This window comes from Caulobacter sp. 17J80-11 (assembly GCF_014349105.1).
GTDB lineage: Bacteria > Pseudomonadota > Alphaproteobacteria > Caulobacterales > Caulobacteraceae > 17J80-11.
Genome location: NZ_JACSJI010000017.1, coordinates 1 through 54,907 on the forward strand (window position 1 = coordinate 1; position 54,907 = coordinate 54,907).

General features: G+C 70.6%; 50 protein-coding genes and 1 tRNA gene (1 of these 51 cut by a window edge). 22 read left to right on the forward strand and 29 right to left on the reverse strand.

Annotated elements, in window-relative coordinates; genetic code table 11:
* Positions 1-157: 157 nt before the first annotated feature.
* Both H8B08_RS15495 and H8B08_RS15500 read left to right on the forward strand, forming a co-directional pair.
* Positions 158-233 (forward strand) — tRNA-Thr (locus tag H8B08_RS15495).
* Between the two features lie 74 nt (positions 234-307).
* Positions 308-1,147 (forward strand): hypothetical protein, encoded by an 840-nt coding sequence (locus H8B08_RS15500; RefSeq protein WP_187451099.1) that lies wholly within the window; start codon positions 308-310, stop codon positions 1,145-1,147.
* On the opposite strand, the gene H8B08_RS15505 is transcribed toward H8B08_RS15500, so the two are convergent.
* The 7 genes from H8B08_RS15505 to H8B08_RS15535 all read right to left on the reverse strand — a co-directional run bounded on the left by H8B08_RS15505 (position 1,144) and on the right by H8B08_RS15535 (position 9,770).
* Complete coding sequence (locus tag H8B08_RS15505) at positions 1,144-1,608, reverse strand: ASCH domain-containing protein (RefSeq protein ID WP_187451100.1); 465 nt, start codon at positions 1,606-1,608, stop codon at positions 1,144-1,146. The genes H8B08_RS15500 and H8B08_RS15505 overlap by 4 nt on opposite strands.
* A complete protein-coding gene (locus tag H8B08_RS15510; protein WP_370545499.1) occupies positions 1,598-3,811 on the reverse strand; it encodes a GNAT family N-acetyltransferase in 2,214 nt (737 codons plus the stop codon). Before H8B08_RS15510 ends, H8B08_RS15505 begins: the two co-directional genes overlap by 11 nt.
* A gap of 135 nt (positions 3,812-3,946) precedes the next feature.
* A complete protein-coding gene (locus H8B08_RS15515) occupies positions 3,947-5,347 on the reverse strand; it encodes a M20/M25/M40 family metallo-hydrolase (protein WP_187451102.1) in 1,401 nt (466 codons plus the stop codon).
* 142 nt (positions 5,348-5,489) lie between these two features.
* The gene (locus tag H8B08_RS15520) at positions 5,490-6,155 is read right to left on the reverse strand and encodes a MalM family protein (protein ID WP_187451103.1); all 666 of its coding nucleotides are present in this window, start codon (positions 6,153-6,155) and stop codon (positions 5,490-5,492) included.
* Between the two features lie 10 nt (positions 6,156-6,165).
* Entirely contained in the window at positions 6,166-6,870 is a 705-nt protein-coding gene (locus tag H8B08_RS15525) for a hypothetical protein (RefSeq protein ID WP_187451104.1), read from the reverse strand.
* Between the two features lie 97 nt (positions 6,871-6,967).
* Complete coding sequence (locus H8B08_RS15530; protein WP_187451105.1) at positions 6,968-8,395, reverse strand: aminotransferase class V-fold PLP-dependent enzyme; 1,428 nt, start codon at positions 8,393-8,395, stop codon at positions 6,968-6,970.
* A 79-nt stretch (positions 8,396-8,474) separates the two neighbouring features.
* Positions 8,475-9,770: a D-alanyl-D-alanine carboxypeptidase gene (locus tag H8B08_RS15535; protein ID WP_187451106.1), complete on the reverse strand. Its 1,296-nt coding sequence runs from the start codon at positions 9,768-9,770 to the stop codon at positions 8,475-8,477.
* 277 nt (positions 9,771-10,047) lie between these two features.
* Here H8B08_RS15535 and H8B08_RS15540 point away from each other — a divergent pair, with 277 nt between their 5' ends.
* The 3 genes from H8B08_RS15540 (at position 10,048) to H8B08_RS15550 (ending at position 15,370) form a co-directional block, all read left to right on the forward strand.
* Entirely contained in the window at positions 10,048-11,658 is a 1,611-nt protein-coding gene (locus tag H8B08_RS15540; RefSeq protein WP_187451107.1) for a pectate lyase, read from the forward strand.
* A gap of 72 nt (positions 11,659-11,730) precedes the next feature.
* Entirely contained in the window at positions 11,731-12,918 is a 1,188-nt protein-coding gene (locus tag H8B08_RS15545) for a P1 family peptidase (protein WP_187451108.1), read from the forward strand.
* A gap of 181 nt (positions 12,919-13,099) precedes the next feature.
* The gene (locus H8B08_RS15550; RefSeq protein WP_187451109.1) at positions 13,100-15,370 is read left to right on the forward strand and encodes a TonB-dependent receptor domain-containing protein; all 2,271 of its coding nucleotides are present in this window, start codon (positions 13,100-13,102) and stop codon (positions 15,368-15,370) included.
* A 7-nt stretch (positions 15,371-15,377) separates the two neighbouring features.
* Here H8B08_RS15550 and H8B08_RS15555 read toward each other — a convergent pair whose 3' ends face one another.
* Together H8B08_RS15555 and H8B08_RS15560 are read right to left on the reverse strand one after the other, a co-directional pair.
* A complete protein-coding gene (locus H8B08_RS15555) occupies positions 15,378-16,565 on the reverse strand; it encodes an alpha/beta hydrolase (protein ID WP_187451110.1) in 1,188 nt (395 codons plus the stop codon).
* Positions 16,566-16,595: 30 nt separating this feature from the next.
* Positions 16,596-16,922, reverse strand: a complete 327-nt coding sequence (locus tag H8B08_RS15560; protein WP_187451111.1) for a DUF1971 domain-containing protein — start codon at positions 16,920-16,922, stop codon at positions 16,596-16,598.
* Positions 16,923-17,030: 108 nt separating this feature from the next.
* Here H8B08_RS15560 and H8B08_RS15565 point away from each other — a divergent pair, with 108 nt between their 5' ends.
* Positions 17,031-17,450: a group III truncated hemoglobin gene (locus H8B08_RS15565; RefSeq protein ID WP_187451112.1), complete on the forward strand. Its 420-nt coding sequence runs from the start codon at positions 17,031-17,033 to the stop codon at positions 17,448-17,450.
* 33 nt (positions 17,451-17,483) lie between these two features.
* Here H8B08_RS15565 and H8B08_RS15570 read toward each other — a convergent pair whose 3' ends face one another.
* The 4 genes from H8B08_RS15570 to ald form a co-directional block, all read right to left on the reverse strand.
* The gene (locus H8B08_RS15570) at positions 17,484-18,047 is read right to left on the reverse strand and encodes a YSC84-related protein (protein WP_187451113.1); all 564 of its coding nucleotides are present in this window, start codon (positions 18,045-18,047) and stop codon (positions 17,484-17,486) included.
* 76 nt (positions 18,048-18,123) lie between these two features.
* Positions 18,124-19,644, reverse strand: coding sequence for a 2-polyprenylphenol 6-hydroxylase (gene ubiB / locus H8B08_RS15575; RefSeq protein ID WP_187451114.1), 1,521 nt, complete (start codon positions 19,642-19,644; stop codon positions 18,124-18,126).
* A 1-nt stretch (position 19,645) separates the two neighbouring features.
* A complete protein-coding gene (locus H8B08_RS15580) occupies positions 19,646-20,407 on the reverse strand; it encodes a class I SAM-dependent methyltransferase (RefSeq protein WP_187451115.1) in 762 nt (253 codons plus the stop codon).
* A 304-nt stretch (positions 20,408-20,711) separates the two neighbouring features.
* Entirely contained in the window at positions 20,712-21,824 is a 1,113-nt protein-coding gene (ald, locus tag H8B08_RS15585) for an alanine dehydrogenase (RefSeq protein ID WP_187451116.1), read from the reverse strand.
* A 115-nt stretch (positions 21,825-21,939) separates the two neighbouring features.
* Between ald and H8B08_RS15590 the strand changes: the two genes are divergently transcribed.
* Positions 21,940-22,410: an Lrp/AsnC family transcriptional regulator gene (locus tag H8B08_RS15590; RefSeq protein WP_187451117.1), complete on the forward strand. Its 471-nt coding sequence runs from the start codon at positions 21,940-21,942 to the stop codon at positions 22,408-22,410.
* A gap of 56 nt (positions 22,411-22,466) precedes the next feature.
* Positions 22,467-22,952 carry a hypothetical protein gene (locus H8B08_RS15595; RefSeq protein WP_187451118.1) on the forward strand — a complete coding sequence of 162 codons (486 nt, stop codon included), beginning with the start codon at positions 22,467-22,469 and terminating at the stop codon, positions 22,950-22,952.
* A 4-nt stretch (positions 22,953-22,956) separates the two neighbouring features.
* Here H8B08_RS15595 and H8B08_RS15600 read toward each other — a convergent pair whose 3' ends face one another.
* Both H8B08_RS15600 and H8B08_RS15605 read right to left on the reverse strand, forming a co-directional pair.
* On the reverse strand, positions 22,957-24,438 hold the full coding sequence (locus H8B08_RS15600) for an NAD-dependent succinate-semialdehyde dehydrogenase (protein WP_187451119.1): 1,482 nt from the start codon (positions 24,436-24,438) through the stop codon (positions 22,957-22,959).
* A 94-nt stretch (positions 24,439-24,532) separates the two neighbouring features.
* A complete protein-coding gene (locus H8B08_RS15605; protein ID WP_187451120.1) occupies positions 24,533-25,174 on the reverse strand; it encodes a MarR family winged helix-turn-helix transcriptional regulator in 642 nt (213 codons plus the stop codon).
* Positions 25,175-25,282: 108 nt separating this feature from the next.
* Here H8B08_RS15605 and H8B08_RS15610 point away from each other — a divergent pair, with 108 nt between their 5' ends.
* A complete protein-coding gene (locus H8B08_RS15610; RefSeq protein ID WP_187451121.1) occupies positions 25,283-25,882 on the forward strand; it encodes an NUDIX domain-containing protein in 600 nt (199 codons plus the stop codon).
* 154 nt (positions 25,883-26,036) lie between these two features.
* Here H8B08_RS15610 and H8B08_RS15615 read toward each other — a convergent pair whose 3' ends face one another.
* The 5 genes from H8B08_RS15615 to dapF form a co-directional block, all read right to left on the reverse strand.
* Positions 26,037-26,627 (reverse strand): inner membrane-spanning protein YciB, encoded by a 591-nt coding sequence (locus H8B08_RS15615; protein WP_187451122.1) that lies wholly within the window; start codon positions 26,625-26,627, stop codon positions 26,037-26,039.
* Between the two features lie 10 nt (positions 26,628-26,637).
* On the reverse strand, positions 26,638-27,582 hold the full coding sequence (ftsY, locus tag H8B08_RS15620) for a signal recognition particle-docking protein FtsY (protein WP_187451123.1): 945 nt from the start codon (positions 27,580-27,582) through the stop codon (positions 26,638-26,640).
* Positions 27,583-27,616: 34 nt separating this feature from the next.
* Positions 27,617-28,897, reverse strand: a complete 1,281-nt coding sequence (gene mtaB, locus H8B08_RS15625; RefSeq protein WP_255500878.1) for a tRNA (N(6)-L-threonylcarbamoyladenosine(37)-C(2))-methylthiotransferase MtaB — start codon at positions 28,895-28,897, stop codon at positions 27,617-27,619.
* A gap of 165 nt (positions 28,898-29,062) precedes the next feature.
* A complete protein-coding gene (locus tag H8B08_RS15630) occupies positions 29,063-31,129 on the reverse strand; it encodes a S9 family peptidase (RefSeq protein WP_187451125.1) in 2,067 nt (688 codons plus the stop codon).
* Between the two features lie 94 nt (positions 31,130-31,223).
* The gene (gene dapF / locus H8B08_RS15635) at positions 31,224-32,054 is read right to left on the reverse strand and encodes a diaminopimelate epimerase (RefSeq protein ID WP_187451126.1); all 831 of its coding nucleotides are present in this window, start codon (positions 32,052-32,054) and stop codon (positions 31,224-31,226) included.
* Positions 32,055-32,122: 68 nt separating this feature from the next.
* Here dapF and H8B08_RS15640 point away from each other — a divergent pair, with 68 nt between their 5' ends.
* The 4 genes from H8B08_RS15640 (at position 32,123) to H8B08_RS15655 (ending at position 36,032) form a co-directional block, all read left to right on the forward strand.
* On the forward strand, positions 32,123-32,923 hold the full coding sequence (locus H8B08_RS15640) for a potassium channel family protein (protein ID WP_187451127.1): 801 nt from the start codon (positions 32,123-32,125) through the stop codon (positions 32,921-32,923).
* Positions 32,924-33,017: 94 nt separating this feature from the next.
* A complete protein-coding gene (locus tag H8B08_RS15645; protein ID WP_187451128.1) occupies positions 33,018-35,108 on the forward strand; it encodes a prolyl oligopeptidase family protein in 2,091 nt (696 codons plus the stop codon).
* Positions 35,109-35,119: 11 nt separating this feature from the next.
* A complete protein-coding gene (locus H8B08_RS15650) occupies positions 35,120-35,374 on the forward strand; it encodes a hypothetical protein (protein ID WP_187451129.1) in 255 nt (84 codons plus the stop codon).
* 352 nt (positions 35,375-35,726) lie between these two features.
* Positions 35,727-36,032 (forward strand): hypothetical protein, encoded by a 306-nt coding sequence (locus H8B08_RS15655; protein ID WP_187451130.1) that lies wholly within the window; start codon positions 35,727-35,729, stop codon positions 36,030-36,032.
* Here the strand turns inward: H8B08_RS15655 and H8B08_RS15660 are convergent.
* Both H8B08_RS15660 and H8B08_RS15665 read right to left on the reverse strand, forming a co-directional pair.
* Positions 36,029-36,202, reverse strand: coding sequence for a DUF1328 family protein (locus H8B08_RS15660; RefSeq protein WP_187451131.1), 174 nt, complete (start codon positions 36,200-36,202; stop codon positions 36,029-36,031). The genes H8B08_RS15655 and H8B08_RS15660 overlap by 4 nt on opposite strands.
* Positions 36,203-36,293: 91 nt before the next feature.
* Complete coding sequence (locus H8B08_RS15665; RefSeq protein WP_187451132.1) at positions 36,294-37,097, reverse strand: response regulator; 804 nt, start codon at positions 37,095-37,097, stop codon at positions 36,294-36,296.
* A gap of 244 nt (positions 37,098-37,341) precedes the next feature.
* Here H8B08_RS15665 and H8B08_RS15670 point away from each other — a divergent pair, with 244 nt between their 5' ends.
* The 5 genes from H8B08_RS15670 to H8B08_RS15690 all read left to right on the forward strand — a co-directional run bounded on the left by H8B08_RS15670 (position 37,342) and on the right by H8B08_RS15690 (position 41,853).
* Complete coding sequence (locus H8B08_RS15670; RefSeq protein ID WP_187451133.1) at positions 37,342-37,542, forward strand: NepR family anti-sigma factor; 201 nt, start codon at positions 37,342-37,344, stop codon at positions 37,540-37,542.
* The gene (locus tag H8B08_RS15675) at positions 37,539-38,129 is read left to right on the forward strand and encodes a sigma-70 family RNA polymerase sigma factor (RefSeq protein ID WP_163263216.1); all 591 of its coding nucleotides are present in this window, start codon (positions 37,539-37,541) and stop codon (positions 38,127-38,129) included. Before H8B08_RS15670 ends, H8B08_RS15675 begins: the two co-directional genes overlap by 4 nt.
* Positions 38,130-38,238: 109 nt before the next feature.
* Positions 38,239-39,882 (forward strand): sensor histidine kinase, encoded by a 1,644-nt coding sequence (locus tag H8B08_RS15680; RefSeq protein WP_370545498.1) that lies wholly within the window; start codon positions 38,239-38,241, stop codon positions 39,880-39,882.
* A 33-nt stretch (positions 39,883-39,915) separates the two neighbouring features.
* Positions 39,916-40,053 carry an entericidin A/B family lipoprotein gene (locus H8B08_RS15685; RefSeq protein ID WP_187451134.1) on the forward strand — a complete coding sequence of 46 codons (138 nt, stop codon included), beginning with the start codon at positions 39,916-39,918 and terminating at the stop codon, positions 40,051-40,053.
* A 135-nt stretch (positions 40,054-40,188) separates the two neighbouring features.
* Positions 40,189-41,853: an MFS transporter gene (locus H8B08_RS15690; protein WP_187451135.1), complete on the forward strand. Its 1,665-nt coding sequence runs from the start codon at positions 40,189-40,191 to the stop codon at positions 41,851-41,853.
* A gap of 34 nt (positions 41,854-41,887) precedes the next feature.
* On the opposite strand, the gene pbpC is transcribed toward H8B08_RS15690, so the two are convergent.
* Positions 41,888-43,927, reverse strand: a complete 2,040-nt coding sequence (gene pbpC, locus H8B08_RS15695) for a penicillin-binding protein 1C (RefSeq protein WP_187451136.1) — start codon at positions 43,925-43,927, stop codon at positions 41,888-41,890.
* A gap of 240 nt (positions 43,928-44,167) precedes the next feature.
* Positions 44,168-49,171, reverse strand: a complete 5,004-nt coding sequence (locus tag H8B08_RS15700) for an alpha-2-macroglobulin (RefSeq protein WP_187451137.1) — start codon at positions 49,169-49,171, stop codon at positions 44,168-44,170.
* Positions 49,172-49,353: 182 nt separating this feature from the next.
* Between H8B08_RS15700 and H8B08_RS15705 the strand changes: the two genes are divergently transcribed.
* Positions 49,354-50,520 carry an alpha-hydroxy-acid oxidizing protein gene (locus tag H8B08_RS15705; protein WP_187451138.1) on the forward strand — a complete coding sequence of 389 codons (1,167 nt, stop codon included), beginning with the start codon at positions 49,354-49,356 and terminating at the stop codon, positions 50,518-50,520.
* Positions 50,521-50,539: 19 nt separating this feature from the next.
* On the opposite strand, the gene H8B08_RS15710 is transcribed toward H8B08_RS15705, so the two are convergent.
* On the reverse strand, positions 50,540-50,893 hold the full coding sequence (locus H8B08_RS15710; protein ID WP_187451139.1) for a hypothetical protein: 354 nt from the start codon (positions 50,891-50,893) through the stop codon (positions 50,540-50,542).
* Between the two features lie 184 nt (positions 50,894-51,077).
* Here H8B08_RS15710 and H8B08_RS15715 point away from each other — a divergent pair, with 184 nt between their 5' ends.
* The 3 genes from H8B08_RS15715 (at position 51,078) to H8B08_RS15725 (ending at position 53,404) form a co-directional block, all read left to right on the forward strand.
* A complete protein-coding gene (locus H8B08_RS15715; protein ID WP_187451140.1) occupies positions 51,078-52,556 on the forward strand; it encodes a nitrilase-related carbon-nitrogen hydrolase in 1,479 nt (492 codons plus the stop codon).
* Between the two features lie 58 nt (positions 52,557-52,614).
* Positions 52,615-53,028: a cupredoxin domain-containing protein gene (locus tag H8B08_RS15720; protein ID WP_187451141.1), complete on the forward strand. Its 414-nt coding sequence runs from the start codon at positions 52,615-52,617 to the stop codon at positions 53,026-53,028.
* Positions 53,029-53,197: 169 nt separating this feature from the next.
* Complete coding sequence (locus H8B08_RS15725) at positions 53,198-53,404, forward strand: alkylphosphonate utilization protein (protein ID WP_370545500.1); 207 nt, start codon at positions 53,198-53,200, stop codon at positions 53,402-53,404.
* Here the strand turns inward: H8B08_RS15725 and H8B08_RS15730 are convergent.
* The 4 genes in view from H8B08_RS15730 to H8B08_RS15745 are tightly spaced (at most 35 nt apart) and all read right to left on the reverse strand, a layout consistent with a single transcriptional unit that may run on beyond the window.
* Positions 53,401-53,721, reverse strand: a complete 321-nt coding sequence (locus H8B08_RS15730; RefSeq protein WP_187451143.1) for a hypothetical protein — start codon at positions 53,719-53,721, stop codon at positions 53,401-53,403. The genes H8B08_RS15725 and H8B08_RS15730 overlap by 4 nt on opposite strands.
* Before the next feature lie 35 nt (positions 53,722-53,756).
* Positions 53,757-54,284, reverse strand: coding sequence for a DsbE family thiol:disulfide interchange protein (locus H8B08_RS15735; RefSeq protein WP_187451144.1), 528 nt, complete (start codon positions 54,282-54,284; stop codon positions 53,757-53,759).
* The gene (gene ccmD / locus H8B08_RS15740) at positions 54,281-54,436 is read right to left on the reverse strand and encodes a heme exporter protein CcmD (protein ID WP_187451145.1); all 156 of its coding nucleotides are present in this window, start codon (positions 54,434-54,436) and stop codon (positions 54,281-54,283) included. Before ccmD ends, H8B08_RS15735 begins: the two co-directional genes overlap by 4 nt.
* Positions 54,436-54,907, reverse strand: partial view of a heme ABC transporter permease gene (locus tag H8B08_RS15745; protein ID WP_187451146.1) — the 3' portion only. The gene runs 251 nt beyond the window's last position; only the last 472 of its 723 coding nucleotides appear in the window; its start codon lies beyond the right edge, outside the window; its stop codon occupies positions 54,436-54,438. The genes ccmD and H8B08_RS15745 overlap by 1 nt, the downstream gene beginning before the upstream one ends.

The following is a 54,907-nucleotide window of genomic DNA, read 5'->3' on the forward strand; positions in this document are numbered from 1 at the left end:
GCCCGCCGCCGCGCCGGCAGCGGCCGTCCCGGCGGCGGCCGCGGCAAGCCCACGACTTGAAGCCCGCCCGCGCGGGCGGCCTTGGCAAGACGTCGGGGTGCGTGTAAATCGACCGTCCTCCCGCGCGAGCGGGACCGGCCAATACCCAGGCCCCGGGGCCGCCTTAGCTCAGCCGGTAGAGCGGCGCATTCGTAATGCGTAGGTCGCGTGTTCGAGTCACGCAGGCGGCACCACTTTCTTCCTTCGGATGAACCGGGCAGACAGCTTTTACGAAAGCTGCATGCTTGCAACCACAGATCAATAGAGAATGGCGAAAGACCACGAGGTCTTATTCACCATCGATGCCCTTGGCCGGCCGCGGCAGTTCCTGCGGGCAATCGAGCGCACAAACGGCGACTTGGTGCTGATCCCTCGCAAAGGCGAGTTCGGATTCGACGTCAATTCCGGCACCGGCGACGAAATAGTCAAAGTGGCCCGCCAGGAGGAGGGGCGGTATTCGGTGCACGCAAGTGATGCGAGTCCACACCGCATCAATACGATCAAGTTTACCTCCCGGCGTGGTGGTCGGATCAACACTCGAGTCTACACGACCGACGCGCTCAAGCAGCGCGACGGCTTCGCGCCTGTGTTCTATGTCGTCACTCCCGACCTAGCAGCTGGCAGATTCGACCTGCCTCCCAACGTCGGAAAAACCATATCAATAGGCGGTTACGACCCCACCTTTGCGCACGTGCGCTACATGGCCATGGTCTCAAACCCCAACCGGGCGTTTGATCGCGAGAAGCTCGCACTTGGCGAAAGCGTCGTGGACTACGTGTTCCGGCGGTTCCGGCTCACCTTGCTCTGGACGTTCTCTCCATTTCCGACAGGACGCTTGGGCCTCCATGTTGGCTGGGAGAACAACTCCTTGCCGACCTCCGACATGCCCATTGGCACGGAGAGCTTCATGTCGTCGGCATTCGTCTATTTTTCGCTGCACGCCAACACGGTCGCGCTTGCGCCTCGCTTCGGTGCCGAGCACCCGTGGCTCGCTTTGTCCTCCCGCCACGGCTATCGCGCTCCGTTCCTACAAGCACTGGCGTTGCGGGTTGCACGAGAGCAGGCCGGGCGAGGACACCGAAGTGCTTTGTCTGAGCGAACGACCTAGCCCTGGCCGAGCGCTGGTCGCATAACAGGATGCAACTCACTGTCGCACAGCCGCGCTTCCGGGGCACCCGCGCGCACCCGCCTGTAAAACTGGGGAGGCTGAAACGCGCCCCCTTCGCGCAACGATTGCAGGGAGACAGGATTCTTGAGTGCCTGGACATCCCGGATGATCAGGGCGGCACCGCGGTCCAGGCCCGCGAAATAAGTGTCGAAGGCCGGCCGAGAAATCGCGGCATGAGAACCATAGCGCGTCCAAAGTTCATCTAGCGGCGCCTCAATGACCTTTTCGATGGTCAGCACGGCTACCACTTCGCCGACCGGAAGCGTCGAATAGAGCCAAGCTCGGGTCCCGCCGTGGAGTCGGGGCGCGCGGCGCCGCAACTCGACGCCCTTCACGCCAGCTAGGATCGCCCGCGCGTACTTCGGGGAGACCGAGAGCATGATCGGATCTTCATCGCGCATGAGGGCGTCCGAAATCGAGGATTTTTACTGCAGTCTCAAATTGGAGCATGTGGCTCTTAACGAGCTTAGTTTTGTCGGCCATGCCGAACGATTCCATGCGCTGAAAGGACACCGGGTTCTCGAACCGCATGATATTGTCGAACCATACGGCAAGAACGGTCGTACCCTTCACTAGATCGTTCAGGGCCGAGCCCCGTACAACAGCCGCGCGCAGTAGCGCGTCGGGGGCATGGGACTTAGACACCGCCTCGGCTGACGACACGCGAGCCACCGCAATAGCCGCCCCGCGGCCGCCCTGCTTGCCCGACTCGTAGAGGATGATGGGCCGCCCTTTGACGAGATTGTGCTGGTTGGCAACGGAAGCGAAATAGACCCGTCGCGATCGAAACGCGGCCTCGGGTTTCGGCCATAGACTGAGTTGGGCCCCGCCGACCAAGTCCTCTGACCAAGTCCGGCGAATCGGAACGATGGCGACGGGACGACCGGTGAGCAGGAACAGTCCGGGGGCCGTCATAGACTCCAGGTTCGCCAAAGACACGGTGGCGGCTCGGCCATCCAGCGCAATTCCGATCTCCTGTTCGTCATCCTGGAAAGCGGGGCAGTCAGCCGGCAGAGTGAAGCCTGCGCCTCTTTGGATTCGGTCGCGTAGGATCGACCAGTTGGCGGGAGTAACTGCAGTTCCGACCGTCATCTTCCGCAAGGCGCTGCCGTTGCCGGTGCCCGCAGCCAGGAAGCCGTTGGCGATGGCGGTCCGTCGCACAACCGGCTGATCGTCCGTATGTGCCATTTCGATGAGCGACGGCCGAGACAAACTCGAGGCACGCACGGCATGCTCGATCAGAAAGTCCAACGCGGTTGGCGTTGCTGGGTGGCGAGGGTCGGCGACAAGCAAAAGGCCTGCCGGATCGTTCGGGTCAGTGGCTGCGCGATAGGCCACGAAAGCTATCAGCGCCTTGGCCTCCCTAGCGGCGATATAGCGGAACCGCCTATCGGCAGCGTCGCGGCGCTGGAATGCCACGACAGTGCTGTCCGTCACGCCGTGCGTCTTAAGGAAGGCCAACGCTTCGGACGACAATGCCTCCTCTGTGAAGGCAAGATCGTGCTCGGCATGCCCGTTCGCTGGCAGCTCTGAAAAGGCGGGCGTCACGAAAGTGGCGAAATCCTCAGTCGACCAGATGCTGAGGCGATGCTGTTCAACGAGGTCGGCGTGAGCCCGGATAATTGCGCGCTCGCTTGTCACGAACCCCGCAGCGCCGACCAGAATGGCTTCCGCCAGATGCTTCAGATCAGACGTGTCGTTGGGCGACAGCTGCCCGTTGCGGGCCTTATCCGCAAAGACAAGGGGAGCCAAACGCGCCGCGAGGCTTGCGACCTCCGGCTGGGAGGGGGCTGCGACGGAGGGCAGCTGCTTAGCGAAGCTTAGGACCGGATCGTCCTTGCCGATGGTTGTGCGCTGCAGCTCTTTTACGAATTCCGTGGTGACAGCGAGGCGGACCCCGCTGTTCAGCGCCGCCGCCAGAATTTTCTCGGCGGCAGCCGTCGCGCGCCGCTTGCGCGTCGCGTCGAAAAAGACGTTCAAGTCTATGAGGTAAAGGGGCTGGACGTCCGAGCTGCTGCTTGCTTCGCCGACCGGCACTGAGGGCAGCGGGCGGTAGTTGAACAGCGTCGGCGTCGACAACTCCCTGGCCCTAACGTGGATTTGGCGATTCCGGGCCTGGCCGCCCGGCTTGGTCCGGGCAACAACGAACCCGTGATGTTCATAGACGTGGTTCGCTGGCAAATCGGCGGCGACGTTGGCCTTGATCGAGAGATAGCCCCGCGCTTCTGCCGTCTGAATTGCCGCGCGCAACAAGCGTGTAGAAAGCTTCTGACCCCGAAACGGCTGAGCAACAAACAGCTGAACGATCCGAGCGTGCGGATAAGTTCCGCTGACCCAGATGTGTCCAGCATACTTCGAGTCTTGTGCGTCGCCCTTCAGAACAATCGTCAGTTCGCCCTTGTGAACGGCCTGATCGTAGGCCGATCCCGGAAGGAATCCCAAGGCCTCCTTGTCACTGTCCGCAGCCGCCCGGATGTCCGCAACGAAGTCCAAGATGGCTGCGGGCTTCGTCTCTATTCGGAAGGCCATAACGTTCTGCCGGTTTATCGACCACCACCGGTTGGCGGCAGTTTCAGCGTAAGCTGCTTCGAGTCCGCACGTCACGAGCAGCAAGCGGGCATGGTCTATGCGGCGTCCGTGGAAGCCGCGCCGGCACCATTACCAGCAACAACATGTCGGCTGGTAACCTGACCTAGCCAGCGCGGGGATACGCGAGCATCACTTCCCGACGCGCCCCGCCTACTTCGACAAATCCCCCACCACCGACAGGTAGTACGTGATCGCCGGCTGGATGTTGGCGATCGGCGTGCGCTCGTTCAGGCCGTGGCTGAAGTCGTCCGAGCCCTTCAGGAAGGTCGGGCTGGCCCCGTAGGCCGGCACGTCGTGATAGCGGAACCACATGTTGTCGCTGGCTCCGGACGCCATGCTCGGGAACACCGGCACGCCCGGATAGACCTTGCCCAGGGCCTTCTTCACCGCCGCCTCGAAGTCCGCGCGCATGGGCGAGGCGTCGTTGGGGACCGAGCCCTCGGTCACGTCGGTGAAGGCGACGGCCGGGTCGGCGGCGGCGGCCTGCAGCTCGGCCATGATGTCGGCCGGCTTGTGGCCGGGGAAGATGCGGCAGTTGATGTTGGCCTCGGCCCGCTGCGGCAGGGCGTTCAGCGCGTGACCGCCGTTGATCATGGTCACCACGCAGGTGGTGCCGATCTTGCCCACCGTGGCCGGGTCGGCCCTCAGGGTGGCGATCGCCTTCTGGTCGGTCGGGTCGGCGGCGAAGGCCCGCATCGCCGCGCCGGTCTCCGGCTGCTCGTACTTCGCCGCGGCCTCGAAATAGGCCTTGGTCAGCGGGCTGAGCTCGGGCGTGAACGGCTTGGCCTGGATGCGCAACAGGGCGGCCGACAGCCGGTAGACAGCGTTGTCGGCGCGCGGCGCCGAGGAGTGGCCGCCCGGGTTGGTGACGGTCAGCTTGAAGTCGGCGTAGGTCTTCTCGGCGCCCTGCCAGGTGAAGTACAGCGGCGCGCCGGTCTTCTCGTCGAGCGAGCCGCCGCCGCCGTCGACGTTCAGCACCAGCTCGGCGTCCTTGAGCTTCTCGGCGATGATGGCGCTGGTCTTCATCGTGGTCTCCTCGTCGCCGGAGAACTCGATGATGATGGTGCGGCGCGGCTTGTAGCCCTGGCGCTTCAGCTCGATCAGCGAGGCGACGGCGATCGCCCCGTCCAGCTTCATGTCGGTCGCGCCGCGGCCGTACAGGTAGCCGTTCTCGACCACCGGGGTGAACGGATCGCGGGTCCAGTCGGCGGCCTTGGCCTCGACCACGTCCATGTGGCCGGAAATGACCAGCGGCTTCAGCTTGGGATCGCTGCCCGGCCAGCGGGCGATCAGGTAGGCGGTGTCGTCCACCGGGGCGACGGTGACGTCCTCGGCGGCGAAGCCGCCGGCGACCAGCGCGTTCCTGAACAGGGCGGCGACCTCGGGGGTCTGGTTGCCCGGGCCGGCGACCGAGCGCAGCGCGATGGCCTGCTTGGCCAGCTCCAGCGCCTGGGCCTCGGCCTGCGGATGCGCGACCGGCTTCGGCGCCGCCTGGGCGCCGGCCGCTAGGGTCAGCGCCGCGACGCCCGCCAAAAGAATCGAAGTCCGCATGGTCCATTTCCCCGACTAGAACCGCGGCAGTAGAGCGCCTCGCGGGCCCGTCGGGAAGAGCCCGCGAGCGCTGGACTGAAGTCCAAAAAGAAAAGGCCGCCCCGCGGGCGCGGGGCGGCCGGTCGCGCCGGGGCGCGAATGCTCAGCCCGGCTTCTTGGCGGCTTCCTTGGTGTCGCTGTCGAACACCGACACCTGCGCCACGCCTTCGTAGGAGAAGGTGCGGGACTGGGCGCTGTCGTTGCCGACGGTCCAGCTGGCCGAGCCGGCGCCGGTGTAGGCCGTGGTCGTCGTCGTGCCGATCGCGATGGACTCATACGCCTTGCCCACCAGCTCCGGCGCGGCGGTGACCAGCACGTAGGCGTCGCCCGGCCTGGCCCGGAACTGCACCGAATAGACGCCGCCGCGATAAAGGAACTGGTCGCGCGCGAAGGTCCGCGTCGGGGCGCCCTGTCCGTCGAGCACGGTAACCTCCGGCGCGAAGATGCGCTGGCTTTCCAGGCTGGCGCCCACGTCGAAGGTCTTGTCCTCGACGTCGGCCGGCAGGGCGTAGACCACGTAGGGCGTCGCCTTTCCGGCCCAGGTCAGGCAGCCGGAGCCGGCCCGAACCGGGGTGGTGACGGTGTGCGCCGCCTTTTCCTTCTCGGGCGTCAGCGAGAGCGCCGCGCCCAGATCGGGCTGGGTCGGGCACCCCTGGCGGTCATAGTGGACGACGGCCGTCGGCACGATCGCCACGGACGAGGTGCCCGCGCAGGCGCCGAGCAGGCCGGCCGCCGCGGCCATGACCGAAAGGTTGAGAGTGAAGCGCACGGCGTCCCCCTTAGCGCAGCAAGCCGACCGCGGTGTCGGCCACCTTGTTCAGGGCGTCCTCGATGCCGCCGGCCAGACGCGCCGGGTCGGCCAGCATGTCCTCGCGGTCCAGGAAGGCGTACTCCGGGTTGGCCGACAGGGTGATGACGCCCTTCTGCGGATACATGCCGTTGTAGACGATCTGGTTCTCCATCAGCACCTTGGAGCTGTCGGAGGCGCTGACCAGACGCACGGTGGCCGCCACCGTCGGGCGCCACGGCTGGCCGACGCCGGCGGACAGGTAGCCGTAGTTGGTGACCACGATGTCGAGGTAGGCGTCCGGCTTGTCGCCAGCGCTGTTGTAGCTGGCCAGGTAGACGCGCTTCTGGCGGACCGCGTTCTGTTCAACCTTGGCGCGATAGCCCTGGGCGTCCAGCGAGGTGATCACGCGCTGCTCCAGGCGGGCCTCGGCGTCGAAGCCGGCGCCGGCCAGGGCGTCGTTGATGGCCTTTTCGCGGCTCTGCTGGATGGCGGCGTTCGCCAGGGCGCCGACCAGGCCGAAGTTGGAGCCGACCGAGGCGACTTCCGAGGCGGTCGCCTTCTCCGGCAGCGCGTCGTCGGCAATACCGATGGACTGAACATTGGCCGCGGCGCGGTCATAGGGCTTGCCGACGTAAGTCGAGGCGCACGCGGACAGAGACACGGCCAGACCGGCCGCGACGAGAACTTTATGCATTTGAGACGATCCCCCACCGAACACCGCGACAAATGCGCGCCGGGGCCTCGTACTGTCAAGCAATACAACCGAAGATTGCTGTTACGCGAATCCCGCCTCAGCGCGCCTCCAGTTCGCGCACGCCCGCGACCAGCCGCTCGACCAGCTCGTCGACGTGCTGCGCATGGGTGCGGAAGCACAGGATCGCGCAGCGCAGATAGACGTCGCCGTCGATGCGGGTGCCGCTGACGAACACCCGCCCGTCCTGCTGCAGCCAGGCCTGCAGGGCGTGGTTGAAGACGTTCGGGTCGTGCCGCTCAGGCAGGTAGCGGAAGGCGACCACCGACAGGTCCGGCGACGGGCCCGCGTCGAAGCCCTCGATCTGCGACAGCCGCTCGTGGAAGCGCCGGGCCAGGGCCAGCTTCTCGGACAGGGCGGCGCGGAAGGCGGCGGCCCCGGCCAGCTGCAGCGGCAGCCACAGGCGCAGCGCCCGGAAGTGGCGGGTCAGCTCGGGGCCGAGATCCGAGGGCGACGGGCCGACATGGGTCTCGCTCAGCGGCTCCAGATAGGCGGCGGTGGCGGCGAAGGCGTCGTGCAGCAGCTGGCCGTCGCGAACCAGGGCCGCGCCGGTGCCGTACGGCAGGAACAGCGCCTTGTGCGGATCCAGCACCAGGCTGTCGGCCCGCTCGATGCCCTTCAGGATCGTCTGCCCCTCCGGGCACAGGTGGAACAGCCCGCCGTAGGCGCCGTCGACGTGCAGCCACACGCCGTGCCGGGCGCAGACCTCGGCGATCGCGTCCAGCGGATCGACCGAGCCGGTGTCGACCGTGCCGGCCGAGGCGACCACCAGCCAGGGGCGCAGGCCCTGCGCCTTGTCCTTCAGGATCGCGGCCTCGAGCGCTTCTGGCGACATGCGCCGGTGTTCGTCGGTCTCGATCAGGCGCAGCGGCGCGCGGCCGCGGCCGGCGATGTGCAGGGCCTTGTGCACGCAGTGGTGGGTGAAGCGGGTCTGGTAGACCGCCCCGCCGCCGTCCGGGTCGCGGGCGTCGCGGGCGGCGACCACGGCGGTGAGCGTCGCCAGACTGCCGCCCGAGGTGAGCACGCCCGCCGAGCTTTCCGGAAAGCCGACAGCCTTCGCCAGCCAGGCCACCGTGGTGTTCTCGAGCAGGGTCGCGCCCGGCCCCGCCGAGGCGAAGCCGGAATACTTGTTGGCCGTGGCCGCCAGCAGGTCGCCGAGCGCCGAATGGAACAGGCCGCCGCCGGGGATGTAGCCCATGAACCGCGGCGAGGCGGCGGTCAGGCCCGGCGCGTCCACGCAGTCGCGCACATAGGCCAGCACCTCTTCGGCCGCGCGACCCTGCTCGGGGATCAGCGCCTGGTCCCGCCGCGCCAGCGCCTCCTCGCGCGCGCGATAGGCCGGGGCGTCGGGCAGGCAGTCGTAGAAGGCCGCGACGTGCTCGCTCACCAGCTCCAGCAGGCGCGCCCGCTCGGCCGCGTCCGGTTCGAGCGGCGCGGCCGCGCGCGCCAGGGCCTCGACGTCGGTCATGGGATCAGCCTCCGGTACGCGCTTCAGATCGCCCGCAGGCCGTAAGCGGCGTCCCCGCCGGTTGGCAAGCGTGGTCGCGTCAGCCGTGCAGCACCAGGCAGGGCAGCTTGCGAGCCTTCAGGGCCTCGCAGGCGGCCCCGGCGGCGTCCTCCGACAGCCCGGTGAAGCGCGCCCGGTGCCAGCCGCCGCCGCTGCTGACGCTCTCCGCCGCGCCCTCGACCTGCGCGCGGAAGCGCTTGCGCACGTCCTTCAGCGCCGCGTTCGCGTCGGAGCGCTTCTTGAAGGCGCCGACCTGGATCTGCCAGGCGCCCGCTTCGACCCTGACCTCGAGCTTGGCCCGCGCCTTGGTCTCGCGCACGGCGGCGGGCGTGACCGCCGGCGCCGGGGCGGGCGTCTCGACGCCCACGTCTTCTTCGCCCTCCTCGCCCGCGTCGGTCTCGTCGTCGTCGCCCATGGCCGTGGCGGTTTCGTCGGAGACCGGCGTCGCCTCGCCCCCGTGGCCGGCCAGATAGCCGGCGATGGTCAGGGGCTTGTCGGTCTTGCGGGCGCGCAGCACCGCGAAGCCGGCGTCCAGGAGGGCGGCGACATGGTCGTTGCGGCTGCGGGGCGAGCGGCCGCCCAGCACCACGACGATCAATCGGCGGCCGTCGCGCACGCCGGAGGCGGCGAGATTGAAGCCCGACGCGCGGGTGTAGCCGGTCTTGATGCCGTCGACGCCGGGCGCCTGGCCCAGCAGGCCGTTGTGGTTGCGGATCCGATGGCCGCGGAAGGTGAAGCTCTGGGCGCCGAAATAGCTGTAGTACTTGGGGAAGTCGCGCTGCACGGCCCGCGACAGGAGCGCCAGGTCGTGGGCGGTCGAGACGTGACGCGGGTCGGGCAGGCCGTGCGGGTTCACGAAGCGGGTCTTGGACATGCCCAGCTTGCGGGCGCGCTCGTTCATGCGCTTCTCGAACTTGGCCTCGCTGCCGGCCACCCGTTCGGCCAGGGCCACGGCCACGTCGTTCGCCGACTTGGTGCACAGCGCGAAGATCGCCTGTTCGACCGTGATCTTGTCGCCGGCCCGCAGGCCCAGCTTGGACGGGGGCTGGCGGGCGGCGCGCGGCGAGATGGTCACCTTGTCGGTCAGCTTGAGCGAGCCGTCCGAGAGGGCCGCGAAGGTCACGTACAGGGTCATGACCTTGGTGACCGAGGCCGGGTAGCGCAGGTCGTCGGCGTTGCGCTCGTAGAGGATCTCGCCGGTGCCGGCGTCCATGACCACGGAGGCGTAGCGCTCGGCGGCGGTGGCCGTCAGGGGCGGCAGGAGGCAGGCGAGAAGGGCGAGCACGCCGGCGAACACGGCGTAAACGCTCCCGCTCCGGCGAGCGGCACGTGTCATGAGCATCCCCCCTGCCGTTCGGACGCGGCCCGACCAACGACGTCCCCAGCAACCTTCACAATTGATCGCCCGGCGGCAACAATTTTCGGGGATCAAATCCTCGTGCGGCGGGCGCAGGCGCGACAACGATCGCCTGCGGGTCTCCCCTGTCCGTGATCCTGCGGACGCCAGAAGTCCGGCGTGGCGAGAGCGGCGGCGGCCTCGCGTTGACACCGGTGTCAAGCTGGCGTCCATTGCGGGTCGACGGGCCGCCAGAACGCCCGCGGGGGAGGTTTCCATGCTTGATCGACGTCGCCTGCTGGCCGGCGCCTCGGCCCTGACCGCAATGGCCGCCCTGCCGGCGCGCGCCGCCGCGCCCTCGCGCGCGGAGGTGCTGGCCACCATGAAGCGGGCCACCGCCTTCATGGTCGACAAGGTCGCCTACCAGGGCGGCTACGTCTGGTCCTACCTGCCCGACTTTTCCCGCCGCTGGGGCGAGTTGGAAGCCAAGCCGACCATGATCTGGGTGCAGCCGCCCGGCACGGCGACGGTGGGCCACCTGTTCCTCGACGCGTTCAACGTCACCGGCGACGCCGACTACCTGCGGGCGGCCGAGCAGGCGGCCGGCGCGCTGATCCGCGGCCAGCACCCGAGCGGCGGCTGGAACTACTTGATCGACCTGGCGGGTGAACAATCGCTGCGCGACTGGTACGCCACGGTCGGCAAGAACGCCTGGCGGCTGGAGGAATTCCAGCACTACTACGGCAACGCCACCTTCGACGACGCCGGCACCTCGGAGGCCATGCAGCTGCTGCTGCGCCTCTACGCCCAGACCGGAGACAAGCGCGTGAAGGCGGCGCTCGACCGGGCGATCGGCTTCGTGCTGGACAGCCAGCTGCCGGTCGGCGGCTGGCCGCAGCGCTGGCCGCGGGCGGGCGAGTTCTCCAAGCAGGGCCGGCCCGACTACACCGGCTTCCTGACCTTCAACGACGACGTCGCCGGCGAGAACATCAAGTTCCTGATCATGGCCTGGCAGGTGCTGGGCGAGCCGCGCCTGCTGGACGCAGTGCATCGCGCCATGGACAGCTTCGTGGCGACCCAGCAGCCGGCCCCGCAGGCCGGCTGGGGCCTGCAGCACGGCCCCGACCTGAAGCCGATCGGCGCGCGCACCTACGAGCCGACCGCGGTCGTCACCCACACCACCGCCAACAACCTCGCTCAGCTGATGACCTTCTACGAGCTGACCGGCGACGCCCGCTTCCTGGCGCGCGTGCCCGAGGCGCTCGACTGGCTGGACGGCGTGGCCCTGCCCGAGGCCCTGCGCGTCGACGGCCGCACGCACCCGACCTTCGTCGAGCCCGGGACCAACCGGCCCCTGTTCCTCCACCGGCGCGGGTCGAACGTGACCAACGGGGTCTACTGGGCGGACTACGATCCGGCGAACACCGTCGGTCACTATTCCTCGCAACGGAAGTTGGACGTGGCGGGCTTGCGCCGGCGCTACGAAGCGCTCAGGGCCACTCCGCCCGAGCTGGCCAGCCGCGGCTCGCCCCTGAAGGCCGGACGCTCGCCGCTGCCGCGCTTCTTCGCCACCCGGCCGGTCGAGGTGTCCGATCTCAACAGCAACCGCGGCGCGCCTCCGGCCGCGTCCAGCGAGGCCGCGCGCGTGGCCGAGCTGGTGGCCGGCCTGAACGCCCAGGGCTGGTGGCCGACCATGCTGAAGTCCACCAGCCACCCCTATCGCGGCGACAGCCCGGCCGAAGTCGCGCCCGGCGACTTCTCGCGCACCCTGGTCGGCGACGCGACCGACACCTCGCCCTACGTCACCGACACGCCGGTGGTCGGCATCTCGACCGGGATCTACGTCCAGAACATGGGCGTGCTGATCGAGCATCTGGCGTCCGCCTAGGGCCTGCGCTCTGGACGGCGCCGGGGCGGGCGCGCCACTGTTCGCCTCGCAAGCGTGAGGCGGAGGTCGGGGATGTTGCGGCGATCGGTGCTGAAGGCCCTGCCCGCGAGCCTGGCGGCCGCGTCGGCGGCGAAGGCGGGAGAGGCGAAACCCATGACCGAAGCGACCCGGGTCCGCGCGCGCGACATCGGCCTGAAGCCCGGCGTGCTGAAGCCCGGCGCGCTCAACGCCGTCACCGACGTGGCGGGCGTGCGGGTCGGCCAGGTGACGATCATCGAGGGCGACCGCGTGCGCACCGGCGTCACCGCCGTCCTGCCGCACGGCGGCAACCTGTTTCAGGACAAGGTTCCGGCCGGCCTGGAAGTGGCCAACGGCTTCGGCAAGCTGGCCGGCGCGACCCAGATCGTCGAGCTGGGCGAGATCGAGACGCCGATCGTGCTGACCAACACGCTCGCGGTCGCGCGCGGGGTCGAGGCGGTGATCGACTGGACCCTGGCCCAGCCCGGCAATGGGGACGTCCGCTCGGTCAACGCCGTGGTCGGCGAGACCAACGACGGCCGGTTGAACGACATCCGCTCTCGCGGGGTGACGGTCCAGCACGTGCGCGCCGCCATCGAGGCTGCGCGCCCGGGTCCGGTCGAGGAGGGCTGCGTAGGGGCCGGGACCGGCACGGTGGCCTTCGGCTGGAAGGGCGGGATCGGGACCAGCTCGCGGGTGCTGCCGAAGACGCTCGGCGGCTGGACCGTGGGCGTGCTGGTGCAGACCAACTACGGCGGCGTGCTGTCCATGGGCGGGGCGCCGGTCGGCCGGGCGCTGGGCCGCTATCACCTGAAGGAGTACGTCGAGGACTCCAGCGCCGACGGCTCGATCATGATCGTGGTCGCCACCGACGCGCCGCTCAGCGACCGCAACCTGGCCCGGCTGGCGCGCCGCGCCATCGCCGGCCTGGCGCGCACCGGCTCGACCTTTTCCAACGGCTCGGGCGACTACGCGATCGCCTTCTCCACCGCCGAGGCCGTGCGCCGCACGCCCGAGCGCCGGCGCGACGTGGCGACGGTCGCCGACCTGCCCAACGACCAGACCTCGCCCCTGTTCGCCGCCGCCGCCGAGGCGACCGAGGAGGCGATCTACAACTCGCTGCTGATGGCGACCACGACCCGCAGCGTCGACCCGGCCACCGGCCTGCCTGTGGTGGTCGAGGCGCTGGACGTCGCCGCGGTCCGGCGCGTGCTGGACGAGCACCGGATCACCACGCGCTGAGCGGCTGACCGGAACCAACCTTTCCAAAAAGACATTTGCACCCAGCTTGGCCGTGAGCTTGGGTCGGCCGCGTTCCCGCGCGACGGAAATCGCAAGCGGGGCCGTGTAACTGTCGCGCCTGTCGGGGGCGCTCCGATCTGCGGGCGGCGGAGCCGCCAGGGGGCCGTTTTTGAAGTTTAAGATGAGCTTGCTCGCGGCGGCCGCCGTCCTGGCGCCGGCCACGGTCGGATTCGCGCAGACCCCGCCGGCCCCGAAGCCGCAGCCGGCCGCCCCGGCGCCCGCCCAGGGCAAGGGTCCGGCCGGCAAGGCGGCCGACGAAAACGCCGTGCAGGACGTGACCGTCACCGGCCAGCGCAACGGGTTCCGCAGCTCGATCGACCGGCGCAGCTACAGCGTGGCCAACGACCTGGGCGCGACCAACGGCTCGATCGGCGACGCCCTGCGCAACGTGCCCTCGGTCGAGGTCGACGTGCAGGGCAACATCAGCCTGCGCGGCGACGCCAACGTCACCATCCTGGTCGACGGGCGCCCGTCGGGCATGTTCAAGGGCGACGGCAAGGCCGACGCCCTGCAGCAGATGCCGGCCGACCAGATCGACCGGGTCGAGGTGATGACCAACCCCTCGGCCGCCTTCAGCCCCGAAGGTACGGCCGGGGTGATCAACCTGGTGACCAAGAAGGGCAAGAAGTCCGGCCGCTCCGGCTCGGTGCGCGCCAACGTCGGCACCGACGGCCGCTACAACGGCGGCGTCAGCGGGTCGGTCATGGCCGGCAAGCTGGGCCTGTCCGGCGACGCCGGCGTGCGACACGACGTGATGGACGGCGAGACCTCGACCGACCGCTCGCGCTTCGACGTCGGCAGCGGCCAGTTCATCGACAGCCGCCAGCGCTCGAAGTCCGACGGGACCGGCGACGGGCGCAACCTGCGCGGCAATCTCGACTACGACCTGGACGCCGCCACCCGGGTCAGCGCCGAGATCCGCCATCGCGGCATGAAGTTCTCCAGCGACAGCCTGGAGAGCTACGAGGGCGAAGATTCGACCGGCGCGGTGGCGACCGCCTACGATCGCGCGGCGTCCTCCTCCATGGAGCGGTCCAACACCGAGGCCAGCGCCAGCTGGCGGCGCAAGTTCAAGGGCGACGAGCACGAGCTGGTCGCCGACCTCAGCTTCGAGCGCACGGAGGGCGACCGCCGGATGCGCGCGCTGCAGAGCGGGACCCTTCCCGGCGGGGCCGACCCGTACGAGGCGACCCACAACGAGATCGTCCAGGACGAGACGCAGTTCAAACTGGACTACACCCGGCCGGTCGGCGACCGGGCCAAGCTGAAGACCGGGCTGCAGATCGAGCGCTCGGAAAACGACTACGACAACCGGGGCGTCAGTGGGCTCGACGCCGGCTCCGCCACGGTCGACGCGGCGCGGACCAACCGCTTCCTCTACGACCAGACGGTCCAGGCCGCCTACGCCACTTATGAGCGGCCGCTGGGTCCGGTGACCGCCCTGGTCGGCCTGCGGCTGGAGCAGGTGGACATCGACATGAACCAGGTGACCTCGGCCGTCACCGCGCAGAACGACTACAGCGGGGTCTATCCCAGCCTGCACCTGGCCTACGACCTGACCGACAGCCAGCAGCTGACCGCCAGCTACTCCAAGCGCGTCCAGCGCCCGCAGGCCCAGGACCTGAACCCGTACGTGGTCTATGTCGACCCGTTCAACCTGCGCAGCGGCAACCCGAACCTTAAGCCGCAGGAGACCGACTCCTACGAGCTCGGCTGGCAGTACCGCGCCGGCCAGACCTTCTATCTGGCCACCGCCTATTACCGTCAGAGCACCGACGGCGTGACCGAGGTCGTGCGGGCCTGCACGACCGTGCCGACCCTTTGCGATCCGACGGGGACGGCCGACCTGGACGGCGTCTTCCTGACCACCCGCGAGAACCTGGCCGAGAGCCGCAGCGGCGGGCTGGAGCTGGTCGCCAACGGCCGGCTGACCAAGTCCCTGACCTACAACCTCAGCTCCAACGCCTACTGGCAGGAGATCGAGGGCTCGGCGGTGACCGCGACAGACGGCCGTTCGGGCTGGTCGGTCGGCGGTCGCGGCGCGCTGAACTGGCAGGCCACGCCCAAGGACTTCATCCAGATCAACGCCTTCGTCATGGGCAAGCGGCTGCAGGCCCAGGGCTGGCGCGAGCCGACCGGCATGCTGAACCTGGGCTGGCGGCACAAGGTCGACGAGAAGCTGTCGGTGGTCCTGACCGCCCAAGACGTGCTGGGCACCATGCGCGACCGGCTGGTGATCGACACCCCGACCATCCACGACCGCACCGAACGCGAGATGAACATCCGCGGCGTGTTCCTGGGCCTGACCTACACCTTCGGCGACGGCGGCAAGCGCCAGCGCGACCCGGGCTTCGACTTCGGCGCCGGGGCCGATACGGGCGGCGGGGGCTGATCAGGCCCTAGCGGTCGAACAGCCAACGGTAGGCGGCGGGGAACTCCCGCCGCCAGAACCACTCGGAATGCTGGCCGTCAGCCGGCACGCTGGCCTGCACGGCCGAGGCCGGGAAACCGGCCCGCGCCAACGCCTCGACCGTCGCGGCCTGGTCCTCGCCGACGCTGAAGGGCGAGCTGGTGTTGCTCTCCGCCCCGCCGCTGACGAACCAGATCCGCTGGTCGTACTTGCGCGTGCGCGGCCTGGCCGCCAGGGCCAGCACCTGGTCGCGCACCAGCCAGGTGGCCGAGGAGAACACCCCGGCCCGGCCGAACACGTCGGGGCGCTCCAGCGCCGCGTAGAGCGAAATCAACCCGCCCATGCTGGAGCCCATCACCGCCGTGTGGGCCGGGTCGCGGCGGGTGCGGTAGTGCGCGTCGACATAGGGCTTCAGGGTGTCGACCAGGAAGTCGACATAGGCCCCCCCCTCGCCGCCGCCGTACTTGGGGTCGACCGCGTTCGGCCAGGGATCGTACTCGTCCAGCCGGTGCTCGCCGCCGTGGTCGACCGCGACCACGATGGCGCCCGGATCGCCCTTGGCGAACAGGCCGTCCAGGGTCTCGTCGACGCCCCATTCGCCGAAGCCCGAGGTGGCGCCGTCGAAGACGTTCTGGCCGTCGTGCATGTAGATGACCGGGTAGCGCTTGCGGCTCGTGGCGTAGTCCGGCGGCAAGTAGATCCAGATCCTGCGCGTGCGGCCCAGCTGCGGGATGGCGAAGCCCTCGGCCAGCACCGAGACCGAGGCGCTGGCGGTGTGCGGCTTCGCGGCGGCGACGCCAGAACCCCAGCGGGCCACCTCGCCGCTCCAGGCGAAGGCGCCGGTCGCCGGCAGGGTCGCCGCGCGGTTGGGCGCAGCCGCCCCGTCGGCGGTCTGCTCGCCGCGCTCCCAGCTGCCGAGCGTGAACTTGAACTCGACCGGCCCGCGCACGTCGGCGGGCAGGGTCAGGGCGTAGATCCCGTCGTCACGGCGCTTCAGCGCCCAGCCGGCGGCGGCCGGGTCCCAACCGTTGAACGAGCCGGCGACATAGACCGTGCTCGCGGCCGGCGTGTCGGCCGGTACGCGCAGCTCCAGGGTGGCCTGGGCGAAGGCCGGCGCCGCCAGCGCCGTCGCGACAATTCCTGCAGCCCACAGACCGCGCGCACCGATGAACGCCATCGCACTCCCCCCGAATGCGGGGAGAGTGCCTCAGACTTGGGCGTGGGGCGAGCCGGCCGGGCGCGCTTCGCCCTCGCGGTGGTGGAATTCGACGTAGAAGCGGACCGCCCCCAGCGGCTCGACTTCGTGCAGGACGGTGGGTTCGACCACGCCCGGTTCGCCCTCCGGCGTCAGCACCTGTTCCCCCGCCGGCCGGCGAGGGTCGGTGATCCGATAGGCGAGTCGCCCCTCCAGCACGTGGATCAGGGCCCAGACCCCGTCCTTGGTGGCGTGGGCGCGCAGCAGGCCCGCGGGCGCGCTCGTCTCGGTGAAGTCGGGCGTGCGCTTGTAGGGGACGAGATCGTCAGGCAGGCGCATGGGCGACCTCTTACGCCCGTCGGGCGCGGGGCGGCAGTACGGATTAACCCGTATTTGCCGGGCGCGCTTCGAGGGACCTACAGAGACGTCGAGATGGAGGAGCGGATTATGGAGCCGCGCGACGGCGTCGAGATCGAGGCGCGCCTGCCGGCGCTGATGGAGATCTTCTACGAGCGGGTCCGCCGCGATCCGCAGCTCGGCCCGGTGTTCGAGGCCGCGATCGACGACTGGCCTCGTCACCTGCAGCTGCTGGCCGATTTCTGGTCGTCGGTGGCGCTCACCACCGGCCGCTACAAGGGCCATCCGATGCAGGCCCACCTCAAGCACCAGGCCGCGATCACGCCGGAGATGTTCGATCGCTGGCTGGCGCTGTGGCACGAGGCCACCGACGAGATGCTGTCGCCGACCGCCGCCGCCCTGCTGCAGGAGAAGGCCGCGCGGATCGCCCGCAGCCTGAACCTGGCGCTCACCTTCCGCCTGACGGCGGCGACCGACGGCCCGAGCGACAAGAAACCGCTCGCGGCCTGATCGAAAGGAGCGCGGCGCCCGTCGCGCCCGCGCTCACTTCAGCCGGTTGATCTTGGTCCCTTCCAGGCTGACCCCGGCCATCAGGCCCTTCTGGCCGAACACGAAGGCGTAGACGCCGTCGCGCACGGTGGTGGTGGTGATCCGCTTGGCGGCGCCCTCGTCGACCACCACGACGCTGGGGTCGGCCCCGAGCTCCCAGCCCGAGGACGACTTCAGGCGCTCGAGCGCCGCCGTGGTGGTGAAGAACAGGGCGTAGGAGAAGGTCTTCACCCCCGCCTGCAGGCCCCAGGAGCCGGCCACGGTCTCGTAGTAGCCGTCGACCTTCTTGCCGACCTTCAGCACGCCCTTGCCGTACTGGCCGCCGAACACAAGCCCGCCCTTGGTGACCTTCGGAAAGACCAGCACGCCCTTGGCCTTGCCGGAGACGATCCGGGCCGCCTCGTTGGAGGCCAGCAACTGCTTCAGCGCGGCCTGAGCCTCGGCCTCCAGGCCCGCGTCGGGCGCGGCGGCCAGGGCTTCGGAGCCGACGCCGGCCAGGGCCGCGACCGAGCCCGCCAGAAACACGCGCCGTGAACTGGAACTCGTCTTGGTGACCATGACGTCCTCCCCGTCGGTGTGGACCCAGTTCACCACACCACGGCGAAGCCCGCCAGAACGGCGTTACGTGAGGCGGTCAGCCGTGCAGGACCCAGCCGAGCACGAAGGTCGCCAGGGCCATGGCCACGGCAGCGAAGGCCAGGGCCACGCGGGCCGGCGGCGCGGGCCAGCGCCGCACGTCCACGGCCAGCGGCGGCATCACCGGGCCGTGGGCCAGGCGGGTGAGCGCGCGGGCGGCCAGGTTCAGGTCGTGGAACAGGGTCTTGGCCTGGTTGATCGGCGACAGCTCGCGGGTGATCCAGCGCTCCACCACCGGCCGGGCGGCGGCCCACAGGTCATGGTCGGGATCGACGCGGCGGGCGACGCCCTCGACCGTGACCATGGTCTTCTGCAGCAGCACCAGCTCGGGGCGCAGGCGCATGTCGAACTGGGCGGTGATCTCGAACAGCTGCGACAGCAGCCGGCCCATCGACACCTCGCGGGCCGAGCGGCCGAACACCGGCTCGCCGACCGCGCGGAGCGCCTGGGCGAACACCTCGACCGAATGGTGCGAAGGGACGTAGCCGGCCTCGAAGTGCACTTCGGCGACGCGCTTGTAGTCGCGTTGCAGGAAGCCCCAGAGGATGCCGGCCAGGTAACGGCGCTCAGGCGGGCCGATGCGACCGACGATGCCGAAGTCGACCGCGATCACCTGGGCCGGGGCGGCGCAGAACAGGTTGCCCTCGTGCAGGTCGGCGTGGAACGCGCCGTGGTCCAGCGCCTGGGCCAGGAAGCCGCGCATGATGTTGTCGGCCAGGGCCTTGCGGTCCAGGCCCGGCTGCTCGAGCGCGGCCGGGTCGCTCATCGGCATGCCCTGGGCCCACTCCAGGGTCATCACCCGGCGGCCGACCCCGTCCCAGTGCACGGCCGGGGCGCGCATGTAGCCGTCGCGCGCCATGATCTCGCCGAGCTCGGAAGCGGCGGCCGCCTCCAGCCGCAGGTCCATCTCCAGCGACAGGGCGTGGGCCACGGTCTCGACCACCGCGCGGGGCTCCAGCCGCCGCGCCGGGCGGGCCAGGAACTCCACGACGCCGGCGGCCATACGCATGGCGTCGACGTCCTTGGCGACCTGGCGCTCGATGCCGGGGCGCAGCACCTTCACCGCCACCTGCTGCCCGTCGCGGGTCCTCGCCCGGTGAGCCTGGGCGATGGAGGCGGCGGCGACCGGCTCGCCGAACTCGGCGAAGACGGACTCCAGCGGCCGCTCGAGCGAGGTCTCGATCTGGGCGTGGGCGACCTGGGTCGGGAACGGCGGCAGCCGGTCTTTCAGCCGCGCCAGGTCGTCGGCGAAGCGCGCGCCGAACATGTCCGCGCGGGTGGACAACAGTTGACCAAGCTTGATCGCCACCGGGCCCAGCCGCTCGAAGGCGTGGGCCAGGCGCTCGCCCGGCCGCCCCTGCCGGGCCTGCGGGCCCGCGAACAGGCGCAGGAAACGCGCGGCGAAACGCGCGTGGGCCGGCAGCAGCGGGTCCAGCTCGCGCGGCACCAGGGCGTCGTAGCGGACCAGCAGCCAGCCCGTCGCGATCAGACGCAGACTCGATCGGACCGGGTTGCCCAAGTCAGAGCGCCCAGCCGTGGTGCAGCGCCGCGACGCCGCCGGTGAAGTTGGTCCAGGTCGGCCTGGCGAAACCGGCCTCGGCCATCATGGCCGCGAACCGGCGCTGGTCGGGGAAGCGCCGGATGCTCTCGACCAGGTACTGGTAGGAGTCGCGGTCCTTGGTGACCATCTGGCCGACGGCCGGGATCACCTTGAACGAATAGGCGTCGTAGGCCTTCTGCAGCGGCTCGGTGACCGGCTTGGAGAACTCCAGGCACAGGAACCGTCCGCCCGGCTTCAGCACCCGGCGCGCCTCGCGCAGCGCCGCCGGCACGTCGGCCACGTTGCGGATGCCGAAAGAGATCACATAGGCGTCGGCGCAGGCGTCGGGCAGCGGCAGGCGCATGGCGTCGCCCACGCCCCAGGCGATCTCCGGCTCGGTCCCGCGGGCCCGGCCTTCGGAGACCATCTGCTGATTGTAGTCGATCACCAGCACCTGGGCGTCGGGGCCGCCGCGGCGGCGCTGGGCGCGGTGGGCCAGCTTGGCGATGCGCCGGGCCATGTCGCCCGTCCCGCCGGCGCAGTCGACGATCACCTCGCCCGGCTGCGGGTTGAGCTTGGCGGCGGCGGCGTCCTTCCACAGGCGGTGGACCCCGGCCGACATCAGGTCGTTCATCAGGTCGTAGCGGAACGCCACCCGCTCGAACACGCCGCGGACGAGCGCGACCTTCTCCACGGGGTCGACGTCGCGGAATCCGAATGGCGAGCTTGGCTGTTCCGTCATGCCCGGGCTTCTAGACCGAAATCGGCCGGAAGGTAACGCCCCTGACCGTCGGGACGTTCACCGAGGCGCCTCCCTTCTCCCCTTGCGGGAGAAGGTGGCCTGCGGAGCAGGCCGGATGAGGGGTGTCTGCGCCCAGGTTTCAGGACGGCGCGCCCTGGAGCCACAGGCATCGAACCTCGCGCTGGCACCCCTCATCCGACGCGCTCCGCGCGCCACCTTCTCCCGCAAGGGGAGAAGGAAAAAGAAGAAGGCCCGGCCGCTTTCGCGACCGGGCCTCCGAACCCAGCAACGCTGGAGCCTAGGCTCAGCCCCAGGCGTGATACGGGTCTTCGAACGGCAGGTTCAGCGCCTCGGCCACGGCAGGGTGGGTGAGCTTGCCGCCCAGCACGTTCAGGCCGCGGGCCAGGTGCTTGTTCTCTTCCAGAGCCTTCAGACCCTTGTTGGCCAGCGCCAGGCCGAACGGCAGGGTGGCGTTGTTCAGCGCCTGGGACGAGGTCTTCGGCACCGCGCCCGGCATGTTGGCCACGCAGTAGTGGACGACGCCGTCGACCACGTAGGTCGGCTCGGCGTGGGTGGTCGGACGCGAGGTCTCGAAGCAGCCGCCCTGGTCGATCGACACGTCGACCAGCACCGAGCCCGGCTTCATGCGCGACAGGTGGGACTTCTTGACCAGCTTCGGCGCGGCGGCGCCGGCGGTCAGGACGGCGCCGATCACCACGTCGGCCTTCAGGATCTCTTCCTCGACCGCGTCCACGGTGGAGAAGCGGGTCTGGACGCGGCCGTTGAACTGGTCGTCCAGCTCGCGCATGCGGGCCAGCGAGCGCTCCAGCACCACGACGTCGGCGTTCAGGCCCATGCACATGCGCGCGGCGTTGGCGCCGACCACGCCGCCGCCCAGCACCACCACGCGGGCCGACTCCACGCCCGGGACGCCCGAGAGCAGCAGGCCCATGCCGCCGTTGTGCTTCAGCAGGGTGTCGGCGGCGGAGACGGCGGCCAGACGGCCGGCGACTTCCGACATCGGGGCCAGCAGCGGCAGGCCGCCCTTGTCGTCGGTGACGGTCTCGTAGGCGATCGCGGCGCAGCCCGACGCCATCAGGCCCTTGGTCTGCTCCGGATCCGGCGCCAGGTGCAGGTAGGTGTAGAGGATGTGGTGCGGCTTCAGCTTGGCCCACTCGACCGGCTGCGGCTCCTTCACCTTCACGATCATCTCGGCCTGCTCGAACACCGCGTCGGCGTTCGGGACGATCTTGGCGCCGGCGGCCACGAAGGCCTCGTCGGTGAAGCCCGCGCCGATCCCGGCGTTGGTTTCGACCAGCACCTCGTGGCCGTGGTGGACGTACTCACGCGCCGCGGCGGGGGTCAGGCCCACCCGGTGCTCGTTCGGCTTGATCTCCTTGGGGACGCCCACGCGCATTTGTCTTCTCCCTATTCGGCCGCGCTTTGTAGCGCCGGGCGCGAGACGGATTTTTGTTGTTCTTTGCGGCGCAGAGCCGCAAAAGCGGAGGATCCTTGCTGCAAAGGTTCGCTTTGTGACGGAATCTGCGACTCTGGACGCGACCGACCGCAAGCTGCTGCGACTGCTCCAGCGCGACGGGCGAGCCACCAACGTGCAACTGGCCAAGGCCGCCAACCTTTCCGAGTCGGCCTGCCTGAGGCGCGTGCGCGGGCTCGAGGAAAAGGGCGTGATCAGCCGCTACGCCGCGGTCGTCGACGAGCGCGCCGTGGGCCTGCCGCTGTCGGTGTTCGTCACCGTCACCCTGGCCTCGCTGGCCGCCCCGGCGCTGGCGGCGTTCGAGAAGGCGATCCGCGCGGTGCCGGAGGTGGCCGAATGCTACCTGATGACCGGCGGCTCGGACTACCTGCTGCGCCTGGTGGTGCGCGACGTCGAAGACCTTGAACGGGTGCATTCGCAAGCGCTGACGCGGATCGAAGGCGTGACCCGGATCAGCTCGTCGGTGGCCATGCGCACGGTGGTGAAGCGGGCGGAGCTGCCGCTCTGACCGCGACTGAGCGACCCGCGGTTGACGAGCTTGACGGTTCAAGGCCCCATCGGCGGATGAACAGGCTCCTGATCACCGCGCTCGCGATCCTCGCGCCCGGCGTCGCCGCCGCGCAGTCGGCGGAACCGACCCTGTGCCCCGCGCTGGACGGCCTGCGGGCCGAGGCGATCAGTTCGGGCACGCCGCAGCGCGTGACCGTCTTCGCCGAAGATTCCATGGCCTTCGTCTGTCGGCGCGAGAAAAACCAGGCCGCTCTGAAAGACTTCTGCAGCGCGGCGTTCGACGTCGTCGGGATCGAATTCACCCACGGCTTCCCATGGGAGGTCGCCGACTGCCTGGAGGCGGCGAAGGTCCGACCCTCGCTCGAGCTCGTGGACCAGTACACCGGCCTTACGGACCGCAAGAAGATCACCCACCTGACGGCCGGCTGGCGCGACGGCGTCCGGATCGACATCCGCTATGTTCCGAGCGGGGACTTCAGCAGCTCCCCCCAGAACAAGGACTATTACGGCCGGTACGACCTCGTGGTCTGGAAGCCCTGAGCAGTCACCTCAACGCCAGCGTCACCGACTTCACGCTGAGGTACGCGTCGATCCCGTGGACCGAGCCCTCGCGCCCGAAGCCCGACTGCTTCACCCCCCCGAACGGGACCACGGGATTGGAGATCAGGCCGGCGTTCACGCCCACGATCCCGTCCTCCAGCCCCCGCGCGAAGCGGAACGCCCGGTCGAGGTCGCGGGTGAAGACGAAGGCGGCCAGGCCGAACTCACTGTTGTTGGACCCCGCCAGGGCCTCGGCCTCGTCGTCGAAGGCGAACACCGGCACCACAGGCCCGAAGGTCTCCTCGCGGCGGAACAGCTCGTCATCGCCGCCGGCCAGCACGGTCGGCTGGAAGAAGCGGCCGCCGCGGGCGTGGCGGTCGCCGCCGACCACCGCCTCGGCGCCCGACGCGCGGGCCAGGCGCACGTGCTCCTCGACCCTGGCGACGGCCTTGGCGTCGATCAGCGGCCCGACCTTCACGCCGGGCTCGAACGGTCCGCCCACGGCGAGGTTGGCGACGGCGTCGGCGAGCTGCTCGACAAAGGCCGCGAACAGCTCGCGCTGGACGTAGACGCGGTTGGGGCAGACGCAGGTCTGGCCGGCGTTGCGGAACTTGCCCTTGAGGGTCTCAGCCACCGCCACGTCGAGATCGGCGTCCTCGAACACCACCATCGGCGCGGCGCCGCCCAGCTCCATCGACAACCGCTTCAGGGTCGGCGCGCACTGCTCCATCAGCCTGCGCCCGACCGGGGTCGAGCCGGTGAAGCTCAGCTTGCGGATCAGGGGCGAGGCGGTCAGCAGCTTGCCGATCCGGCCGGACTCGCCGGTGACCACGCTGAAGGCGCCCTCCGGCACGCCGGCTTCCAGCGCCAGTTCGCACAGCGCGATGGCCGTGAACGGGGTCTGGGAAGCGGGCTTCACCACCGCCGTGCAGCCGGCCGCGAAGGCGGCGGCGAGCTTGCGGGTGATCATGGCCGCCGGGAAATTCCAGGGGGTGATGACGGCGACCGGCCCGACCGCTTCCCTGAAGGTCAGGATGGTGTGGCCGGGCAACGGGCTTTCGGCGACCTCGCCGCGCAGCTCCTCCGCCACGCCGGCGAACCACTTGATGAAGCCGTTGGCGTAGCGGACCTCGCCGCGCGCCTCCTCGAACGGCTTGCCGTTTTCCAGGGACAGCAGGGCGGCTAGCCCCGCCTCGTTGTCGTCGACCAGGGCGGCCCAGCGCCTGAGGCAGGCGGCGCGCTGGGCCTGGGGCGTGCGCGACCAGGCCGGAAAGGCCTCGGCCGCCGCGCGGATCGCGCTCTCGACCTCCTCGGCGGGTAGGTCGGGCGCCACGCCCAGCACCGTCTCCTCGGCCGGATCCTCGACTTCGATGCAGGCGCCGTCGGCCGGGGCCACGCGCCTGCCGGCCACGAAGGCGCACTCCTGGATCAGGGCGCGGCCCTGGGCCTTGAGCGCCTGCGCGCCGGCGGCGTCCGCGTCGTCCATGGCCTGGCTCTCCCTGTGCGGGAGGCTCAACGCCGCAAACGCCCGTACGGGTCCGGAGCGGAATAGGCGCCGTGTTCCGTGGACCGCTGAGTCCTTAGGCCGCCTTCTTCTTTTTCTTGTCCGGCTTGGGAGTCTTCACCGGCTTCTCGGCCTTCGGCTTGCGGCGCTTCTCCGTCTCGCCGGAGTCCTTGGCCGACTTCTTCGCGGCCTTCTTCGCCTTCTTCGCCTTCTTGCCGGGCTCGACCTCGGGGTCGTTGGCCGGCACGATTTCGGCCGCCGCCTCGCCGGCCTTGGCCATGAGCGAGAGCACGTTCAGGAAGGCCTCGCGCTTGCCGCGCGGCAGCAGGGCCAGGATGCGGGCGTCGGCGGCCTCGACCCTGGGCCGGGCCGCTTCGAGCGCTTCACGACCGGCGTCGGTCAGGCGCACGACGTTGGCGCGGGCGTCGGCGTTGGAGCGCTCGCGCGCCAGCAAACCCTTGCCGATCATGCGAGCGACCAGGTCGGCCAGGGTCGAGCGGTCGATGCCGGTGGCCTTGACCAGATCGGTCTGGGTCAGCCCCTCGTCGGCCGACACCGCTGTCAGCACCGCGAACTGGCGCTGGGTCACGCCGTCCGGTCCGGCCTCCTCGCCGTAGACGTCCAGGGCGATCTGCAGCACCCGGTGCAGCAGGTGGCTGGGCGACCCGTCGAGCGGCCCCTCGCTCCCCTTGGCGGACTTCTTCTTCGCCTTGGCCATGGTCGTCCCCAGTGTTTGCAGAGGGCCCTGTCTCGGAGATTTTCAAGTTAACATGGTTCTGCGACGGTTCAGCGACGTCCGTCCGTGCACGGAAGCCGCGAGGCGACGATGACCGAACCGCTCCAACCCGCCTTCTCAATGAGGATTCCGCCCGACGACGATCGCGAGCGGCGGGTCTGCGATCACTGCGGTTTCGTCGACTACGTGAACCCGAAAATCGTGGTCGGCGCGGTCGTCGCCTGGAGCGAGACCGGCGCGCCCTTCGGACCGGACGCCGTGCCGTTGGAGGAGATCCGCGTGCTGCTGTGCCGGCGCGCCATCCTGCCCCGGCGCGGCTACTGGACCCTGCCGGCCGGCTACATGGAGGAGAACGAGACGGTCGCCCAGGCCGTGAAGCGCGAGGCGCGCGAGGAGGCCTGCTGCGAGATCGAGCTGGACGGGCTGCTGGCGCTCTACGACGTGCCGCACCGCAGCCAGGTGCAGATCTTCCACCGCGCCCGGCTGCTCACGCCCGACGTGGCCGCCGGCCCGGAGAGCCTGGACGCCGTGCTGTTCTGGTGGAAGGACATTCCGTGGAAGGCGCTGGCCTTCCACTCGGTCGGCTGGTCGCTCAAAGCGTTCGAGGAGAGCCGGCTGGAGGCGCGGTTCGCGCCCTATGGGAATCCAGACGACGCCGAGCCCACCAAGTTCCCGTCATCCCGGCCGTAGCGGAGCGAAGCGCAGCGGAGAGCCGGGACCCAGCAAGCGCCACGCTTGTTGCAGGCCGCGTTCGCAGCGTTCAGGTCGCGCTTGCTGGGTCCCGGATAAGCGCTGACGCGCTTTCCGGGATGACGAGCGTTGAAAGTGTTCGGCTAGGCCGGCCTCAGAACCCCGGGTCCGGCGGCTCCGGCGCGCCGTCTTCGCCGTCCTTCTGCATGTGCTTCATCATGAAGGGCACCTGCGTCAGGGAGAACACGATCGCCAGCGGCAGCAGGATCATGCGGAAGGTCACCCAGGTGGCGTCCGGCTGGGTGCGCCACACCGCCTCGTTCACCGCCGCGACCGCGAGGAAGTAGAGGCCGTAGCGCAGCATCAGCACCCGCCAGGCCGGGTCGGGCAGGCGCACGCTCTCGCCGAACAACGCCTTGATCGGGTTCTTCTTCAGCACGAAGCCGCCCAGCATCACCGCCGCCAGGGCGCCGTTGACCACGGTCAGCTTGATCTTCACGAAGCTCTCGTCGTGGAAGATCAGGGTCAGGCCGCCGAAGAGCAGCGCCGCCAGGCCGGCGAACAGCGGCAGCGGGGCCACCCGCTTCTCGACCAGCCAGCCCACGGCCAACGCCAGGGCGGAAGCCGCCACCAGCACCTCGGTGGCCAGGATGAAGTTCTTGGTCGGATAGAAGGTGAGGGCGAAGGCGATCGGCGCGCCGTAGTCGACGGCGGCCCTGACCCAATGGGCTTTCTTGGCGTCCACGCTTCTCTCCTCAGCCCGCGTCCAGGCCGACCAGCGAGCGCGAGAAGGCGCGCGCGTCGAACGGCTGCAGGTCGTCGATTCCCTCGCCCACGCCGATCAGCTTGATCGGAGCGTCGGACGCCTGGGCCACCGGCACCAGCACGCCGCCCCGGGCAGTGCCGTCCAATTTTGTCATCACGATGCCGGACACGTAGGCCGTCCGGCCGAAAATTTGCTCCTGGGCCAGGGCGTTGCGGCCCACGGTCGCGTCCAGCACCAGCAGGGTCTCATGCGGGGCGTCCGCATCGACCTTCTTCAGCACGCGCACGACCTTGAGCAGCTCGTCCATCAGGGCCTGCTTGTTCTGCAGGCGCCCGGCGGTGTCGATCAGCACCACGTCGTAGCCCTCGGCCTTGGCCTTCTCCAGCGCGTCGAAGGCGAGGCCCGCGGCGTCGGCCCCGGTGCCGCGCGCTTCGAAGCCGGCCCCGGCCCGCTCGGCCCAGACCTTCAGCTGCTCGACCGCGGCGGCGCGGAAGGTGTCGCCGGCCACCACCATCACCTTGGCGCCCTTGCGGGTCAGGTCGGCGGCGATCTTGCCCAGCGTGGTGGTCTTGCCCGAGCCGTTCACGCCGACGAACAGCACGACGTAGGGCTTAGGCCCCGACAGCGGGTCGAAGCTGGCCTGGCGGGGCAGCAGCTCGGCGGCGACGGCCTCGGCCAGCGCCTCCTTCACCTCCTGCTCGTCCGAGACCTTGCCGAAGCGCAGCGCCTTGAACCGCTCGGTGATGCGCGCGGCGGCGTCCGGCCCCAGGTCGGATTCGATCAGGTGCTCTTCGAGCTGGTCCAGGGCCTCCTGGTCCAGCGGCTTCTTCACGAAGGTGGAGACGACCTGCTCGGTCATCTGCTTGGAGGAGCGCGAGAGCCCCTCGGTCAGGCGCTGGAACCAGCCCTTTTTCGGCGCGGCGGCGTCGGTCATGCGGCTCGTGTAGCGGTTTGCGCGATCAGCGTCATCAGAGGCTTGCGAACGCCCGCTTGCCGTCGTGGCCGCTCACCCGCATGGGCACGATCGATCCGGCCTCGGCGGGACCCTCGAAGGCCACCTCGGTGAAGTCGGCGGCGCGGGCCAGGCCCTCGCGCTCGACCAGGCCGGACACGGTGCGGCCGACCTGCCGGTCCAGGTGGCGGACCAGCGCCTCGCCCCCCTTGGCGCGCAGGCGCTCGGCCCGGGCCTTGATCAGCGGACGCTCCAGCTGGGGCATGCGCGCGGCGGGCGTGCCGGGGCGCGGGCTGAACGGGAAGACGTGCAGGAAGGCCAGGTCGCAGTCGTCGACCAGGGCCAGGGTGTTGTCGAAGGCCGCGTCGCTCTCGGTCGGGAAGCCGGCGATCAGGTCGGCCCCGAAGGCGACGTCGGGGCGCACGGCTCGGACCTGCTCGACCAGACGGATGGCGTCGGCGCGCAGGTGGCGGCGCTTCATGCGCTTGAGCATCAGGTCGTCGCCGTGCTGCAGCGACAGGTGCAGGTAGGGCGCCAGCCGCTCCTCCTCGGCCAGGCAGCGCATCAGGTCCGCGTCGATCTCGGCCGCGTCGATCGACGACAGGCGAAGCCGCGGCAGCTCGGGCACGAGCTTGAGGATGCGGGCGACCAGCTGCCCCAGGGTCGGCGTGCCGGGCAGGTCGGCGCCCCAGGAGGTCAGGTCGACCCCGGTCAGCACCACCTCGTTGACGCCCGAGGCGGCCAGACGGCGGATCTGCTCGACCACCTCGCCGGCCGCGCCGGAGCGCGAATTGCCCCGGCCGTAGGGGATGACGCAGAAGGTGCAGCGGTGGTCGCAGCCGTTCTGGATCTCGACATAGGCGCGGGCCCGGTCCTTCAGGCCGTCGATCAGGTGGCCGGCGGTCTCGCGCACGCTCATCACGTCGTTGACCCGCACGCGCGGGCCGTCGTCGGCCAGCGCATAGGCCCCGGCCTTGGTCTTGTCGCCGTTGCCCAGAACGAGGTCGACCTCGGGCATGGCCGCGAAGGCGGCCGGGTCGATCTGGGCGGCGCAGCCCGTGACGATCAGCCTGGCGTCCGGGCGCTCGCGGCGCGCCTTGCGGATGGCCTGGCGGGCCTGGCGCACCGCCTCGCCGGTGACGGCGCAGGTGTTGAACACCACCGCGTTGGTCAGGCCGTCCTCGGCCGCGCGCGCCCGCATCACCTCGCTCTCGTAGGCGTTCAGGCGGCAGCCGAAGGTGACGACGGCGACGTCGTCGGCTTCGGTTTCGGCGGCGGGTTCAGGGACGGCGGTCATGCTCACGCGAACGAAAAGGGGCGGCCGTCCGGGCCGCCCTCTCCGCGTCATATAGCAGGCCGAAGGCCAAATCGCGACCTCGGGTGGCTGGGCAGGACGTCCCAGGCCCCTTTCAGCCGTCCGCCCCGGCGAAAGCTTTCGCCGGGATAGACGGAGTGGGGAGCCTTACTGGCCGGCGGCCTTCCCCTGCGCCTTCGCCCGATACCGGTCGAACCAGGCCAGGATGGCGCTGGCCTTGGCGGCCGACTGCGAGGGGCGGGCGGCGATGCCGCCGTGGCCGGCGCCGGGCACCTTGACCAGGGCGGTGGGCACGTGGCGCAGCTGAAGGGCCTGGTAGTACTGCTCGGCCTCGCTGACCGGGGTGCGGTAATCCTCGGCCCCGACCACCACCAGGGTCGGCGTCTTCACGTTGCCGACCAGCGACAGGGGCGAGCGGGCCCAGTAGCCCTGCGGGTCCTCCCAGGGCAGCTTCCCGAACCAGTACTTGGCGAAATAGGTGTAGCTGTCGGCCGTCAGGGTCATGCTGGACCAGTTGATCACCGGCTTCTGGGTGGCGGCGGCCGCGAAGCGGTCGGTCTTGCCGACGATCCAGGCGGTCAGCACGCCGCCGCCGGAGCCGCCGGTGACGAACAGCTCGTCCGGGTTCACCGAGCCGGTGGCGATGGCCGCGTCGACCGCGCTCATCAGGTCGTCATAGTCGTGACCCGGATAGGCGTGGTGGATCAGGTTGGCGAACTCCTCGCCGTACGAGGTCGACCCGCGCGGGTTGGTGTAGAGCACCACGTAGCCGGCCGCCGCGTACAGCTGCATGTCGGTGGCGAAGGACGGCCCGTAGCTCTGGAACGGCCCGCCGTGGATCTCCAGGATCAGCGGGTACTTCTTGGCCGGATCGAAGTTCGGCGGCAGCACCAGCCAGGAGTCGACCGGCTTGCCGTCGAAGGACGAGGCGACCTTCAGCGGCCGCACTTCGCCCAGGGTCTTGTCGGCGAACAGGTTCTCGTTGAGCTGGGTCAGACGCCGGGCTTTGCCGGCCTTCATCAAAGAGATGTCGGACGGGCGGTAGGCGGAGCCGCTGGTGAAGGCGATCGCGCCGTCGTTCGCCACGCTGAACTCGCCGCCGCTGTAGGGCCGGTCCAGGCCGCCGCCGGCCAGGCCTTCGGCCACGGTCTGGATGCGGCCGTCCAGCGACACGCGCGCCACCTTGGCGGCGCCGTGATCGACGTACTGGACGTAGATGCTCTTGCCGTCGGCCGCCCACTGCGGGCTGCCGACCGAGCGGTCCAGGGAGCCGGTCAGGACGCGCGGGTTCTTGCCGTCGCGGTCCATCACGTAGAGGCGGGTGTTCTGGTAGCCGAGGTACCGGTCGTCGAACCCGACATAGGCGACCAGGCGGCCGTCCGGCGACACGGTCGGATCGTTGTCCGGACCGGCGCGGCTGGTGAGCGCGGTCACCGAGCCGTCGGCCACCGACACCTGGTAGACCTCGGTGTTGACCGGCTCGCGTTCCCAGCCCTCCGCGCGGTTGCCGCTGAGCAGCAGGAACTTTCCGTCCGGGGTCCAGGACACCTGGGCCCCGTCGTCATAGGCGCCGAAGGTCACCTGGCGCGCCGCGCCGCCGTCGGCCGAGATCAGGTAGATGTGGGTGTAGCCCGGCTTCAGATAGCCGGCCCCGTCGGCGCGGTAGCTGACCTGGTCGATGACCTGCAGCGGGGCGGCCCAGTTGGCGCCTTCCGGCTTGGCCGGCGCCGAGCCCAGCTTGGCGCCTTCGGACGGCTCGAACAGGGTGTAGGCGATGGTCTTGCCGTCCGGCGACCAGGTGATCTGGCCCGGGCTGTCCGGCAGGCCGGTCAGGCGCGCGGTCGAGCCGTCGGCCATCCAGCGTACGAACAGCTGCGGCGCGCCGCCCTCGGCCGAGGAGACGTAGGCCAGGCGCTTGCCGTCCGGCGACCAGCGGGGCGAGGCGTGCGAGCCGGCCCCGGCCACCAGCGGGGTCTGGGCGCCGGTGTCCGCGTCGACCAGCCAGATGGCGCGGCGCGCCCGGTCGGTCATCACGTCGTTGGCGGTGCGCACATAGGCCACGAGACGGCCGTTCGGGCTGATCTGGGGGTCGGAAGCCCACTCCAGCGAGAACAGGTCGCGGCCCTCGAACTTGCGCGACGGACCGTCGGCCGGCGCCGCGGACGCCGCGCCGGCGAGCGCCAGCAGACTGGCGGCGATCATCAGACAACGCATCGAATTCCCCCTTCCAGCGGGGACGTCATTCGGTGCGCCCCCAACATTCGTCGAGGACCCTAGATCAAGCCGGGCGGTTAAGGAAAGCGCCCGTTCAGGCCAGCGTTCCGGTCCCTTCGAGCGCCACCGGTCCGGTCATGATCACCCGATTGTCGGTCTCGCGCCATTCGACCTCGAGCTCGCCGCCGTCCAGCTCCATCGTAGCCTTGCGGTCGACCAGGCCGCGCCGGTGCGAGGCGACGAGCGCCGCGCAGGCGCCGGTGCCGCAGGCCTGGGTCAGGCCGGCGCCGCGCTCCCACACCTTCAGGCGGATGCGATCGCGGCCCTTGGCCTGGGCGAAGCCGACGTTGACGCCTTCGGGGAACAGCGGGTGGTGCTCGATCAGCGAGCCCGCCTCGCGCACCGGCGCGGTCTCGGCGTCGGCGACGAAGAACACCACGTGCGGGTTGCCCATGCTGACGGCGCCGGGCGTATGCAGGTGCGGATTGTCGATCGGCCCGACCTGCAGCTCGATGTTGCGGGTGTCCATCTCCTCGGCGAGGGGCACCTCGTCCCAGCGCAGCCGCGGCTCGCCCATGTCGACGGCGACGCGCTTGTCGCCGGCGCGGGTCGCGCGGGTCAGGCCGCCCAGGGTGTCGATCGAAGCCTCGTCCCGGCCTGACGCCTCCATCAGGAGCCAGCCGACGCAGCGCAGGGCGTTGCCGCAGGTCTCGACCAGCGAGCCGTCGGCGTTCCACACCCGCATGAAGGCGTCGGCGCGGTCGGACTTCTCGATGGCGATCAGCTGGTCGAAGCCTGGGCCGCCGCGCGCGCGGTCGGCCCAGGCGCGCACCTGCTCGGGCGTCGGCTGGAAGGCGGCGTCACGGGCTTCGACCACCACGAAGGCGTTGCCGAGCCCGTTCATCTTCAGGAATGGACGGCTCATCGGGCGCACATATAGGACAGGACAGACGCTTTGATGAGCCGCCGCGCTTGCGCGCGCGTTAATTCGCCATGGACTCGACGACGCCCGGCCGACGAGAGCGGACTCTCTTCAGGCGCCTGCAGCTGACCCTGCACGCCCTCTATCACGGCGGCTCGCAGACGTCCGTGCGCTTCCGCTACGGCGTGCTGGTGGTCGATCTGGCGCTGATCGCATTCTTCATCGCCGCGCCGCTGCTGCGCGGGCGACCCGGCTTCCTGATCGTCGACTACGCCCTGGCGCTCGTGCTGGGGCTCGACATTGCGGCGCGAGCGATCGCCTGGTGCGACTTCCGGCAGTGGATTCGACGCCCGATCGTCTGGCTCGACCTGTTCGTGCTCGCCACCCTGCTCTTCCCGCAGACCCTGTTCAACTTCGGGTTCTTGCGGGTGCTGCGGCTCTGGACCCTGATCAACAGCGACTTCTTCTGGCGCACGATCGGCCGGCGCTACGACGACACCCGCGTGGAGGACACGACCCGGGCCATCGCCGCCCTGGTCACCTTCGTCTTCGTGGTGACCGGCTTCGTCTACACCAGCTTCGCCATGCGCTACGAAGGCATCTCCGGCTACGTGGACGCGCTCTATTTCACCGTCACCTCGCTGACCACCACGGGCTACGGCGACGTGACCCTGCCGGGCGTGTGGGGACGGATCCTCTCGATCGTCACCATGCTGGTCGGGGTCACCCTGTTCCTGCGGCTGGCCCAGGCCCTGTTCCGGCCGCCCAAGGTCCGCTTCCCCTGCCCGACCTGCGGCCTGATGCGGCACGATCCGGACGCGGTCTACTGCAAGGCCTGCGGCACCTTGCTGAACATTCCGAACGAGGACTGACGATGAGCGTGCGACCGGGCGGATTTGCGGAACGCGGGTCGACGCCTATGCTGCATCCCCAACAGACTGAACCACAGTCGGGGGAAACGACCTTATGCGCCGCCTTCTCTGCGCCCTCGCGCTCGCCGTGAGCACGCCCATGACCGCCATGGCCCAAGCCGTCCAGACCGACGATCCCTATCTCTGGCTCGAGGACATCGAGGGGGCGAAGTCGCTCGCCTGGGTGAAGGAGCACAACGACCGCTCGCTCGGCGTGCTGCAGGCCGACCCGCGCTACGCCGAGCTGCACGACAAGGCCCTGGCCATCGTCAACGCCACCGACCGCATCCCGGTCCCGGGCTTCAACCGCGACGGCACGGTCGACAACTTCTGGCAGGACAAGACCAACGTGCGCGGCCTGTGGCGGCGGACCTCGCTGGACAGCTACCGCACGCCCGCGCCGCAGTGGGAGACGGTGCTGGACTTCGACGCCCTGGCGAAGGCCGAGAACGCCAACTGGGTCTACAAGGGCGCGACCTGCCTGTCGCCGGAAGAGCGCTACTGCCTGGTGTCGCTGTCGAACGGCGGCAAGGACGCGGTGACCATCCGCGAATACGACTCGGTCCAGAAGCGCTTCGTCGAGAACGGCTTCGTCCTGCCGGAATCCAAGGGCGGGGTGACCTGGATCGACCACGACACCCTGCTGGTCGCCCGCGACTTCGGTCCGGGCACCATGACCAAGTCGGGCTATCCGTTCGTGCTGAAGCGGCTGAAGCGGGGCCAGAGCCTCGACCAGGCCCAGGAGATCTTCCGCGGCACGGCCGACGACGTCTCGGTCGACAGCTACACCCTGCGCGACGCCGACGGCGCGCTACAGGCGACCATCGTCGTCCGCGGCAAGACCTTCTGGGAGTCCGAAAACTTCCTGCTGACCGACAAGGGCCTGGTGAAGCTGCCGCTGCCGGAGAAGTCCTCGGTGCGCGCCCTGGTCGACGGCCAGCTGGTGTTCACCACCGAGCAGGACTGGAACGGCTTCAAGGTCGGCGACCTTCTGGCCTACGACCTGGCCGCGCTGAAGGCCGACCCGGCCGAGGCGAAGGCCGAGCTGATCCTGCGCCCCGGCGCGCGCGAGTCGATCGAGGGCGTGTCCAACACCCGCAACAAGCTGATCGTCGCCCTTTATGAGAACGTGAAGGGCGGAGCCTACGCCTACAGCCACGGCGCGAAGGGCTGGACCCGGACCAAGCTGGACCTGCCGGCCAACTCGACGGTCAGCATCGGCTCGGCCGCCGAGACCAGCGACCAGGTGTTCTTCACCGTCTCCAACTATCTGAACCCGCAGACCCTGTGGCTGGCCGACGCCGCCTCCGGGAAGCTGGATAAGCTGAAGGCCATGCCCGACCGCTTCGACGGCACGGGGCACGTGGTCGAGCAGTTCGAGGCCACCTCGGCCGACGGCACCAAGATTCCCTACTTCGTGGTGCGCCCGAAGGGCGCCAAGCTGGACGGCTCCAACCCGACCGTCCTCTACGGCTACGGCGGATACCAGAACTCCCTCCTGCCCTCGTACTCCGGAACCCTGGGCAAGCTGTGGCTGGAGCGCGGCGGCACCTACGTGGTGGCCAACACCCGCGGCGGCGGCGAGTTCGGCCCGGCCTGGCATGAGGCGGCGCTGCAGCAGAACCGCCACAAGGCCCACGAGGACTTCATCGCGGTGGCGCAGGACCTGATCGCGCGCAAGATCACCTCGCCGCGCCGGCTGGGCATCATGGGCGGCTCGCAGGGCGGCCTGTTCATGGGCGTGGCCATGACCAAGCATCCGGAGCTGTTCAACGCCGCGGTCATCCAGGTGCCGCTGTTCGACATGATGCGCTTCCACAAGCTGCTGGCCGGCGCCTCGTGGATGGCCGAGTACGGCAACCCGGACATTCCGGAACAGCGCGCCTGGATCCTGGAGTACTCGCCCTACCAGGCGCTGAAGGCCGGCCAGACGTACCCCGAGCCCTTCATCGAGACCTCGACCAAGGACGACCGCGTCCACCCGGGCCACGCCCGCAAGGCGGTCGCCAAGCTCGAGGCGCTGGGCTACCCGGTGCTCTACTACGAGAACACCGACGGCGGTCACGCGGCCGGCGCCAACCTGCTGGAGACCGCCCGCCGGGTGGCGCTGGAGTACACCTACCTGACCCGCAAGCTGATGGACTGATCGGCACGGCCATGGCGAAAAGCAAGGACGGCCAGACGATCTGGTTCCAGCGTTGGATGCTGATCGGTCTGATGCCTGTCAGCCTGACAGGGTACCTCCTGGTGATCGTCGGGGTCGGTGCCGCGTTCGGGTTCGCCCGGCTCGGGGACTGGCTGAGCGGCAAGGGGCACGACTTGGCGGGTCTGGCGTATTTGGCCGCCTTCCTCGTGCCGGCTGCGGTCGTCCTGTTGGGCTATCGCCATTCCGCGCGGCAGACCCCGTACTGACGCGCCAGTTCGCGCGCCCGGCGAGGGCGGCGGAGCGATCCGCCGCCCTTTCGCGTTTCAGGCGAATTGGAAAAACAAACGGCGGGCTGGAGAACCAGCCCGCCGAAGTCGCATCATCGAGAATAAGGCGCGGAGACGGCAGACCGGCAGGGCGCCGGTCTCAAGTCGGGGGGGGCGTCGCCGCCTCCGCAGCCAAAGAACGTGGAGCCCCCCGTCGAAGTTCCGGCGACCTTTGTTTTTTGTGAGACCCTCGAGCGCCGCCGCGCCTGCGGAACGGCCAATCCCTTGAAGCGTTGAGAGAAAGCTCGGCGCCAGCGCGCCGGAAAAGATCCGTTTCAGGGAGCGCGTACCCATGGCTGACCTCGATCCCCATTCGCGGGCGGCGCAGGCGGTCCACGAACATCGGCCGGTGGAGGCGCAGTACGTGCGCCAGGGCCGGCGCGGCACGCGGATCGTGTGGGTGCTGGCCATCTCGCTGGCCCTGGCGGCGCTGGCCACCTTCGGCTTCTGGGCGGCCCGCTCGCCCGACCTTCGGGCCACTGAACCCACCCCCGCCCAGGAGCGCGGCGTGGCCCGCGCCTGGGCCGAGCCGGCCCCGGCGGCCCGCCAGACCCCCGAGCCGGGCGAGAGCCCGGCGCCCGACGGCCAGCCTCGCTAAACCGGCGGCTGGCCGCGGAAGGCCCGCACGGCGAAGCCGACCACCAGCAGCACCAGGAAGACCACGAACAGAATCTTGGCGATCGCCGCCGCCAGACCGGCGAGGGCGAAGAAGCCCAGCGCTCCGCAGACCAGCGCCAAAACCACGAAGATCAAAGCCCAACCGAGCATGCGCGCCTCCGAACCGAAAACGGCCGGCCCGCGCGAGGTGGGCCGGCCGTCGGATTCAACGCGCGAACGGGCGTTCGGCTCAGCCCCCTGCTCAGGCGACCTCGCGGGCCCGGGCCGGGTGGAAGAACAGCGCCTGGCCGATCGCCGCCTTCACCGTCTCCGGCTGGAAGGGTTTGGTGATCAGGAAGGTCGGCTCCGGCCGCTCGCCGGTCAGCAGGCGTTCCGGGAAGGCGGTGATGAAGATCACCGGCACGTCGTAGCGCTTGAGGATGTCGCGCACCGCGTCGATGCCGGAGGAGCCGTCGGCCAGCTGGATGTCGGCCAGCACGAGGCCGGGACGCTTGCGCGCCACCGCGTCGACCGCCTCGTCGTGGGTGGCGGCGACGTCGACCACCGTGTGGCCGAGCTCCTTGACCAGCGCCTCGATGTCGGCGGCGATCACCGGCTCGTCCTCGATGATCAGCACGTCTGTGGCCAGCTCCTGGTCGATCTCGGCCTGGGCGCTGGCGATCAGCCGCTCCACCTCGTCGACGTCGGTCTCCAGGATCTGCGCCGCCTCGGACGGGGTGAATCCTTCAAGCGCGGTCAAAAGGAAGGCTTGGCGCGAGCGCGGCGCGATGGCCAGCAGCCGGCGCGCCGGATCGTCGGACCCGCCGCCCAGCTGGGCCGGCTCGGCGTCCTCGAGCTGCGCCCCGCTGGAGCACCAGATGGCGTGGAACACGTGATACAGCGCGACGCGCGGGGTCATGTGGGCTTCCAGCACCCGCTCGCCGGCGGCCAGCGCCTCGAGCGCGACGCGCACGTAGTTGTCTCCGGTGGCCTGATCGCCCGTCAGGGCGCGCGCGTAGCGACGCACGTAGGGCAGGTGCGGCGCCAGTCTCGCCAGAAGACCCATGATTTGATTTCCCCGACACTGAATCCAAAAAGACGCATCCGAAAGGACGCACGGGCGCACAACGCCTCGAGATACGCGCGCGCTGTCGATCACAACGCGTGACGGACGGCGCAGGTTCCTCGACGGAGTTCGCACACCAGCGCTATATTGGGGGAAACCCGGAACCGGGTCGAGCGGACCGCGTTTGAGGGCGATGGAAAGTTCCAAGTCGGCGCTCGCCTCGGCGCGGCGCGCGAGCGAGGCCATGATCGATCAGAACACCGCAGCGAAGAACCGGCACCGGGTGGAAGAGGATCCCTCGTCGGACGAGGCGCGCCTGCGCCAACAGGCCATCGGCGTAAAGCTGCGCCAGATGTTCGACGAGGTCGTCAGCGAACCGGAGCCGGACGAGTTCCTGGAAATTCTCCGGCGTGCCGACGCACGCGACCAGGAGAGCGGCGCATGACGGCGCACGCCGCCGCTTCGGCGGACGACGAGGGCTTCAAGCGCGAACTCGTCGGCCTGATCCCGCACCTGCGGGCGTTCGCGCGCACCCTGTGCGGCGACGCGGCCTCGGCCGACGACCTGGCCCAGGACGCCATGCTGAAGGCTTGGGACGCGCGCTCCAGCTTCCAGATGGGCACCAACATGAAGGCCTGGACCTTCATGATCCTGCGCAACCAGTTCTACTCGGAAAAGCGCCGGTCCTGGCGCCAGTCGCAGCTGGACCAGGAGCAGGCCGAACGCACCCTGGTGGCGGCCGACGATCCGGAGGCGCCGGTGGCGCTGGACGAACTGCGTCTGGCGCTCCGCAGCCTGCCCGACGAGCAGCGCGAAGCGCTGGTGCTCGTGGGCGCCGGGGGCTTCGCCTACGAGGAAGCGGCCGAGATCTGTAACTGCGCGGTCGGCACGGTGAAGAGCCGGGTCAGCCGCGCTCGGCGCGCCCTGCAGGCGGCGCTGGAATCCGGAGCCTACGAACGCGACGGCGCGCCCGCGGGGGACGCCATGGGCGCGATCCTCGCCGACGCGGAGCGTCTGAGCGGCGTGCGGTAAGTCTGTGGGCCACGCCCCGACAGCGGCGGGCCCGCCGCGCTTCCAGACCATCCGTTTCCGTCTGGCGGCCGCCCTCGCGGCCGCCCTCTTGCCGATTTTGGCGCTCAGCGTGCTGCAGTCCGCCACCGCCTTCCGCCGCGAGGCCGAGCATCAGCGCACCGACCTGGCGCTCGGCGCCGAACGCGCGGCGGCGACGGCGCGGGCGCGGCTGGAGAGCGCGGTGGTCATGCTGGAGACCCTACGGCCGGAGTCGGTCGGTCTCTACTGCGTCCCACGCCTGCGCAACCTGGTCGACCGGCTGCAGGGCTACGAGGCCCTGGTGCGCTTCAGCGCCACCGGTCGGGTGGTCTGCGCCAGCGGCTCGGTGCCGTTCGAGAGCGCCGCGGTCGGCGGCGACTGGTTCGACCGGCTGAAGGCGGGCGAGCGCATGGTCGTCACCCGCGCTCCGCCGGGCGTATTCTCCCAGCAAGCGGCGGTGCTGACCGCGGTGCGGGCCGAGCGTCCGCTGGGCGCCTTCGACGGCGCCTTCGTCGCGGTGATCCCCCTGTCCAGCCTGCGCCCGACCGCGGCCGAGCGCGCCCTGCCCAACGGGGCCGAGGTGGCCGTGACCGACGACCGCGGCCGGCTGCTGACCTCGACCGATCCGCGCGCCTTCGGAAACCTGGAGACCGGCTGGACCCGCAAGGCGTTGAAGGAAGGCTCGGCCCTGTTCCACGCCAAGGACGCCGAGGGCCGCAACCGCGTCTTCGCCGGCGCCCCGCTGGCCGGCCAGGACGTGTTCGTGCTGCTGTCCGCCCCCACCCAGGGGCTGCTGTCCTGGGCCCGGCTGAACCCGATCATGACGCTGATCATGCCGCTGTTCGCCTGGGGCCTGGCGCTGGTGGCCGTGCTGAGCGTCACCGAACGGGTGGTGATCCGCTGGCTGGGCTATCTGGAGCGGATCGCCTCGATCTACGCCAAGGGACGCTACAGCGTACGTCCCCTGCAGGCGCGCAACGCGCCCTGGGAGATCCGCAACCTGGCCACCACCCTGGACCAGATGGCCGAGGCGATCGACGCGCGCGACGTGGCGCTGCGCGACAACCTCGCCCACAAGGACGCGCTGATGCGCGAGATCCACCACCGGGTGAAGAACAACCTGCAGGTCATCTCCTCGCTGCTGAACATGCAGCAGCGGGCCCTGACCGACCCGGGCGCGCGCGCGGCCATGAGCGACACCCGCCAGCGGATCACGGCCTTGGCCCTGATCTACCGCGCGCTCTACCTCAGCCCCGACCTCAAGCGGGTCGACGTGCGCCTTTTCCTGGAGGAGCTGATCGCCCAGCTGGTGGCCGGCGACGCCCCGCGCGGGCCGCTGGTGCGCACCGAGCTGGAGGCCGACGCGCTGGTGATCGATCCCGACAAGCTGGCCCCGCTGGCCCTGTGGGCGGTCGAAGCCATCACCAACGCCCAGAAGCACGCCTTCGCCGGCCGCGGCGGCACCTTGCGCGTGCGCTTCAAGGTCGACGGGGCGGAGAGCCGGCTGGAGGTCGAGGACGACGGCCCGGGCGCCGGCGAGGACGCGGTCGGCCAGGGCGTCGGCCGCACCCTGATGAACGCCTTCGCCCGCCAGCTGCGGGGCCGGGTCGAGATCGGCCCGGCGCTCGGCCACGGCGTTGTCGCCCGCCTGGTCTTTCCGACCCCCGAAGCGGCCGCGCCGGAAGGGCAAACCCGTGTGCGTCAAGGCTCAGCGGGGAACCAGGCTGCGGCCTGAGCGTTCCCCGCGCGCAATCGGGAGGTACCGGATATGCGTAAGTTGATCGTGCTTCTGGCCGCCGCCGCCGCCCTGTCCGTATCGGCGTGCAACACCATGGCCGGCGTGGGCAAGGACACCAAGGCCGCCGGCCAGGCGATCGAGAACAGCGCCGACGACGTCAAGAACTGACGGCCGTTCGCCTTTCGTGCGTCGAATGAGATGAACCCCGCCGGCCGCCGGCGGGGCTTCGTCTTATGCGGCTGCAGGCGCCCGCGTTGCCTCCCCCCGGGGCCGTGGTAAAGCTTGGCAAAACCGGGGGGTTACATGAGCGTTCAGGATCCGGCCAAGACCCGCGAACCGGGCCTGGTCACGGTCGTCGCCGCGTCGGCGGCCGGCACCGCCTTCGAGTGGTACGACTTCTTCATCTTCGGCTCGCTGGCGGCGGTGATCGCCAAGCACTTCTACACCGGGGTGAGCGAGGCGACCGGCTTCATCCTGGCGCTGGCCACCTTTGCGGTCGGCTTCTTCGTGCGGCCGCTGGGGGCGCTGGTCTTCGGCCACATCGGCGACCGCAAGGGCCGCAAGGGCGCGTTCCTGGTGACCATCTCGCTGATGGGCGTCGCGACCTTCGCCATCGGCTTCCTGCCGACCTACGAGCAGATCGGCATGGCCGCACCGCTGGCGCTGATCGCGCTGCGCGTGCTGCAGGGCTTCGCGCTCGGCGGCGAATACGGCGGCGCGGCCATCTACGTAGCCGAGCACGCGCCGGTGAAGAAGCGCGGCGGCCTGACCGGCTGGATCCAGACCTCGGCCGCTCTGGGGCTGATCGGGGCGCTGGTGGTGATCCTGATCACCCGCAAGACGCTCGGCGAGGAGGCCTTCCAGGCCTGGGGCTGGCGCATCCCGTTCTGGGTCTCGATGGGCCTGCTGCTGATCTCGCTGTGGATGCGCGTGAAGCTCGGCGAGAGCCCCGCCTTCAAGAAACTCGAGGCCGAAGAGGGCGCTGTCGCCCGGGCCCCGTTCGCCGAAAGCTTCCTGCGCTGGCGCAACCTGCGCCTGGTGCTGATCGTGCTGTTCGGCATCATGATGGCGCAGGGCGCCGTCTGGTACGCCGCCTTCTTCTACAGCCAGTTCTTCCTGGAGAAGGTGCTGAAGGTCGAGGCCGCCACGGTCAACGAGCTGATGATCGCCGCGACCCTGGCCAGCGCCGTGCTCTACGTCTTCTTCGGCTGGCTGTCGGACAAGATCGGGCGCAAGCCGGTGATGCTGTTCGGCATGATCCTGGCCACCGTGGCCTTCTTCCCCGCCTTCAAGGCGATCACCGCCGCGGCCAACCCGGCCCTGGCCGAGGCCCAGGCCCAGGCGCCGGTGGTGGTGCACGCCGACCCGGCGACCTGCTCGGTGCAGTTCGACCCGGTCGGCAAGGCCGTGTTCGCCTCCTCCTGCGACATCGCCAAGAGCGTGCTGACCAACGCCGGCGTGTCCTATTCGAACGCCCCCCTCGCCCCGGGCGAGACCGCCAGCGTCTCGGTCGGCGATCGCATGGTGCTGTCGCGCGAGGGCGGGGGCCTGGACGGCGCCGCCCTGAAGGCGCTGAAGGCCGAGGTCGAGGTCGACATCCGCTCGGCCCTGGCCGAGGCCGGCTATCCCGAGAAGGCGGATCCGGCGCGGATCGACTTCCAGCGGCTGTTCGCCCTGATGATGATCTTCGTGGTGGCGGCCACCGCGCTCTACGGCCCGCAGGCGGCCGCCCTGGTCGAGCTGTTCCCGACCCGGATCCGCTACACGGCCATGAGCCTGCCCTACAACATCGGCACCGGCTGGTTCGGCGGCTTCCTGCCGGCGGCCGCCTTCGCCATGGTGGCGGCCTCGGGCAACATCTATTTCGGCCTCTGGTACCCGGTGGCGATCACCGCCGTGGCCGTGCTGGTCAACATCGCCTTCCTGCCCGAGACCAAGGGCCGGGACCTGGACAGGATCGAGACGTAGAATCCTTCTCCCTCAAGGGGAGAAGGATCACCGCTCACCCCCTCACCCGCACCTTGGCCCGCGCTTCGCGGCCTTCGGCGTCCACCACGCTGAGGCTGTAGAAGCCCGGCGACGGCGGGGTCCAGACCACCCGGCCGGAAACCGGCTCGGGCTCCAGCGCCTGGCCTTCGACGTACCAGCGCAGGCCTTCGCCCCGCGCCGCCAGGACAAAGCCGCGATCGGCGGCCATCTGCACGGTCGAGCCGTCCGGCGGGAAGATCAGCGACGGGCCGGCGCCGGTCGCCTGCAGGGTCTTGAGCGCCTTGGGCGCGCCGCGGGGCGCGATCGGCGAGGGCGCGCGCGAGGGCGCCGAGATGGCGTCGAACACGTCGAACAGCAGGGGGGCGGCCGCGTCCCGGCCGGTCAGGCCGCCGCGCGCGCCGCCGTCCGCCCGCCCGGTCCATACCGCCACCACATAGCCGCCGGCCGTGCCGACCGCGACGGCGTCGCGGAAGCCGTAGGAGGTCCCGGTCTTGTAGGCCACCCGCGGCCCGCGCGAAAGCAGAGGGCCGGGCGTACGCCCGACCGGCGTCGGCGTCTCACGCAGAATGTCCAGGACCTGGCGCGCCGCGTCGGCCCGCACCAGCCGCCGCCCGCCCTGCCCCGGCCGGCGCGCAGCATCGTCCATGGTCCAGGCCAGCGGCTTGGCGACCCCGTCGTCGGCCAGGGCCGAGTACAGCACCGCCAGATCCTGCAAGGTGATCCCCGCCCCGCCCAGCGCCAGCGCCAGACCGGCGCCGCGGGTCTGCACCTTCGGGCGGACCAGGCGCACCCCGGCGTTCTCGAGCCTCGCCTGGAACACCTCCGGCCCGATCTTGTCGAGGGTGGAGACGGCCGGGACGTTCAGCGAATTGGTCAGGGCCTCGCGCACGGTGACCTCGCCGTGGAAGGCGTGGTCGAAGTTCTCCGGCTGGTAGTCGCCGAAGCGCAGCGCCGCGTCCTGCAGCTTGGTGTCCGGGGCGGCCAGGCCCTCGTCGAAGGCCAGCGCATAGACGAACGGCTTCAGGGCGGAGCCGGGCGAACGCAGCGCGCGGGTCATGTCGACCCAGCCGCCCGGGCGGTCCAGCCCCGCCGAACCGACGGCGGCGCGCACGGCGCGGGTCTTCACCTCGATGACCACCACCGCGGTCGAGGTCTGCGGCCCCTGCTGGGCGACGGCCTCGCGGGCGAGCTCCTCCAGCCTGGCCTGCAGGCCGGCGTCGAGCGTGGTGTGGACCGTGGCCTGGGCGCGCGGTGCGTTTGCGGCCAGCCGCCCGGCCGCATGCCAGGCCAGACCCGGGAAGGCGGCGCGCGCCTCGGGCAAGGGTTCGGCGCCCGCCTCGTCGGCGGCCTGCGCCGACAGCACGCCGGCGTCGACCATCTTGGCCAGCACCGCGGCGCGCGCCCGGCGGGCCGCCTGCGGGCGGCGATCGGGCCGGCGGGCCTCCGGGGCCTGGGGCAGGGCGATGAGCAGGGCCTGCTCGCCGGCGGTCAGGCTCTCCGGCTCGTGGCCGAAGTAGGACAGCGAGGCCGCGCGCACCCCCTCCAGATTGCCGCCGTAGGGGGCCAGCGTCAGGTACAGCGCCAGGATCTCGTCCTTGGAGAGGCGCGTCTCCAGCTGCACGGCCCGGATCGCCTCGATCACCTTGGACACGAGGGTGCGCGGGCGCGGCTCCAGCAGGCGCGCGGTCTGCATGGTGATGGTCGAGCCGCCCGACACCACGCCGCCTGCCGCGGCGTTGCCGGCCGCCGCCCGGACCACCGCCAGCGGATCGACGCCCAGGTGCAGGCGGAAGCGCGCGTCCTCGACCGCCGTCAGCCGCTTCAGGAAGGTCGGGTCGGTCCGCTTCAGGTCGGCGCGCACCCGCCAGCGGCCGTCCTCCACCGGCAGGGCCCGCAGCCACGCGCCGTTGCGGTCCAGCGCCACCGGCGAGGATCGCTGCGCGCGTCCCATGTCCGGGGCGAAGACGGCGTCCAGCGCGAGGACCGCGGTCTCCGCCGCCAGCAGGGCGCAAAGGCCCAGCGTCAGGCGGCGGATCAGGTTCGGACGGTTCATTAGCCCTCATCCTGAGCTTGTCGAAGGACGAGGGCGTCGCACGACGTTTGAGGCTGGGATCGCTTCAGGTTGGAGAGCCGCACGATCTCATCGTAATCGCCACGAATGAGCGCTTCCTTCTTAGCGCGCGTCCAGCCCTTCGGTCGCCGTTCGCATGCGATCGCGTCGGTGACGTAGGCGAACTCCTCGGCCCCCACGATTTCGACCGGCCGCCGCCCCCGCATTCGCCCTCACGCGACCTCAGCCCCCCGCGCCGATCGCCGTGCGGCCGCCCGAGGTGCGGGCGAACACGGAGGCCCGGTACATGTCGCGTGCTTCGGCGCCGGGCAGGTAGAAGTTCCCCGGCGTCACCGCGCGGGCGACGTAGGCCACCGCGAACGGCTCGCTGCCGGGCAGGCTCATGGCGGCGACATAGCGGTCGTCGCGCATCTCCTGGGCGTTGGCGCTGGAGAGCTCGCCCAGGAACTTGAACGGCCCGTCCTTGGCGTCTTCCGGCGACAGCACGGTCTCGATCTCGAAGCCGGCCGGGAGGGCGTCGTCGATCACCAGCGGCACGGCGCGGCCCTGGCCGTTCTTGCCCGAGACACGGATCACCACCCGGTCGCCCTGGGCCAGGGTCGACGGATCGACGCTCGCGCCCTGCATGGTGAAGAAGCTCTTCTGCAGGGTGATGCCGGCGTTGATCGCGCCGGGCGCCTGGGCGGGCGCGCCGCGCACGGTGACGGTCCGCCACAGGGCGCCCGAGCCGCGGTTGGTGAAGCGGGCGTCGGCCAGCTTGCCCACGCTCCAGCGCTGGGCGCCGCCGGCGGCGGTCAGCTGGGTGACGCCGGCAGCCTCGATGCGCATGACGCCGGCGGCGCGGACCATGTAGTGGGCCGCCTGCAGCAGGCGGGCCTGCTCCTGGGTGTTGAGCGCGTCGGGATCTTTCACCGCCCCGTCCAGCCGCTTCTGCAGGTCGCGGGCGAGGTCCTTCTCGCCGGCCTCGTAGGCCAGGGCGACGACCCCGGCCAGGTCGCGCAGCGGCGACTGATACCAGTCGTCCGGCGCGCGATAGCCCAGCGAGGACACCGCCTGCTTGAAGGCCGAGCGGGCGCGGGCCCTGTCGCCCATCATGGCCAGGCCGGCGCCGATCTGGGCGCGCGCCAGCGGCGAGCGCTCGGACTTGAACTGCACGTCATGCCACCAGCGCAGGCGGGCCAGGTCGCCCTTGCCGCCCTTGGCCATGACGTACAGCGCATAGGCCGAGGCCTGGGAGCGCATGCGCTTGGTGGCGTCGCGCGAGGCGTCCTCGTTGCCCGCCCACCAGGTCGGATACTCGGTCCGGTACGAGATCGGCGCCCAGCCCTCGGGGCGGGAGATCTGGCGCATGGCCGACAGCGCCTTGTCCAGCGCCGCCTGAGGCACCGGCGCGCCGCGGTTCTTGGCCTCCACCAGGAAGTCGGTGGCGAAGGCGCCCAGCCAGGCGTCCGCCTCGCCGTCGCCGGCGCGCCAGAGGCCGAACGCCCCGTCGGCCGACTGGCGGTCCAGCAGGCGTCCGACCGCCTGGCTCAGCAGCGGGTCGGCGCGCGCGGCGGTCTTGCCGTCGGCGGTGGCCTGGGTCGCGTACAGCCACGGATAGGCGGCCGAGACGATCTGCTCGGTGCAGCCGTAGGGATAGCGCGACAGGCCGGCCGCGATCGGGGCCGGGTCGAAACCGCGGAAGGGCGAGTAGGACACCTGCAGGCTGGCCGAGCCGGGCTGGTAGCCGGCCAGCAGGGCCGCCGCCGGGGTCCAGGCCTCGCCCGGCTTCTGCAGCTCGCTGGTCACCTTCGTCTCCGAGCCCCAGCCCGGGCGGGTCTCCAGGCCGTAGGTGCGCCCGTACTGGAAGCCCTGGCCGGAGACGTCGAAGGTGACGCCGCCGACGCCGGCGCGGGCCGGGGCGGCGACCTCCACCCGTTCCACCGCGCGCTGGCCCACCAGCAGCTGATAGGCCTTCTGGAAGTTGACCAGTATGCCCTTGGCGCCGCGGATCATCGCCGAATAGACGCCCGGCTTGCCCTCGACGTTGTGCAGCTCCAGCGTCGCCCAGGCCCGGTCGCCGGGGGCCAGGAAGCGCGGCAGGGCCAGTTCGGCCACCACCGGCTCGCGCACGGTCATCTTTTCATCGGCCGAGCCCACCGCCTCGTCGGTCCAGGCCACGGCCATCAGGCGCAGCTCGCCGTTGAAGTCGGCGGCCGGCAGCACGACCTTGGCCGTGCCGTCCAGGCCGGTCTCGACCACGCCGGACCACAGGGCCACGGTCTTGATCGGGGTGGTGGTCAGGCCCTCGCCGCCGATCTCGTCGGCGCCGTAGTTGAGCGCGGCCGCCGCGCCCATGTTGGGGTCGATCAGCCGGCCGTAGTCGTCGCGATAGTCGACGCCGAGCGCCCGCTTGCCGAAGTACCACTTGGCCGGATCGGGGCTCTGGAACTTGGTCAGGTTGAGGATGCCCTGGTCGACGGCGGCCACGGTCACCCGCGCGCGCTGGCCGAACGGCAGGCCCTTCACCTTCACCGGCACGACCAGCTGGTCGCGGCCGCGCGCCTTCGCCGGCGCGCCGAGGTCGACGGCCAGCTTGCGGTGCTTCGGATCCAGCGAGACGTAGGTCAGGCCGATGGCCCGGCGCGGCTTCGGCGTCGCCACCGGGTCGCGCGGCTGCACCACGCTGACCAGCACGTAGGCCCCGCCGCCCCAGGCGGGCGAGGTCTTCAGCTTCACGCTGGTCCCGCCGGCCGGCACGTCGATGTTGCGCAGCTCCAGCACCCGGTCGGTCGCCACCGCCACCTGCGCCTGGCCGGCGTAGGGAGCCTTGATGTTGACCGTGACGGTGTCGCCCTGGGCGTGCGGCTTGGTCCCGGCGCTGACCCGGACCATGTCGGGGCTCTCGGCGTCCTTGGCGGGCGCGCCCCAGCCGGCGGCGAAGCGCACCACCGTGCGCGCGCCGCTGACCGGCTCTTCCAGCAGCAGGCGGTAGTCGCCGAAGTCGAGCCGGCGGCTCAGCTTGGCGGCGCCGCCCGCGCCGACGTCGATCTTGCCCGAGGCGACGACCACGTCGCGGCTGGTGCGCCGCCACTGCCAGCGGCCGTCCTGCTGGAACCAGTCGTAGTCCCAGTTCTCGGCCACCAGGGTCCAGCGCGTGCCGGGCGCGGCGACCCGCGTCCCGGCCGGATCGACGGCGATGACGTCCATGGTGACCGTCGGCGTGCCGCGCCAGTTGGCCTCGCCCGGGTCGACCTTCACGCCCAAGAATTTCTCGCGCTGGCGGATCTTCAGCTCGGCGCCCTCGCGCACCGGCCGGCCGCCCGGCTCGAACACCGAGGCGTTCAGCAGCGCCTTCAGCGGCTGGGCGGTGTCGCCCACGTCGGCGGCCTTGAACACCAGGGCCGCGTCGCCGCCGCCGTCGGTGACGGTCTCGCCCAGCTCCAGGAACTTCTCTTCAAAGGGCGCCTGCTCGTCGCCCCAGCGGAAGTCCTTGTAGGCCGGGAAGGGGTCGTAGTCGGGCTTCACCCGCGCGTCGCCCTGCACCTGCAGGCCCGCGCCCGGCGCGCCGTACAGGAAGCGGGCGTCGACGCCGATCTTGCGCTCCTCGTCGGCGGCGCGCAGCGGACGGCCTGCGTCGGCGGCCACGTCGACGGCCAGCCGCTGGGGCGCGAAGTCCTCGACCGAGAAGTTCAGCTTGCCGGCCGGCTCGTCCAGCCCCTCGATCTCGACCGTGGCGGTCCAGCGGCCGCGCGGCGCGCTCTTGGGGAGCACCACGTTGGCCGAGGCGAAGCCCTCGGCGGTCTTCTCGAACCGCCAGCGGAAGGCCTCAACGCCCGAGGGCCGCTTCACGATCAGCGAGCCCTTGCGATCCTTCACCGCCTTGGCCTCGCTGTCGCGCAGCAGGGCGACCAGGCGCACGGTCTCGCCGGGGCGGTACACGCCGCGGTCGGCGTAGACGTAGGCGTCGACCACGGACGAGGCGCTGCGCCCCGCGGTCAGGGACGCGGCGCCCTCGACGGGGCGGCCGCCCACGCCCTGGTTCGACAGGTCGACCGGCGCGCGGTCCAGGTCCATGGCCGTGAAGTCGGCGCCCGGCCCGTAGGCCATCACCATCTTGGCGGCCTCGTTCCCCTTGCCGTCCAGCAGGGCGCGCGCGAAGTGCACCCGGCCTTGCGCGTCGGAGCTGCCCTCGGCCAGGTCCTCGCCGTTGCGCGAGACCAGGGCCACGCGCACGCTGCCCATCGGCCGGGCCGACTTCAGCGAACGGACCACCACGTCCAGGCCCTCGCTGCCGCGGTAGGAGACCAGGGCCATGTCGGTGAACAGCACCCAGCGCCGGGCCTGGGCCGGCGGGTTGGGATCGTATTCGTCCTCGTCCTTCTTCAGGTCGCGGCCGCCCGAAGCGTCGCGCGCCTTGATGACGTAGGCGCCGGGCTTCATCTCCTTCAGCACCGCGCCCAGCGGGAAGACCGTGGTGGCGCGGCGCCCTTGCGGCGCGCGCACCGGGATCTCGCCCTTCCAGATCACCCGGCCTTCCTGGTCGGGGCTGTCGGAGCCCCAGTCGTCCGGATACTCGCCGTCGCCGGTCGGCGAGGGCGCGGCGATCTCGCGGCGCACCAGGTTGCGGTCCGGCACGCGCCAGACCTCGACCGCCAGCTTGGAGACGTTGACCGTCTCGATCGGCACGCCGTCGCTTTCCTCGCGCGGCAGGATCACGCCCTCGCCGGCGAAGCCCACGAACGGCGGCTTCTCGCCGAAGGTGAAGTCGACGTCGGCGTTGGCCGCCAGCTTGTCGTTCCCACGGCCCGGCAGGCCCTTCAGGAAGGTCACGCGCCGGTCGTAGAAGCCCAGGCCCGTGAGGCACAGCTCGGTGCCGCCCACCACCGTCACCGCCGGCGGACGCCCCGGATCGGGCGAGACCAGCACGAAGTCGCCGTAGGACTTTTTCGGGTCCAGCGGACGGCTGAACTCGACGCAGACGCGCGGGTCGGCGGTGGTTGTGTCGATGCGCTGGCGCCACACCGCGAAGCCGTCAGGCCGGCGCGAGGCGCGCGGGGCCTTGGCGTCACGCGGCTTGCCGAAGCCGCTGGCGAAGCCCGAGGCGGCCTTCAGCAGGCCGCCGTGATGGGCGGTCGCGCCCGAGCCCTGGAACGCCTTGGCGGTCAGGAAGCCGCCGCCGAAGCCGACGGCCAGCACCAGAACCGCGCCGATCACGAGCGGCCTGTTCTTGGACAACCACTCCATGACCCGTCCTCCAGCGCGGCGTGAGACCCGCGTTCCTCGACTCAAACCTTAACGATGTGGCAGCGTCAACAGCGCCGCTTCCCAAGGCGCTTTCCAGGCGAGCGGCGTTGCGCGCGGGCGCGCCGGAGCTTAGCGGTGTCGACGAGGGGTAACGGCGTTCAGTTGGCGGCGTGGAGGGGACGATGAGCGAGGTGGGACCGGGGCTGGCGCGCCAGATCCAGACCTACATGGACGGCCTGCAGGGCCGCCGTGCGGACGTTCCGTTCGACATGGCCGCGCTGGAAGCGCGCGCGAAGGAGGCGCTCACCCCCGAGGCCTGGGCCTACATCGCCGGCGGGGCGGGCTCCGAAGCCACCGAGCGCGCCAACCGCGCCGCCCTTGACCGCTGGAAGGTGGTGCCGCGCATGGCCCGCGATTGCGCGAGCCGCGACCTCACTGTGAAGCTGTTCGGACGCACCCTGCCCGCCCCGCTTTTGACCGCGCCGATCGGGGTGCTGTCGCTGGCCCACCCGGAGGCGGACCTGGCGGTGGCCCACGCCACCTCGGCGCTGGGCCTGCCGATGATCATCTCCAACCAGGCGTCGTTCCCGATGGAGCAGATCGCCGACTGCGCCGCGGGACCGAAGTGGTTCCAGCTGTACTGGGGCCGCTCGGACGAACTGGTCGCCTCGCTGGCCCGCCGGGCGGAGGCCTGCGGCTGCGAGGCCATCGTGGTGACGCTCGACACCACCATCCTGGGCTGGCGGGCGCGCGACCTTGATCACGGCCACCTGCCCTTCCTGCGCGGCCAGGGGATCGCCCAGTACACCTCCGATCCCGTCTTCCGCGCCATGCTGCCCGAACCGCCGGAGAAGAACCCGCAGGCCGCGGCCGTGATGTTCACCCAGGTCTATTCCGATCCCAGCCTCAGCTGGGAGAAGCTGAAGACCCTGCGCCGCCACACCCGCCTGCCGATCCTGGTGAAGGGCATCCAGCACCCCGAGGACGCGGCGCTGGCCGTCACCCACGGCTTCGACGGCATCGTCGTCTCCAACCACGGCGGCCGCCAGGTCGACGGCGCGGCAGGCTCGGCCGAGATGCTGGCCCTGTGCGCCGACCGGGTGGGCGGGCGCATCCCGGTGCTGTTCGACAGCGGCGTGCGCGGCGGCGCCGACGCCTTCAAGGCCCTGGCCATGGGCGCTGACGCGGTCTGCGTCGGCCGGCCCTACGTCTGGGGCCTGGCCGCGGCCGGCCGGGCCGGCGTGCAGGCGGTGCTGGCCAACATCCTGGCGGAGCTGGACCTCACCTTGGCCCTGGCGGGCCACAAGGCGACCGCCGGCCTGCGGCGCGACGCACTGATGGCGGGGTGAGGGGATGACGCGGCGCCGCTCAGCGGCGCTCCTCCTCCCCGATGTCCCGGTATTCCCGCGCGGCCGCCTTGCGGTGGGCGCGGCCCTGTCGCCGGATCATGACGTACGAGGCGACGAAACCGACGGCGCCGACCACCACCAGGGTGAGCGCGCGGCGAAGCCAGAAGACGTCGAAGAATGACCCCACCGCAAAGAAGATGGTCACGGTCACCGTGCAACCGACGACGCCGGAGATGAACGCGGTGTGGTGCGGCCTGGGCGCGTACGCCTCCGCGCGCGCCTCGGCCCTGTCCGTTCTCGATCCTTGCGGACCGCCGTGGGGCGCCCGGGGATCTTCGCCTTTCGGGTCCTGCGGCGGACGATCGATGCTCAAGGTCGGGCTCCATCCGGATCCGCGGCGCACGCGCCGGCAGGTCGGAAACGGCCCGGACGCGCGGGCGTTCAGCACGCCCCGCACGCGCGGCCTGGCGGAGATGGGGCACCTCACTGCTTGTGCTGCAAAGACGTCCCCTTTTAAGTGAACGGCGGCGCTCCAACGCCACCGGGGTCCTGGACTGATGCGACCACCCTCGTTCGGATCGTTCTTTCTGAAGGCGCTGGCGGCGATCGCCGTCGGCGTCGTCCTGCGCTTCGTGGTGGGGCTCACGCCGGTCTGGTGGCTGGTCTGGCTCGCGCCGGCCCCGTTGCTGGCGCTCGCCTTCCGGAACCGGCCGGGCGACGCGCGCTGGATGGTGGCGCTGGCGGCGGTCATCGCGACCAGCACGAACTTCGCCTACCTGCGCCTGGTGGGGCCCGTGGCGTTCGCGGCGCTGGCGGTCGTAGGCCAGGCGGCGCTCTGGGTGTTCGTGGTGATGGCGACCCGGCAAGTGGTGGTCGCCTACAAGGCCTGGTGGACCGTCTTCGCCTATCCGGTCTTCTGGGTCGCGGCGGACACCCTGATGGCCGCGCTCCTGCCCGACGGGAACTGGGCCAGCCTCGCCTATTCCCAGGCGGACGTCCTGCCGCTGCTGCAGTTGACGTCCCTGTTCGGCGTCCCCGGCTTGCTGTTCCTGGTGGCCCTGGTCCCGTCCGCCCTGGCGCTGGGCCTCGCGTTCGGACGCGACCTGCGCCACGGCTGGCGCGCCTACGCCGTGACGCTGGCCCTGCTGGTCGCGGCGACGGCCTTCGGGGGCGCGAGATTGCAAACGCCGGTGGCCGGGACCGCCGCCTCGATCGGGATCGTGTCGATCGACGACGCGATCGGCCTCGAGGCTTCGAAACCGTACGCCGCCAAAATCCTGAATGCCTACGAGCAGCGCGTCACGGCGCTGGCGTCCCGAGGCGCCGAGATCGTCGTCCTGCCGGAAAAGATCGCCCTGCTGCCGTCCGCCTCGGCCGAAGCCTGGCGCCAGCGCTTTAGCGCCCTGGCGCGCGCGAACAAGGTCTGGCTGGAGGTCGGCGTCGGGAGCGACGAGGGCGGCCGGCAGGTGAACCTGGCCTGGCTCTTCGACCCCGACGGGAACCTGACCGACCAGTACCAGAAGCACTTCCTCGCGCCTCCGGAACGGGGCCGGTTCGTCCCGGGGACCGACTTCTCGCTGCGCAGCATCGGCGGCGCGAAGTACGCTCTCGCCGTCTGCAAGGACATGCATTTCGCCTCGCTGGGACGGGCCTATGGCGCGCGCGGCGCTTCGGTCGTCCTGGTTCCCGCGTGGGATTTCAACTACGTCGACGCCTGGATGGAGAGCCGCACCACGGTCACGCGGGGCGTGGAGAACGGCTACACCGTCGTGCGGGCGTCGCGGGAAGGCCTTCTGACCGTCAGCGATCCTTACGGCCGCGTGCTGGCGGAGACGCCGAGCCGGCCCCTTCCCGGCGCCGACCTGCTGGTCCGCGCGACCATCTCCGCCCCCGTGCCCACGCTCTATACGAAGATCGGCGACGCCGTCGGCTTGATCTGCGTCCTGCTCGCGGCTGCGCTGATGGTCGTCGCCCGCCAGCGTCGGCCGGCGCCGGCGACAGGGCGCCTCGGCCCCCAATCGGTCTCGCCGGCCTGACCGGGACCCCCTCGTGGACCCGGCGAGTTCTCCCGGCCGAAGCATCGGAGACGGGATCATGCGCGCCGCAATTTCCTTCGCCGCCTTCGCGACCTTGCTCGCGATCTCGCCGGCCTCGGTCGCCCAGACGCCGGCGGGGGCCGCGTGGTCGTCGGCCGAGACCGTCGAAATCCAGCTCAGCAATTACAAGTTCGCGCCGAGCAACTTCACCCTGCGGCAGGGCCAGGCCTACCGCCTGCACCTGGTGAACGCGGCCTCCGGCGGCCACAGCTTCAGCGCGCCGGAGTTCTTCGCCGCGGCGCAGGTCGATCCTGCGGACGCGGCGGCGATCAGCAAGGGAAAGGTCGAAGTCGAGGGCGGCCAGACCCGCGACATCCGCGTGATTCCGCAAAAGCCCGGGACCTACGAATTCCAGTGCACGCACTTCCTGCACGCCCCCATGGGCATGAAGGGCCGCATCACCGTCGAGTGACGCGACGGAGCGACTTGCGGCGCCTGCGCCCGGCGGTTACCCCCTCGCGCTGCAAACCGAGGACGCCATGACCGACCAATCCGACGACTACGTCTACGACGAGGCCAGCGGCGAGTGGCTTCCGGCCGCCGAAGCGGCGGCGCAGGCCGCTAAAGCGGGTCAGGTCGAGGTGCGCGACTCCGTCGGCAACCTGCTGGCCGACGGCGACAGCGTGGTCCTGGTCAAGGACCTGAAGGTCAAGGGCGCGGGCCAGACCCTGAAGCGCGGCACGGTGATCCGCTCGATCCGCCTGACCGGGGACGAGCAGGAGATCGACTGCCGCTACGAGGGCATCAAGGGCCTCGTCCTGCGGGCCGAGTTCGTGAAGAAGAACTAGACCCGGATATCCAGCAGAGAGCCCGGGCGCAGCAGCCGCTGCGGCTGGCCGTTCGCCTCGGCGCGGGCCGGGGCCGGTGTGGCGGCGGTCTGCACGGCCGGGCGGACCGGCTCGGGCGCGGCGACCGGCTGCGCGCGGGCCGCGGGCTGGGGCTGCAGCTGGGTCGGGGCCGGCGACTGCGGGGCGCCGATATTGGCCCGCGCCTCGCCCAGCGCCTGCTGGAAGAAGGCCCGCTGGGCCGCGCGCGCGTCGGCCCGGGCCGCGGACGGCTGCGGGGTCTGCACAGGCGTGAAGCCGGGACGGATCGGGCTGGTCATGGCCCCAAACGTTAACGGCTTCGGTCTACGAAAAGTTAACGGCGCGGCAACGCCCGCCACTTGGCCAGCAGCTCGTCGGCGTCGCCTTCGGTCAGCGGGCCGGTGTGCTTGGCCACCACCTCGCCGCTCGCATCGACCAGGTAAGTCTCCGGCACGCCGGAGATGCCGAGCTCGATGCCGGCGCGGCCGTTCAGGTCCGACCAGGTCGCCACGAACGGGTCGCCCAGCTCGGACAGGAAGGCGAAGGTGTCTTGGGGCTTGTCCTTGTAGGCCAGGCCGACCACGCGCACGCCCTCGCCCTTCAGGCGCAGCAGCTGCGGATGCTCGATCCGGCAGGGGCCGCACCAGGAGGCGAACACGTTGATCAACGTCGGTCCGTCCACCGTCGCGGTCAGCGGTTGCTCGGCGCCGCCGGCCAGCGGACGTATGGCCGCCGCCGGAAGCGGCTTGCCGACCAGGGCGTCGGGCTTCACCTCGGGATCGCGCTTCAGCGCATAGCCGGCGAACAGAACCGCCAGCGCCGCCAGCGCGATCAGCGGGGCTGCGGCCAGCCAGCGCTTCACGACTTGAGCTCCCGCTCGCGCCGCTCGACCTCGGCCTTCCACTTGCGCGCGCGCAGCAGGGTCGAGACCACGAGGTAGATCAGCACGCCGGCGCTGATCGCGTAGGACGGCCAGACGAACAGGCCGTAACGGCCCATGTCGAGGTCGAGCATCAGGCGCCTCCCGCAGCCTTCAGGGCCAGCGCGCCAGCCCGCTTGCGCCACACCTCGGTGCGGATGCGCACGATCCACAGCGCCGCGAACAGCACGTTGTAGGCCAGGCCCATGACCAGAAGCGGGGTCAGCAGGCTGGGGTCGATGCTGGAGCCGCCCTTGCGGAACACCGAGGCGCCCTGGTGAAGCGTGTTCCACCACTCCACCGAGAACTTGACGATCGGCAGGTTGATCAACCCGACCAGGGCCAGCACGGCGCTGGCGCGCGCGGCCTTCTGCTCGTCGTCGATGGCCGCCTGCAGGGCCATGTAGCCGAGGTAGAACAGGAACAGGACCAGCACCGAGGTCATGCGCGCGTCCCACTGCCACCAGGTGCCCCACATCGGCTTGCCCCACATCGAGCCGGTGACGAGCGCCAGCGCCGTGAAGGCCGCGCCCAGCGGCGCGCAGGCGCGCGCGGCGGCGTCGGCC

What these genes read in the sequence shown, in the direction of transcription:
- H8B08_RS15500 (WP_187451099.1), top strand. Translation starts at nt 308, where the DNA reads ATGGCGAAAGACCACGAGGTCTTATTCACCATCGATGCCCTTGGCCGG.
- H8B08_RS15505 (WP_187451100.1), bottom strand. Translation starts at nt 1,608, where the DNA reads ATGCGCGATGAAGATCCGATCATGCTCTCGGTCTCCCCGAAGTACGCG.
- H8B08_RS15515 (WP_187451102.1), bottom strand. Translation starts at nt 5,347, where the DNA reads ATGCGGACTTCGATTCTTTTGGCGGGCGTCGCGGCGCTGACCCTAGCG.
- H8B08_RS15525 (WP_187451104.1), bottom strand. Translation starts at nt 6,870, where the DNA reads ATGCATAAAGTTCTCGTCGCGGCCGGTCTGGCCGTGTCTCTGTCCGCG.
- H8B08_RS15530 (WP_187451105.1), bottom strand. Translation starts at nt 8,395, where the DNA reads ATGACCGACGTCGAGGCCCTGGCGCGCGCGGCCGCGCCGCTCGAACCG.
- H8B08_RS15535 (WP_187451106.1), bottom strand. Translation starts at nt 9,770, where the DNA reads ATGACACGTGCCGCTCGCCGGAGCGGGAGCGTTTACGCCGTGTTCGCC.
- H8B08_RS15540 (WP_187451107.1), top strand. Translation starts at nt 10,048, where the DNA reads ATGCTTGATCGACGTCGCCTGCTGGCCGGCGCCTCGGCCCTGACCGCA.
- H8B08_RS15545 (WP_187451108.1), top strand. Translation starts at nt 11,731, where the DNA reads ATGTTGCGGCGATCGGTGCTGAAGGCCCTGCCCGCGAGCCTGGCGGCC.
- H8B08_RS15550 (WP_187451109.1), top strand. Translation starts at nt 13,100, where the DNA reads ATGAGCTTGCTCGCGGCGGCCGCCGTCCTGGCGCCGGCCACGGTCGGA.
- H8B08_RS15555 (WP_187451110.1), bottom strand. Translation starts at nt 16,565, where the DNA reads ATGGCGTTCATCGGTGCGCGCGGTCTGTGGGCTGCAGGAATTGTCGCG.
- H8B08_RS15560 (WP_187451111.1), bottom strand. Translation starts at nt 16,922, where the DNA reads ATGCGCCTGCCTGACGATCTCGTCCCCTACAAGCGCACGCCCGACTTC.
- H8B08_RS15565 (WP_187451112.1), top strand. Translation starts at nt 17,031, where the DNA reads ATGGAGCCGCGCGACGGCGTCGAGATCGAGGCGCGCCTGCCGGCGCTG.
- H8B08_RS15570 (WP_187451113.1), bottom strand. Translation starts at nt 18,047, where the DNA reads ATGGTCACCAAGACGAGTTCCAGTTCACGGCGCGTGTTTCTGGCGGGC.
- H8B08_RS15580 (WP_187451115.1), bottom strand. Translation starts at nt 20,407, where the DNA reads ATGACGGAACAGCCAAGCTCGCCATTCGGATTCCGCGACGTCGACCCC.
- ald (WP_187451116.1), bottom strand. Translation starts at nt 21,824, where the DNA reads ATGCGCGTGGGCGTCCCCAAGGAGATCAAGCCGAACGAGCACCGGGTG.
- H8B08_RS15595 (WP_187451118.1), top strand. Translation starts at nt 22,467, where the DNA reads ATGAACAGGCTCCTGATCACCGCGCTCGCGATCCTCGCGCCCGGCGTC.
- H8B08_RS15600 (WP_187451119.1), bottom strand. Translation starts at nt 24,438, where the DNA reads ATGGACGACGCGGACGCCGCCGGCGCGCAGGCGCTCAAGGCCCAGGGC.
- H8B08_RS15605 (WP_187451120.1), bottom strand. Translation starts at nt 25,174, where the DNA reads ATGGCCAAGGCGAAGAAGAAGTCCGCCAAGGGGAGCGAGGGGCCGCTC.
- H8B08_RS15610 (WP_187451121.1), top strand. Translation starts at nt 25,283, where the DNA reads ATGACCGAACCGCTCCAACCCGCCTTCTCAATGAGGATTCCGCCCGAC.
- ftsY (WP_187451123.1), bottom strand. Translation starts at nt 27,582, where the DNA reads ATGACCGACGCCGCCGCGCCGAAAAAGGGCTGGTTCCAGCGCCTGACC.
- mtaB (WP_255500878.1), bottom strand. Translation starts at nt 28,897, where the DNA reads ATGACCGCCGTCCCTGAACCCGCCGCCGAAACCGAAGCCGACGACGTC.
- H8B08_RS15630 (WP_187451125.1), bottom strand. Translation starts at nt 31,129, where the DNA reads ATGCGTTGTCTGATGATCGCCGCCAGTCTGCTGGCGCTCGCCGGCGCG.
- dapF (WP_187451126.1), bottom strand. Translation starts at nt 32,054, where the DNA reads ATGAGCCGTCCATTCCTGAAGATGAACGGGCTCGGCAACGCCTTCGTG.
- H8B08_RS15640 (WP_187451127.1), top strand. Translation starts at nt 32,123, where the DNA reads ATGGACTCGACGACGCCCGGCCGACGAGAGCGGACTCTCTTCAGGCGC.
- H8B08_RS15645 (WP_187451128.1), top strand. Translation starts at nt 33,018, where the DNA reads ATGCGCCGCCTTCTCTGCGCCCTCGCGCTCGCCGTGAGCACGCCCATG.
- H8B08_RS15650 (WP_187451129.1), top strand. Translation starts at nt 35,120, where the DNA reads ATGGCGAAAAGCAAGGACGGCCAGACGATCTGGTTCCAGCGTTGGATG.
- H8B08_RS15655 (WP_187451130.1), top strand. Translation starts at nt 35,727, where the DNA reads ATGGCTGACCTCGATCCCCATTCGCGGGCGGCGCAGGCGGTCCACGAA.
- H8B08_RS15660 (WP_187451131.1), bottom strand. Translation starts at nt 36,202, where the DNA reads ATGCTCGGTTGGGCTTTGATCTTCGTGGTTTTGGCGCTGGTCTGCGGA.
- H8B08_RS15665 (WP_187451132.1), bottom strand. Translation starts at nt 37,097, where the DNA reads ATGGGTCTTCTGGCGAGACTGGCGCCGCACCTGCCCTACGTGCGTCGC.
- H8B08_RS15670 (WP_187451133.1), top strand. Translation starts at nt 37,342, where the DNA reads ATGATCGATCAGAACACCGCAGCGAAGAACCGGCACCGGGTGGAAGAG.
- H8B08_RS15675 (WP_163263216.1), top strand. Translation starts at nt 37,539, where the DNA reads ATGACGGCGCACGCCGCCGCTTCGGCGGACGACGAGGGCTTCAAGCGC.
- H8B08_RS15685 (WP_187451134.1), top strand. Translation starts at nt 39,916, where the DNA reads ATGCGTAAGTTGATCGTGCTTCTGGCCGCCGCCGCCGCCCTGTCCGTA.
- H8B08_RS15690 (WP_187451135.1), top strand. Translation starts at nt 40,189, where the DNA reads ATGAGCGTTCAGGATCCGGCCAAGACCCGCGAACCGGGCCTGGTCACG.
- pbpC (WP_187451136.1), bottom strand. Translation starts at nt 43,927, where the DNA reads ATGAACCGTCCGAACCTGATCCGCCGCCTGACGCTGGGCCTTTGCGCC.
- H8B08_RS15700 (WP_187451137.1), bottom strand. Translation starts at nt 49,171, where the DNA reads ATGGAGTGGTTGTCCAAGAACAGGCCGCTCGTGATCGGCGCGGTTCTG.
- H8B08_RS15705 (WP_187451138.1), top strand. Translation starts at nt 49,354, where the DNA reads ATGAGCGAGGTGGGACCGGGGCTGGCGCGCCAGATCCAGACCTACATG.
- H8B08_RS15715 (WP_187451140.1), top strand. Translation starts at nt 51,078, where the DNA reads ATGCGACCACCCTCGTTCGGATCGTTCTTTCTGAAGGCGCTGGCGGCG.
- H8B08_RS15720 (WP_187451141.1), top strand. Translation starts at nt 52,615, where the DNA reads ATGCGCGCCGCAATTTCCTTCGCCGCCTTCGCGACCTTGCTCGCGATC.
- H8B08_RS15730 (WP_187451143.1), bottom strand. Translation starts at nt 53,721, where the DNA reads ATGACCAGCCCGATCCGTCCCGGCTTCACGCCTGTGCAGACCCCGCAG.
- ccmD (WP_187451145.1), bottom strand. Translation starts at nt 54,436, where the DNA reads ATGCTCGACCTCGACATGGGCCGTTACGGCCTGTTCGTCTGGCCGTCC.